The organism is Phormidesmis sp. 146-33 (assembly GCF_052939515.1).
In genome coordinates, this window is record NZ_JBJPHU010000004.1 from 1 (window position 1) to 56,149 (window position 56,149).

At 48.3% G+C, this 56,149-nt stretch carries 59 protein-coding genes (1 of these 59 cut by a window edge); 27 read left to right on the top strand and 32 right to left on the bottom strand.

Annotated elements, in window-relative coordinates; genetic code table 11:
- Positions 1 to 214 precede the first annotated feature (214 nt).
- Both ACJ2PR_RS02635 and ACJ2PR_RS02640 read left to right on the top strand, forming a co-directional pair.
- Positions 215 to 1,054, top strand: coding sequence for a segregation/condensation protein A (locus ACJ2PR_RS02635; RefSeq protein WP_446871109.1), 840 nt, complete (start codon positions 215 to 217; stop codon positions 1,052 to 1,054).
- A 466-nt stretch (positions 1,055 to 1,520) separates the two neighbouring features.
- Positions 1,521 to 2,699, top strand: coding sequence for a sugar phosphate nucleotidyltransferase (locus tag ACJ2PR_RS02640; protein ID WP_446856210.1), 1,179 nt, complete (start codon positions 1,521 to 1,523; stop codon positions 2,697 to 2,699).
- Between the two features lie 654 nt (positions 2,700 to 3,353).
- On the opposite strand, the gene ACJ2PR_RS02645 is transcribed toward ACJ2PR_RS02640, so the two are convergent.
- The 4 genes from ACJ2PR_RS02645 to ACJ2PR_RS02660 all read right to left on the bottom strand — a co-directional run bounded on the left by ACJ2PR_RS02645 (position 3,354) and on the right by ACJ2PR_RS02660 (position 7,254).
- Positions 3,354 to 4,190, bottom strand: a complete 837-nt coding sequence (locus ACJ2PR_RS02645) for a YebC/PmpR family DNA-binding transcriptional regulator (RefSeq protein WP_446875800.1) — start codon at positions 4,188 to 4,190, stop codon at positions 3,354 to 3,356.
- Positions 4,191 to 4,271: 81 nt separating this feature from the next.
- A complete protein-coding gene (locus tag ACJ2PR_RS02650) occupies positions 4,272 to 5,096 on the bottom strand; it encodes a carbohydrate ABC transporter permease (protein WP_446875801.1) in 825 nt (274 codons plus the stop codon).
- Positions 5,097 to 5,104: 8 nt separating this feature from the next.
- Positions 5,105 to 6,007, bottom strand: a complete 903-nt coding sequence (locus ACJ2PR_RS02655) for a carbohydrate ABC transporter permease (protein WP_446875802.1) — start codon at positions 6,005 to 6,007, stop codon at positions 5,105 to 5,107.
- A gap of 2 nt (positions 6,008 to 6,009) precedes the next feature.
- A complete protein-coding gene (locus ACJ2PR_RS02660; RefSeq protein ID WP_446875803.1) occupies positions 6,010 to 7,254 on the bottom strand; it encodes an ABC transporter substrate-binding protein in 1,245 nt (414 codons plus the stop codon).
- 104 nt (positions 7,255 to 7,358) lie between these two features.
- On the opposite strand from ACJ2PR_RS02660, the gene ACJ2PR_RS02665 reads away from it, so the two are divergent.
- Positions 7,359 to 8,687 (top strand): ABC transporter substrate-binding protein, encoded by a 1,329-nt coding sequence (locus ACJ2PR_RS02665; protein ID WP_446875804.1) that lies wholly within the window; start codon positions 7,359 to 7,361, stop codon positions 8,685 to 8,687.
- Here ACJ2PR_RS02665 and ACJ2PR_RS02670 read toward each other — a convergent pair.
- The 5 genes from ACJ2PR_RS02670 to ACJ2PR_RS02690 all read right to left on the bottom strand — a co-directional run bounded on the left by ACJ2PR_RS02670 (position 8,684) and on the right by ACJ2PR_RS02690 (position 11,578).
- Positions 8,684 to 9,718: an FkbM family methyltransferase gene (locus tag ACJ2PR_RS02670; protein ID WP_446875805.1), complete on the bottom strand. Its 1,035-nt coding sequence runs from the start codon at positions 9,716 to 9,718 to the stop codon at positions 8,684 to 8,686. The genes ACJ2PR_RS02665 and ACJ2PR_RS02670 overlap by 4 nt on opposite strands.
- Before the next feature lie 38 nt (positions 9,719 to 9,756).
- Complete coding sequence (locus tag ACJ2PR_RS02675) at positions 9,757 to 10,203, bottom strand: type II toxin-antitoxin system VapC family toxin (RefSeq protein ID WP_446875806.1); 447 nt, start codon at positions 10,201 to 10,203, stop codon at positions 9,757 to 9,759.
- Positions 10,191 to 10,406, bottom strand: coding sequence for a hypothetical protein (locus tag ACJ2PR_RS02680; RefSeq protein ID WP_446875807.1), 216 nt, complete (start codon positions 10,404 to 10,406; stop codon positions 10,191 to 10,193). Before ACJ2PR_RS02680 ends, ACJ2PR_RS02675 begins: the two co-directional genes overlap by 13 nt.
- Before the next feature lie 89 nt (positions 10,407 to 10,495).
- Entirely contained in the window at positions 10,496 to 11,005 is a 510-nt protein-coding gene (locus tag ACJ2PR_RS02685; RefSeq protein ID WP_446856219.1) for a hypothetical protein, read from the bottom strand.
- A gap of 315 nt (positions 11,006 to 11,320) precedes the next feature.
- Positions 11,321 to 11,578: a hypothetical protein gene (locus ACJ2PR_RS02690; RefSeq protein WP_446875808.1), complete on the bottom strand. Its 258-nt coding sequence runs from the start codon at positions 11,576 to 11,578 to the stop codon at positions 11,321 to 11,323.
- Positions 11,579 to 11,839: 261 nt separating this feature from the next.
- Here ACJ2PR_RS02690 and ACJ2PR_RS02695 point away from each other — a divergent pair, with 261 nt between their 5' ends.
- The 4 genes from ACJ2PR_RS02695 to ACJ2PR_RS02710 all read left to right on the top strand — a co-directional run bounded on the left by ACJ2PR_RS02695 (position 11,840) and on the right by ACJ2PR_RS02710 (position 16,679).
- The gene (locus ACJ2PR_RS02695; protein ID WP_446875809.1) at positions 11,840 to 13,063 is read left to right on the top strand and encodes a glycosyltransferase; all 1,224 of its coding nucleotides are present in this window, start codon (positions 11,840 to 11,842) and stop codon (positions 13,061 to 13,063) included.
- On the top strand, positions 13,063 to 14,160 hold the full coding sequence (locus ACJ2PR_RS02700; protein WP_446875810.1) for a glycosyltransferase: 1,098 nt from the start codon (positions 13,063 to 13,065) through the stop codon (positions 14,158 to 14,160). The genes ACJ2PR_RS02695 and ACJ2PR_RS02700 overlap by 1 nt, the downstream gene beginning before the upstream one ends.
- Before the next feature lie 22 nt (positions 14,161 to 14,182).
- Positions 14,183 to 16,015 carry an ABC transporter ATP-binding protein gene (locus ACJ2PR_RS02705; protein WP_446875811.1) on the top strand — a complete coding sequence of 611 codons (1,833 nt, stop codon included), beginning with the start codon at positions 14,183 to 14,185 and terminating at the stop codon, positions 16,013 to 16,015.
- 304 nt (positions 16,016 to 16,319) lie between these two features.
- On the top strand, positions 16,320 to 16,679 hold the full coding sequence (locus ACJ2PR_RS02710; RefSeq protein ID WP_446875812.1) for a hypothetical protein: 360 nt from the start codon (positions 16,320 to 16,322) through the stop codon (positions 16,677 to 16,679).
- A 354-nt stretch (positions 16,680 to 17,033) separates the two neighbouring features.
- On the opposite strand, the gene ACJ2PR_RS02715 is transcribed toward ACJ2PR_RS02710, so the two are convergent.
- The 8 genes from ACJ2PR_RS02715 to holA form a co-directional block, all read right to left on the bottom strand.
- Positions 17,034 to 18,167 (bottom strand): ABC transporter ATP-binding protein, encoded by a 1,134-nt coding sequence (locus ACJ2PR_RS02715; RefSeq protein WP_446856225.1) that lies wholly within the window; start codon positions 18,165 to 18,167, stop codon positions 17,034 to 17,036.
- 13 nt (positions 18,168 to 18,180) lie between these two features.
- On the bottom strand, positions 18,181 to 19,065 hold the full coding sequence (locus tag ACJ2PR_RS02720; protein WP_446875813.1) for a carbohydrate ABC transporter permease: 885 nt from the start codon (positions 19,063 to 19,065) through the stop codon (positions 18,181 to 18,183).
- 3 nt (positions 19,066 to 19,068) lie between these two features.
- Positions 19,069 to 19,977, bottom strand: a complete 909-nt coding sequence (locus tag ACJ2PR_RS02725) for a carbohydrate ABC transporter permease (RefSeq protein ID WP_446856227.1) — start codon at positions 19,975 to 19,977, stop codon at positions 19,069 to 19,071.
- A 10-nt stretch (positions 19,978 to 19,987) separates the two neighbouring features.
- A complete protein-coding gene (locus ACJ2PR_RS02730; protein WP_446875814.1) occupies positions 19,988 to 21,301 on the bottom strand; it encodes an ABC transporter substrate-binding protein in 1,314 nt (437 codons plus the stop codon).
- A 346-nt stretch (positions 21,302 to 21,647) separates the two neighbouring features.
- Complete coding sequence (gene glpK, locus ACJ2PR_RS02735) at positions 21,648 to 23,189, bottom strand: glycerol kinase GlpK (protein WP_446875815.1); 1,542 nt, start codon at positions 23,187 to 23,189, stop codon at positions 21,648 to 21,650.
- Between the two features lie 192 nt (positions 23,190 to 23,381).
- Positions 23,382 to 24,068 (bottom strand): biuret amidohydrolase, encoded by a 687-nt coding sequence (biuH, locus tag ACJ2PR_RS02740; RefSeq protein ID WP_446875816.1) that lies wholly within the window; start codon positions 24,066 to 24,068, stop codon positions 23,382 to 23,384.
- Positions 24,069 to 24,166: 98 nt separating this feature from the next.
- On the bottom strand, positions 24,167 to 24,649 hold the full coding sequence (locus ACJ2PR_RS02745) for a DUF4168 domain-containing protein (RefSeq protein WP_446875817.1): 483 nt from the start codon (positions 24,647 to 24,649) through the stop codon (positions 24,167 to 24,169).
- Positions 24,650 to 24,788: 139 nt separating this feature from the next.
- On the bottom strand, positions 24,789 to 25,769 hold the full coding sequence (gene holA, locus ACJ2PR_RS02750) for a DNA polymerase III subunit delta (protein ID WP_446875818.1): 981 nt from the start codon (positions 25,767 to 25,769) through the stop codon (positions 24,789 to 24,791).
- A gap of 520 nt (positions 25,770 to 26,289) precedes the next feature.
- Between holA and ACJ2PR_RS02755 the strand changes: the two genes are divergently transcribed.
- Entirely contained in the window at positions 26,290 to 27,069 is a 780-nt protein-coding gene (locus tag ACJ2PR_RS02755) for a DUF1868 domain-containing protein (protein ID WP_446856236.1), read from the top strand.
- Between the two features lie 107 nt (positions 27,070 to 27,176).
- Here the strand turns inward: ACJ2PR_RS02755 and ACJ2PR_RS02760 are convergent, their stop codons facing one another.
- Positions 27,177 to 28,037, bottom strand: a complete 861-nt coding sequence (locus ACJ2PR_RS02760; protein WP_446875819.1) for a CPBP family intramembrane glutamic endopeptidase — start codon at positions 28,035 to 28,037, stop codon at positions 27,177 to 27,179.
- Positions 28,038 to 28,095: 58 nt separating this feature from the next.
- The gene (locus tag ACJ2PR_RS02765) at positions 28,096 to 28,509 is read right to left on the bottom strand and encodes an AbrB family transcriptional regulator (protein WP_446856238.1); all 414 of its coding nucleotides are present in this window, start codon (positions 28,507 to 28,509) and stop codon (positions 28,096 to 28,098) included.
- Positions 28,510 to 29,082: 573 nt separating this feature from the next.
- Here ACJ2PR_RS02765 and ACJ2PR_RS02770 point away from each other — a divergent pair.
- Together ACJ2PR_RS02770 and ACJ2PR_RS02775 are read left to right on the top strand one after the other, a co-directional pair.
- Positions 29,083 to 30,093 (top strand): succinate dehydrogenase/fumarate reductase iron-sulfur subunit, encoded by a 1,011-nt coding sequence (locus ACJ2PR_RS02770; protein ID WP_446875820.1) that lies wholly within the window; start codon positions 29,083 to 29,085, stop codon positions 30,091 to 30,093.
- Positions 30,090 to 30,269: a chlorophyll a/b-binding protein gene (locus ACJ2PR_RS02775; protein WP_446866921.1), complete on the top strand. Its 180-nt coding sequence runs from the start codon at positions 30,090 to 30,092 to the stop codon at positions 30,267 to 30,269. Before ACJ2PR_RS02770 ends, ACJ2PR_RS02775 begins: the two co-directional genes overlap by 4 nt.
- Before the next feature lie 7 nt (positions 30,270 to 30,276).
- Here ACJ2PR_RS02775 and ACJ2PR_RS02780 read toward each other — a convergent pair whose 3' ends face one another.
- The 4 genes from ACJ2PR_RS02780 to psbX all read right to left on the bottom strand — a co-directional run bounded on the left by ACJ2PR_RS02780 (position 30,277) and on the right by psbX (position 32,606).
- The gene (locus tag ACJ2PR_RS02780) at positions 30,277 to 30,795 is read right to left on the bottom strand and encodes a TolB family protein (protein ID WP_446875821.1); all 519 of its coding nucleotides are present in this window, start codon (positions 30,793 to 30,795) and stop codon (positions 30,277 to 30,279) included.
- 12 nt (positions 30,796 to 30,807) lie between these two features.
- Complete coding sequence (locus tag ACJ2PR_RS02785; RefSeq protein ID WP_446875823.1) at positions 30,808 to 31,347, bottom strand: TolB family protein; 540 nt, start codon at positions 31,345 to 31,347, stop codon at positions 30,808 to 30,810.
- 146 nt (positions 31,348 to 31,493) lie between these two features.
- The gene (locus tag ACJ2PR_RS02790) at positions 31,494 to 32,249 is read right to left on the bottom strand and encodes a Ycf66 family protein (RefSeq protein ID WP_446875824.1); all 756 of its coding nucleotides are present in this window, start codon (positions 32,247 to 32,249) and stop codon (positions 31,494 to 31,496) included.
- Positions 32,250 to 32,486: 237 nt separating this feature from the next.
- Positions 32,487 to 32,606, bottom strand: a complete 120-nt coding sequence (psbX, locus tag ACJ2PR_RS02795) for a photosystem II reaction center protein PsbX (protein WP_446856243.1) — start codon at positions 32,604 to 32,606, stop codon at positions 32,487 to 32,489.
- 156 nt (positions 32,607 to 32,762) lie between these two features.
- Here psbX and ACJ2PR_RS02800 point away from each other — a divergent pair, with 156 nt between their 5' ends.
- On the top strand, positions 32,763 to 33,050 hold the full coding sequence (locus ACJ2PR_RS02800) for a YggT family protein (protein WP_446875825.1): 288 nt from the start codon (positions 32,763 to 32,765) through the stop codon (positions 33,048 to 33,050).
- A 23-nt stretch (positions 33,051 to 33,073) separates the two neighbouring features.
- Here ACJ2PR_RS02800 and accC read toward each other — a convergent pair whose 3' ends face one another.
- Entirely contained in the window at positions 33,074 to 34,426 is a 1,353-nt protein-coding gene (gene accC, locus ACJ2PR_RS02805; RefSeq protein ID WP_446875826.1) for an acetyl-CoA carboxylase biotin carboxylase subunit, read from the bottom strand.
- Positions 34,427 to 34,521: 95 nt separating this feature from the next.
- The gene (locus ACJ2PR_RS02810) at positions 34,522 to 35,220 is read right to left on the bottom strand and encodes a TIGR02117 family protein (protein ID WP_446875827.1); all 699 of its coding nucleotides are present in this window, start codon (positions 35,218 to 35,220) and stop codon (positions 34,522 to 34,524) included.
- Positions 35,221 to 35,399: 179 nt separating this feature from the next.
- On the opposite strand from ACJ2PR_RS02810, the gene ACJ2PR_RS02815 reads away from it, so the two are divergent.
- The 3 genes from ACJ2PR_RS02815 (at position 35,400) to ACJ2PR_RS02825 (ending at position 37,746) form a co-directional block, all read left to right on the top strand.
- A complete protein-coding gene (locus tag ACJ2PR_RS02815; RefSeq protein ID WP_446875829.1) occupies positions 35,400 to 36,053 on the top strand; it encodes a Uma2 family endonuclease in 654 nt (217 codons plus the stop codon).
- Between the two features lie 128 nt (positions 36,054 to 36,181).
- On the top strand, positions 36,182 to 37,492 hold the full coding sequence (locus ACJ2PR_RS02820; protein WP_446875830.1) for an aminopeptidase P N-terminal domain-containing protein: 1,311 nt from the start codon (positions 36,182 to 36,184) through the stop codon (positions 37,490 to 37,492).
- Positions 37,489 to 37,746 carry a TIGR03643 family protein gene (locus tag ACJ2PR_RS02825; protein WP_446856249.1) on the top strand — a complete coding sequence of 86 codons (258 nt, stop codon included), beginning with the start codon at positions 37,489 to 37,491 and terminating at the stop codon, positions 37,744 to 37,746. Before ACJ2PR_RS02820 ends, ACJ2PR_RS02825 begins: the two co-directional genes overlap by 4 nt.
- A gap of 6 nt (positions 37,747 to 37,752) precedes the next feature.
- Here ACJ2PR_RS02825 and radC read toward each other — a convergent pair whose 3' ends face one another.
- Complete coding sequence (gene radC, locus ACJ2PR_RS02830) at positions 37,753 to 38,484, bottom strand: RadC family protein (protein ID WP_446875831.1); 732 nt, start codon at positions 38,482 to 38,484, stop codon at positions 37,753 to 37,755.
- 145 nt (positions 38,485 to 38,629) lie between these two features.
- Here radC and ACJ2PR_RS02835 point away from each other — a divergent pair, with 145 nt between their 5' ends.
- Entirely contained in the window at positions 38,630 to 39,526 is an 897-nt protein-coding gene (locus tag ACJ2PR_RS02835; RefSeq protein WP_446875833.1) for a peptidoglycan-binding domain-containing protein, read from the top strand.
- A 96-nt stretch (positions 39,527 to 39,622) separates the two neighbouring features.
- Here ACJ2PR_RS02835 and thrS read toward each other — a convergent pair whose 3' ends face one another.
- Positions 39,623 to 41,440 carry a threonine--tRNA ligase gene (thrS, locus tag ACJ2PR_RS02840; protein ID WP_446875834.1) on the bottom strand — a complete coding sequence of 606 codons (1,818 nt, stop codon included), beginning with the start codon at positions 41,438 to 41,440 and terminating at the stop codon, positions 39,623 to 39,625.
- Positions 41,441 to 41,687: 247 nt separating this feature from the next.
- On the opposite strand from thrS, the gene ACJ2PR_RS02845 reads away from it, so the two are divergent.
- The 5 genes from ACJ2PR_RS02845 (at position 41,688) to ACJ2PR_RS02865 (ending at position 44,672) form a co-directional block, all read left to right on the top strand.
- A complete protein-coding gene (locus ACJ2PR_RS02845; protein WP_446875836.1) occupies positions 41,688 to 41,834 on the top strand; it encodes a Uma2 family endonuclease in 147 nt (48 codons plus the stop codon).
- 157 nt (positions 41,835 to 41,991) lie between these two features.
- Complete coding sequence (locus ACJ2PR_RS02850; protein ID WP_446875837.1) at positions 41,992 to 42,345, top strand: Pepco domain-containing protein; 354 nt, start codon at positions 41,992 to 41,994, stop codon at positions 42,343 to 42,345.
- A complete protein-coding gene (locus tag ACJ2PR_RS02855; protein ID WP_446875839.1) occupies positions 42,346 to 43,962 on the top strand; it encodes a GUN4 domain-containing protein in 1,617 nt (538 codons plus the stop codon). It abuts the gene before it with no gap.
- A 123-nt stretch (positions 43,963 to 44,085) separates the two neighbouring features.
- On the top strand, positions 44,086 to 44,349 hold the full coding sequence (locus ACJ2PR_RS02860) for a type II toxin-antitoxin system Phd/YefM family antitoxin (protein ID WP_446866905.1): 264 nt from the start codon (positions 44,086 to 44,088) through the stop codon (positions 44,347 to 44,349).
- Positions 44,346 to 44,672, top strand: coding sequence for a type II toxin-antitoxin system RelE family toxin (locus tag ACJ2PR_RS02865; RefSeq protein ID WP_446866904.1), 327 nt, complete (start codon positions 44,346 to 44,348; stop codon positions 44,670 to 44,672). Before ACJ2PR_RS02860 ends, ACJ2PR_RS02865 begins: the two co-directional genes overlap by 4 nt.
- Before the next feature lie 33 nt (positions 44,673 to 44,705).
- Here the strand turns inward: ACJ2PR_RS02865 and ACJ2PR_RS02870 are convergent, their stop codons facing one another.
- On the bottom strand, positions 44,706 to 44,858 hold the full coding sequence (locus ACJ2PR_RS02870) for a hypothetical protein (protein ID WP_446856258.1): 153 nt from the start codon (positions 44,856 to 44,858) through the stop codon (positions 44,706 to 44,708).
- 9 nt (positions 44,859 to 44,867) lie between these two features.
- On the bottom strand, positions 44,868 to 45,071 hold the full coding sequence (locus ACJ2PR_RS02875) for a hypothetical protein (protein WP_446856259.1): 204 nt from the start codon (positions 45,069 to 45,071) through the stop codon (positions 44,868 to 44,870).
- 1,021 nt (positions 45,072 to 46,092) lie between these two features.
- On the opposite strand from ACJ2PR_RS02875, the gene ACJ2PR_RS02880 reads away from it, so the two are divergent.
- From ACJ2PR_RS02880 to ACJ2PR_RS02890, 3 genes are all read left to right on the top strand, one after another.
- Positions 46,093 to 46,410, top strand: coding sequence for a DUF2605 domain-containing protein (locus ACJ2PR_RS02880; protein WP_446856260.1), 318 nt, complete (start codon positions 46,093 to 46,095; stop codon positions 46,408 to 46,410).
- 169 nt (positions 46,411 to 46,579) lie between these two features.
- Positions 46,580 to 46,897, top strand: a complete 318-nt coding sequence (locus ACJ2PR_RS02885; RefSeq protein WP_446856261.1) for a DUF2973 domain-containing protein — start codon at positions 46,580 to 46,582, stop codon at positions 46,895 to 46,897.
- A 116-nt stretch (positions 46,898 to 47,013) separates the two neighbouring features.
- The gene (locus tag ACJ2PR_RS02890; protein ID WP_446866903.1) at positions 47,014 to 48,327 is read left to right on the top strand and encodes a YcjF family protein; all 1,314 of its coding nucleotides are present in this window, start codon (positions 47,014 to 47,016) and stop codon (positions 48,325 to 48,327) included.
- Between the two features lie 237 nt (positions 48,328 to 48,564).
- Here ACJ2PR_RS02890 and ACJ2PR_RS02895 read toward each other — a convergent pair whose 3' ends face one another.
- Entirely contained in the window at positions 48,565 to 51,099 is a 2,535-nt protein-coding gene (locus ACJ2PR_RS02895; RefSeq protein WP_446866902.1) for a type I secretion system permease/ATPase, read from the bottom strand.
- A gap of 245 nt (positions 51,100 to 51,344) precedes the next feature.
- On the bottom strand, positions 51,345 to 52,103 hold the full coding sequence (locus tag ACJ2PR_RS02900) for a peptidylprolyl isomerase (RefSeq protein WP_446875841.1): 759 nt from the start codon (positions 52,101 to 52,103) through the stop codon (positions 51,345 to 51,347).
- A gap of 352 nt (positions 52,104 to 52,455) precedes the next feature.
- Between ACJ2PR_RS02900 and ACJ2PR_RS02905 the strand changes: the two genes are divergently transcribed.
- From ACJ2PR_RS02905 to ACJ2PR_RS02915, 3 genes are all read left to right on the top strand, one after another.
- Positions 52,456 to 53,091: a peroxiredoxin gene (locus tag ACJ2PR_RS02905; protein WP_446866901.1), complete on the top strand. Its 636-nt coding sequence runs from the start codon at positions 52,456 to 52,458 to the stop codon at positions 53,089 to 53,091.
- A 183-nt stretch (positions 53,092 to 53,274) separates the two neighbouring features.
- Entirely contained in the window at positions 53,275 to 53,811 is a 537-nt protein-coding gene (locus ACJ2PR_RS02910; protein WP_446875843.1) for a hypothetical protein, read from the top strand.
- 335 nt (positions 53,812 to 54,146) lie between these two features.
- A complete protein-coding gene (locus tag ACJ2PR_RS02915; RefSeq protein WP_446875844.1) occupies positions 54,147 to 54,740 on the top strand; it encodes a hypothetical protein in 594 nt (197 codons plus the stop codon).
- On the opposite strand, the gene ACJ2PR_RS02920 is transcribed toward ACJ2PR_RS02915, so the two are convergent.
- Complete coding sequence (locus ACJ2PR_RS02920; RefSeq protein ID WP_446875845.1) at positions 54,737 to 55,009, bottom strand: hypothetical protein; 273 nt, start codon at positions 55,007 to 55,009, stop codon at positions 54,737 to 54,739. The two genes, ACJ2PR_RS02915 and ACJ2PR_RS02920, sit on opposite strands and share 4 nt — an antisense overlap.
- 232 nt (positions 55,010 to 55,241) lie before the next feature.
- Between ACJ2PR_RS02920 and ACJ2PR_RS02925 the strand changes: the two genes are divergently transcribed.
- Positions 55,242 to 56,149, top strand: partial view of a cysteine synthase A gene (locus tag ACJ2PR_RS02925; protein WP_446866898.1) — the 5' portion only. Its footprint extends 73 nt past the window's final position; only the first 908 of its 981 coding nucleotides appear in the window; it begins with the start codon at positions 55,242 to 55,244; its stop codon lies beyond the right edge, outside the window.

Genomic DNA, 56,149 nt, shown 5'->3' on the forward strand with positions numbered 1-56,149 from the left:
GGATGAGGGATGAGGGATGAGGGATGAGGGATGAGGGATGAGGGATGAAGCTAGTTGATCCGGGTAGTTTGTGGAGTCTTTGGGTGCCTGGTGTGCTGCTGGTGTTTATTCTGCTGGCGGCCGCCTACTTTGTGCAGATCAAAATCAAGTGACCAATTCGCTACAATCGTGCCACCATAAGACCATTCAGCTTTCATCCCTCATCCCTTCCCCTATGACCCTCTCTTTAGCACAGGACGCGATCGCCCTCCTGATTGACCTGGCAGAACGGGGAGAAATTGACCCCTGGGATGTGAAGGTGATTGATGTCATCGATCGCTTCTTAAGTGAGTTGGCACCCACGGCGAGCGGACGAGAACAGTACGAATCCAATCTTTCACAGTCGGGGCAGGCGTTTCTCTATGCATCTATGTTGTTGTTGCTCAAAGCAGACAGCATTACTCAACCTGAACCGCTCGCTGAATCGGAGTATGAAGAAGACTTCTTGGAAGGAGCCGACCTGAATGGGAACGCCCTACCGCTTAATCTAGAACGTCAGCTACGACGTAGAGCCGTGGCCCAACCGCCTCGAAACCGTCGAGTCACGCTTAAAGAACTAATCGACCAGCTACAACTGATTGCCGAAGCGCTGGAGGACAAAGCCCCACGTTCTGCCATTCGTCGCCCAAAAAAACAAACTCGATCGCAGGCCGTCAAAGCGATCGCCGCCCTTGCCCACCAGGAAAATCTCTCAGAAATGGCAGTGGCGATCGAGCAGTTTTTTCTCGAACACTGGACGGATGTCGCACAGGGCAAAGACTGGATCGATTTTGACCTGGTTTTAGAATTTTGGGTGGCCCTCAAGGCCCAGCGTCCTTCTGATCCCGATGAAGCCGCCCATGCTTCTCACCCCAATCATGAGCGAGTGGGCGTGTTTTGGGCGCTGCTGCTGTTGTCTGCCCAATCTAAAGTCGAGCTTGCTCAAGAAGAGTTTTATCAAGATCTCAAAGTCAAGTCTCTCTTACTGGGAGGATCAGAATTAAGTGACCTATCCAGCAGTATTTTGTCCGATTAGCCCTTGAGCGATTTGAATTAGAAATCTTGGTTTAAAGTTCTCCACAGCAAGGAGCAGAAGCGCCAAACCGCAAAATAAAAACCACGAAGAAAAAAACTTCACCACCCTGTTTTATTTTGATGTCAGCAATCTAACACCAACAATTTACAATCAGCCAATCGACGAAACCTGTCGGCGTACGTTAAGGTTGGCAAGGTTACACGATTCTGCGTTTTCACCTGCACTTGGGCAGCCTTATCCCAAACTGGAGCAGCGAGAAACCTTCTCGGCGCATACTGTTGAGGGTTCGGTCTTTAGGCGGTGTCGAATTTGAGCGAGAATCGTTATATTCACGACAAGACTGGTTTGGTCGATGACATTTTTTTGGACTCTGCTAAAACAGTAGTTTGTGAATAGTTGGAAAGAGACCTCGATCGCGAGATTTCTGATTGCATTTTGATGGTGTAGGGTTGAGAGAAAAAGATCTATGAAAGCCATGATTCTGGCGGCCGGGAAGGGTACGCGGGTTCGTCCGATTACGTATACGACTCCCAAGCCCATGATTCCCATTCTGCAAAAGCCTGTGATGGAGTTTCTGCTTGAGTTGCTTCGTCAACACGGGTTTGACGAAATCATGGTAAATGTGAGCCACTTAGCCTACGAGATCGAAAGCTATTTTCGAGACGGGCAGCGCTTTGGGGTGCAGATTGGCTACTCGTTTGAAGGGCGAATTGTCGATGGCGAACTGGTTGGCGAGGCGGTCGGTTCGGCGGGCGGCATGAAAAAGATTCAGGATTTCTCCCCGTTTTTTGACGATACCTTTGTGGTGCTCTGTGGCGACGCTTTGATCGACCTGGACTTGACGGCTGCGGTGAAGTGGCACCGAGAGAAGGGATCGATCGCCACCGTGATTATGAAAACCGTTCCCCTCGAAGAAGTGCCGAGCTATGGAGTAGTGGTGACCGACGAAGACGGCAAGATCAAAGCTTTTCAGGAAAAACCGTCGATCGAAGAAGCCCTCAGCACCAATATCAACACTGGGATCTATATTTTTGAACCCGAAATCCTGGACTACATTCCATCGGGGCAAGAATACGACATTGGAGGAGAGCTTTTTCCCAAACTGGTGGAGATGAATGCGCCCTTTTATGGGTTGCCGATGGATTTTGAATGGGTCGATATTGGCAAAGTCCCTGACTACTGGCACGCGATTCGCAGCGTCTTGAAGGGTGAAGTCAAAAATGTGGCGATTCCAGGGCATGAAGTTGCTCCAGGGATTTACACGGGGCTAAATGTCTCGGTCAATTGGGACAAAGTTGACATTCAGGGCCCAGTCTATATTGGCAGCATGACCTGTATCGAGGATGGGGCCAAGATTGTTGGGCCGACGATGATTGGGCCAAACTGCTGGGTCTGTAGTGGAGCAACCGTCGATAACAGCGTGATTTTTGAATATTCTCGGCTTGGGCCGGGCGTTCGGTTAGTCGATAAGCTGGTTTATGGTCGGTATTGCGTTGATAAGACGGGTGCCACGATCGACGTACAAGCCGCTTCTCTTGACTGGCTGATTACTGATGCGCGTCAACAACTGCCCTCTCATCCCCCCGCCGAGCACCAAGCGATCGCCGAACTATTGGGCACTGACAGTTCTAAAGTTGCGCCTTAGATAGTCCAAATCACCCAGTCAGGCGACCCTTCTGGAGGAGGTGAAAGTCTGTTTGGAACTATATTCTAGTAAATGAATAGAGCACAGACTCCTCAGAGAAAGTTTGGATGGGGGCATCCCAGGTTTCTTTGAGGAATTTTTTTGCAAACTTGGCGCAACAGAACTGTTGATATCCATTTAAAGATACGTCAGTTCGATGAACGCTTCGCTTCGCTTTTAGATCCAGGCACGCCCCCTAAATCACCCACGAGTGAGGGACTTTGAACCAGAATTCCTCTCTGAAAGTGCCCCAAAATTGGCAGCTTGGGGGGCAGAAGCTGTGAACAACGAAGCGAAAAAACTCTCATCGAATTCACATTAAAGATGTGACAGATAGTTAAAACAACCAGCGATGACGACGCGATCGTTCTTCTCATTGCAGTAAGGCGGTGAACGCGATCGACGGCACAATTAATTCTGCGATTTAGGGTTGCGATCGATGAAACTGAGAGTTCTGTCGATTCATAACTAACTATCACCTCATAAGTCCACCCACTTGGAGGAAGGGGAACCTGGGAAAGGAAGCCTATCCTAGTAGACGAATAGAGCACAGACTCCTCGGAGACAGCTTGGATGGGGGCATCCTGGTTGCTCCGGGGATTTTCTTTTGCAGGTCTACACGATGCTCAGGGCGATCAGGTCGTCTGCCATCTCAAAGTTTGCGGTGACGCTCTGAACGTCGTCAAGGTCTTCGAGCGCCTCCATCAGTTTGAGGAGCGATCGTGCCTGGTCTGGATCGGTGACCTCCATCGTGTTTTGCGGAATCCAGCGCAGTTCGACTTGAGTGACAGTGTAGTGCTTGGTTTTGAGGGTTTGGCTCAAGGTTTCGAGATTTTCGACCTGCGTGAAAACTTCGGCAACTTTTCCGTCTTCGGTGTCAATCAGGTCGTAGGTTTCGGCTCCTCCTTCGAGGCAGGCTTCGAGAAATTCATCTTCGTTGAGAGGTTCTGGGTGAGGGGAACGATCTCTCTGAGTTACCCGCAAGGAGTCGCGCCCTCGTCCCGATTTTTGTAGCGCGAAGGAAACTTCTACCACGCCTTTTTGCTCAAACATCCAGCCGACACAGCCTGTTTCGCCCAGGTTGCCGCCATTTTTGCTAAAGGAGATCCGTAGTTCGGCGGCAGTGCGGTTGCGGTTGTCAGTCAGGGCTTCGATTAAGACAGCGACTCCCCCTGACCCATATCCTTCGTAGCGGATCGCTTCCAACGGTGCGTCTGAGCCGAGTTTGCCTGCACCTTTGGCGATCGCGCGATCGATGTTGTCATTGGGAATGCCTGCGGCTTTGGCTTTGTCGATCGCCGTTCTCAGTTGAAAGTTGCTAGCTGGATCAGGAACGCCACTCCGCGCAGCGACGATGATTTCCCGTGAGATTTTGGTAAACACTTTCCCTTTGACGGCATCGACTCTGGCTTTTTGCCGCTTGATGTTTGCCCATTTGCTATGTCCTGCCATACCTGATTGAGAATGCCTGATTGAAAATGTAAGAAAGTCGCTCGATTTATAGAATAGACAAAAATTGCGATCAAAGGGTTCTTATTTTCCACCTGTAAAGGTGACTCCTTGAATAAAGTAGCGATTAAAAAAGGCGTAGATTGCCAGAGCGGGAAGGGTAAACACCATTGAGGCGGCCATGATGTAGTTCCAATAAGTAATATATTCCCCCTTAAAAGCATTTAGCCCTAACGGTAGCGTGAACATTTCTGGGTTAGACATGACGACAAGCGGTAAGAGAAATTCGTTCCAGGAACTCATGAAAATGAAAATTGTTTGAGCCGCTAAAGCAGGTTTTGCAAGCGGTAAAACGACTTGAAAAAAGGTTTCAAAACGGTTTAATCCATCCAATGCGGCCGCTTCTTCTAATTCTTTGGGAAAGTTGAGAAAGAACTGACGCATCATAAAAATAAAGGTGGCATTGACTAAAGTGGGAACAATTAATCCTTGATAAGAATTAAGCCATCCGAAGGATTTTAAAATCAAAAACTTGGGGAGTAATGTAATCTGACCGGGGACTACTAAGACCGCCAAAATCAGAAAAAACCACCATTTTCTACCTGGAAAATGAATTCTCGCTAGGGCATATCCTGACATTGAATTAAATAGTAGATTGAAGATTGTTACAATCACTGCTACTAAGACACTGTTGAAGAGCCATCTTCCAAATAAAGGCTCTTGTGTGAAGATTTTCTGATAATTCTCGATCGTAAACTCCTGTGGGATAAAGTTAGCGCCCCCCGCCGAGATCTCTGCCAACGACTTGAACGAGGCAGACAACGCCCAGGTGAATGGAATGAACGTAATCACCGTATAGAGGACTAATCCTGCATAGAGAAGCCAGTTTGACCTTAGCGATCGCATCATTTTTTCACCTAATCTAAGCTTTCTTCTTTGAACAGCGTTCTTTGAATTAAAGTCACACTCATAATCACAAAAGCTAACATTAACGTCAGCGCTAATGCGTAGCCCATATCCAAGTTTTTGAAGGCGTATTGGTAGATTAGAAGCACGATCGTCAAGGTTGCATTATTCGGCCCGCCTGAGCCATTAGAGAAGATATAAGACTGATCAAATAATTGAAACGTCCCAATTACTCCCATTACAATCACAAAAAAAGTAACAGGTTTCAAAAAGGGAAGTGTGATGCACCAAAATTTTTCCCAGGGTGTCGCGCCATCAATCACGGCTGCCTCATATAAACTTTCTGGAATATCTTGAAGGGCTGCTAGATAAATCACCATAAACAGAGGTGCCGTTGACCAAATGTTCATGATCATGATTCCCTTGAGCGCCACTTCTGGATCGCCTAGCCAGTTGTACGCAGAAATTCCGAATAAGCCAAGGAAGCTATTTAGTAAGCCATTCGTATTATAAATCCACATAAAAATCAGTGTCAGGACGGCTGAAGAAGTTACGGTTGGTAAAAAGAAGGCTACCCGAAACCAACTTTTTCCTTTGATTTTTGTATTCAATGCTAAAGCTAAACTAAGGGCAAGTAGCGTCTGAATTGGAACGACGATCGCCACATATTCAACCGTATTTTGTAAAGCGATCCAGACTCGCTCATCGCTTCCCATTCGTACAAAATTTCTCAATCCATTAAATCGGTAACTCACCTCACCCAAAAGTTGAACTCTGTGAGATGCGAGTACGATCGTGTAGAGAATCGGTAAGACTAAAAAGATACCTAAAATGACGATCGTAGGCATCATAAAAACATAGCCCGTCACGCCTTCTCTCGAACTTTGTTTGTTCCAGAAGTGTTTTTTTAGCATCACTAGTTTGATAAATAAATTTCTCGATTCGCGGTATCTTGAGCTTTTTTCATCGCATCAGGTAATGATTGCTCTCCCAACAAAGCGCTAATGAATTGATTGTCGAAATTGGTGAGAATTGTGGGCAAAGTTTCGCCTGCTTGCCAGATGGTGGCGTATTTGGCTCCGGCGACTAGAGGCGCATAAAGAGGATCGCGATCGTATCCCAACTCAGTTAAGACCGATCGACGCGATGGCAATGCAAACCCCTGATTACCTGATGCTTTCATTCCCTCTGGGCTGGTCAAATATTCGATCAGTTTCCAGGCAGCTTCTTTGTGTTTTGATTGGCGATTCATCACATAGGCAACCGTGTACGCCATTGTGCCTTTTTTACCATTAATTGTCGGCACTTCTGCGGTCGCAAACTTTAAGTTAGGAAAGGTTTCTCGAAAGTAGGGAATTGCCCAGGCACCCTCGATCGCCATCACAATTTTCCCTTGTCCAAATCCCTCACTATTCGAGTTTGCTCCCACATCAGACGGTTGAGCGGCAGAGCGATCGTTTCGATACTGGTCTACCACTAATTGCAATCCTTTCAAGCCTTCTGGGGCGGCGAATGCAGCGTAGTTTTTCTGATCTACTAGCTTGCCACCAAAAGCTTTGATCATAAAAGACTGCCTTGCAAGTTCTGGAGCGACTCCCATTCCATATTGATCGATTCTGCCGTCCTTATTTTGGTCGATCGTCAGTCTTTTAGACTTTTGAATTAATTCATTCCAGGTTTTAGGAGGCGCAATGTTTGCTTGAGAAAGAGCAGCTTGATTATAGAAAAGAGCGAGTGTGGAAAAGTCTTTAGGAATGCCATAGATTTTGTCATTTTGCTTAAAAGCATTCATTAAAGATGATTCAAAATCTTTGATATTATGTTCAGGTGTAATATACAAATCTAACGGCTCTAGTACTTCATATTTCATCAGTAAAGGAGCTTCAAATGAATCTAAATAAAATACATCTGGAGCCACATCTCCAATCAAACGAGTTTTGATCACATCCATATATTGACTGTTGATGACTTCTCGCTTGACTCGAATATTAGGGTATTTTTTCTCAAATTGATCAATCACCTGTTCTAATAGTCGTGACTCAGCCGGATTGCTTTGCCAACCGCTTAAAGTAATTTCGATCGCTGCATTTTTTTGCGTCGATCGACAGCTAGCCAACAGCATCAAAGCCAAAACTGAAAGACCAGAAAGCAGTTTTCTCATCAGGAAATCTTTCCAAATAGTGAGGTATTTAGATTATCGAAGCGATCGAGCGCTAAACTGACTCCCGTAAGATAGAGATTGGCGCGGGCGAGGGATTCAAAACAATGATTCAAATCATGCAGCGTTGTTTGATTGGGCTGGTTGCTTGCTTATTTTTGAGCTTACTGCTGACGAGCTGCGAGGGTCATTCAGCTTTACAATCCTCTGCAATTCAACTCACGCTTTGGCAAGGGGTGAATCCGCCTCCCAATCGAGATGTTTTGCAAAAGCTGGTGGACAAGTTTAATCAGCAGCATTCTGATATTCAGGTTGAATCGATTTACGTGGGTCAGGGCGATCAGCAAATGCCCAAAATTCTCGCGGCTGTGGTGGGAAATGCTGCCCCGGATATGCTCTGGTTTGCGCCCATGTTGACAGGTCAGTTGGTCGAATTGGATGCGCTGCGCCCGTTGGATGATTTTCTCGCGACTTCACCACTCAAAGGAGAACTCGATCGCGCCCTTTTTGAAACGATGAATTATCAGGGACAAAATTGGTCGATTCCTTTTAGCACCAACAATGTCGGGATTTATTATCGTCCTAGTTTGTTCAAGGCGGCGGGTATTACGGAGCTACCCAAAACCTGGGATGAGTTTCGTCAGGTGGCGAGGCGGCTAACTCGTGACACCGACAGCGACGGACGAGTTGATCAACACGGAATGCTGCTGCCATTGGGCAAAGGGGAATGGAGCGTCTTTACCTGGTTGCCGTTTATGTGGAGCGGTGGCGGCGAGTTGATTGAGAAAACAGAAGTTCAATCGGGTACTCCCAACAACACAGGCTCGGTCATCAAAGAGGATGTGACGATCGTCAATAAAGGCGCGATCGCAGCGCTGCAATTTTGGCGTGACTTGATTCAAGACGGTTCGGCTATTCTTTCGCAACCAGAGCGCGGCTATGAGTTGGATGGCTTTTTGGCAGGCAAAGTGGCCATGCAGATTTCCGGGCCCTGGACACTGGGACAACTGCAAGCGACGAAAACGGATTTTGGCGTGATGCCCATTCCATCGGGAACTCGACAGGCAACGGCGATCGGGGGCGAAAATCTGTTTCTCTTTAAATCGACACCTGATCGAGAACGAGCCGCCTTCACCTTCGCCGAATACGTGATGAGCGAAGCCTTTCAAACCGAATGGGCGATCGGCACTGGCTATTTGCCCATCAATCTAAAATCTCGCGAGAGTGCTGCTTACCAGGAATTCAAAGCCAAACAGCCCGCCGTCGATGTGTTTTTAAATCAAGCAAAGTATGGACGATCGCGCCCAATTTTTCCGGGTTACAATCGCATCTCAGATAATTTAGGACGAGCGATCGAAGCCACGTTAATGGGACGCAGTTCTCCCGATCAATCGCTCAAATCGTCTCAAGAAAGGCTCGACCTAATCTTTAATTAAGCGATCGCGGTTGCCAAGATATCCAGATGCATCGTATCTCCGGTTCCAAATTTTTGGTTAATCTGATGCCAATAATTCATCACTTCAGATGGCTCATTCATTGCTTTTAAGTTGCCAGAAAGCTCAATCACCGAAAGTTGATATCCCAACCTGGCAAGTGTGTCTAAATATTCTTGAGGCTGCCCGTTTCCAGAAGATTGAATCAACTTGGGATGAAACTCAGAAATGACGATCGGTTTGTGTTTATGCAAAGTTTCTGTCATGCCTTGAAGAGCGATCGGTTCATGACCTTCGATATCCATTTTTACAACATCAATTTTGGGTTCGTGCTGGAGTAGAGTCTCGATCGCCACTCCTTGCACATAGTCAGCATCAGACTCATCAACTGAATGAACAAATCCATAAGCAGCATGACCACTCAGTTGCAAAAGCTTATGTTTATCCGTTGCCGCATACGGAAAGATCACCACATTCTCAAACTCATTTTCATGAAGGCTGCGATAGAGAAGTTGTAGGCAATTTTGGTTTGGCTCAAATCCAATTACTTTCCCCTTTTTCAATTTGGAAGCTGCGATCAAAACAAACCAGCCAATATTGCACCCCACATCGACAAAAACATGATCAGGTTGCAAAATATTTTGCAGAGTTGTTGTTACATGAGGCTCATACTTTTGTTGGGAATGATCTTGAGAATGATGTTGAGAAATTGCATTTGCAACCGGAGAATCATCCGGATCGACATAGAGAACAAAATCATTCGTCACAATGCGATCTTTTGATCTGAGCGTCTGCTTTTTGCGAAATTCTTGAGACTCTAAAAAGCCTTTGACAAGCTCGTCGATCAACATTCCTGAAGCGACATTTTTAGACCACGCCTGCCACCCTTCTGCGTCTGCTTTTCGCCCTAACAAAAGTCGATAACAAAAGTAAAGATCTGCGAGATCAGCCTGTTGAGTTTGCAGTCCAGATAATGTTTTTCTTAAAGGACGACTCAACCAAAAAGACAAGCGTGATTTGAAGCGTGATTTCATGCTCTTTAGAACTCCAGATTAACGTCCCAGTTGAGTGTCTATTTACTCAGAAGCTCATTCAAAACTAAAACTTCTAAATCTGGGACAGTACTTAAGCGCCTATCATTCGTTAAGAAAAACGTAGCACCTTCTCGTATAGCAGTTGCAACCTGAATTGCGTCTGGAGTTCTCAAATTACGTGTTGCTCTCAACTGGGCCGCAACTTCGGCAATCTCAGCAGAGATAGATACTGTTGTTAGACTTTCTTGATCAAGAATAATATCGCGGTACTGTTCAACAAGTTCTATATTGCCCGCCCGAAGTGGATGAACCAGTACCTCTGTCAAAGTCAATGTAGATGTCACGACTTGAAAATCACCCCGGCTCATTGCTTGAAAAAAGGTACGAACAATCCTTAAATATGTCTCATTTTGCTCAATCAAATAGATGAGTGGTGCCGTATCTAAACCAACAACTTTACCTTGTAGCTGAGTCAGCCATCCCATGAATCACGTTCCTGGTTAACGTATTCTTGAGCATCAATTCCCTGCCAATTTTCTTTTCCTAAGCCTTCTAGTTCCACAATGCTACGTTTCGGTTTTACCAGCATACGGCGACGCACCATTGCAGCCAACTCTTCTAGCAGACGGAGTTGCTCATCGGGATTAAGATTTTTAACTTCGCGGCGAATCTCTTGATAAGTAGACATATTCCTTATTCGATGACTCTATCGCCAATCATGCCACATTGTTGGTTTGTATGGAAGTTCATTTGACCTAGTTACTTTCGCGCAAAAACTCATCTATCAGAACCTCCTAGCAACTCGTTAATAGAGTGCATCAGAGAATTGGGAATCGTGCAATTTTTGACCGATCGGGTAGTCATCGTAGTCATCCCTGCTTTCTCAAAATAGATTAGGTCAGGCTCCGTGCGTGTTAAATCCAGAACATCCAAAAGATAGCCGACTAATCCTTCACTAGTGCTAATTGAAAATAGCCACTCTGAAAACGCCCACCAGGTGTTGTCGTATGTATCATCATCAATCAGAATACGAAAACACAACTGGTTGTTAAGAAAAACGCTTCGACGAGTCTGGTTATAAGTCTCGGAGAAAGATTCCTCTCCCATCCGATGCTGATTGTTGGCAATGATTCGTCTCCATTCATCATCAAATCCTTGATCACATGCGGTGAAAAAAGAATCATCAAGCGATGTCTGAAAGTCGTAGGACTCCGATCGCGTCATATACATCAACGTCTCAAGATCCTCGTGTAACAGTTGGGGTTGCAGGTCGAGGATCAAAGCCATCTCAAATGCTCTACCCATCTAAGTTTTAGTACACTTCAGTAAGTTTTGTGGAATTTAGTAGACAGAAATCTACATTCTCCAGGTGCAACCTATCTACTTAAAATCAACAAATGACTCTCAAGTATTGCCCCAGATTACTTACGACTCCTGAGCTTATGTCTTCAGCCGCTATTACGACGATCGTCAAAATGCTCGAATCTCTGCTCGATGATTTGCAGGAGCAAGTTGCAGATCATATCCGCGAGTACATTGCCCTTAGATGTAAAAATTGAGTGCGTCATTGACACAGGGTTTGAGGGCTTTTTAATCGGTGGTTTAATCTTCTGTCAGGCTGCAAAATTCGTCGGTGTGCAGCAAGATTTCGCCATAGTCAGGAATCCAGGCTAACCAGTGGTTTTCGGCAGATTGACAGAGGAGCCACGCTTCATCAAAGCTGAATGCAGTGGGCGGGTTAAGCAATCTCACCCACATTGAGGGCGTAAATCTGGGAGAACAGCTAACCGATCGACCTCGAAGTGTTTCCCAAGCGCGGGATGAGGGATTGATGGCACAAAAGTTTGATTCTAGTGGCATAACACGATCCTTTGTAGCGTCAGGGTTGCGCCCTTTTAAAGCCTCGTTTTCGAGAAGTTTGTAGAACGCGATAAAATTTATTCTGTAGCTTATGATACGGTTTCTCCTCTCTCTAACTGAAGATTTGTATTAGAAATTTACGTTTACAAAAGTCAATGCTCATCAGAAAAATGCGAAATATTCTACCGAAAAGTAGATTGGCAATCTCAATGCATCCGACACAATGAGATGAACGAAAGTTGAACGACAACGCTCTAGAGAATGACCCGGATTGCGCTGATTGCTGGCACTTACAAACCCGATCGCTGTGGCGTGGCTCACTATACCGATCGCTTGAGAAATGCGCTGACTGAACGGGGAATCGAAACGATCGTTTTGACCACTCATGAGGCGGGAACTGATTCGACAATTCGAGGTGTTGTAAAGGATTGGAATATCAGCAATCTGATTCCCTTAATTCGAGCGATTCACCAAACTCAGGCGGATATCTTACACATTCAACACGCTGCGGGAACTTATGGATTCGATCGGGCCATCTTCCTACTACCACTGCTGTTGAGGCTATCGGGGTGGCACTCTCCGATCGTAACAACCATTCATGAGTATGGCTGGTGGGAATGGCAGCCGAAATGGATTCCTACATCGCTGGTTGAATGGTTGAAGACATCGGGGCAGAAACGGGGCTGGTGGGATCGTGAAGATGGCTTTTTGATCACTCAAAGCGATGTAATTATTACCACGACTGTAGATGCAGAACGAGTCATGAGTGAGCGTTTACCACATATTCAAACTCATCGAATTCCCATTGGGGTCAATGTTGAAGTGGCGAAGGTTGCGCGCTCGATCGCTCGTCAGCAGTTATTGCAGGCTTGTCAGTGGACAGAGCATTCAAAAGTCATTGCTTTCTTTGGATTTCTGCATCCCGTTAAAGGATTAGAAACGTTATTACCCGCTTTCAAAAAGGTTTTGGTCACTCAGCCTGAAGCGCGATTGGTGTTGATTGGCGGGGTTGAGAGTTTGGCGCTGTGGGGCAGTGATGCTCAAAACTATTGGCAAAAATTAGAGGATACGATCGCTCAACTCGATCTAAAAAATCACGTTCACATGACGGGCTATTTGGATGCGGATACGGCTTCTCATTACCTCACGGCTTCTGACATTGGCGTGTTGCCTTTTAATCACGGGGTCACGCTCAAAAGTGGCTCTCTGCTGGCGTTGATGGCGCACCGATTGCCTGTAATCGCGACTTGTATTGATCGTAGTGATTTGCCGAATGTGAGAGCAATTGCTCCCCGCAATATTGATCAGTTATCTGATGCATTACTCAATCTGCTTTGTGATTCTGAGTTGAGAAATCAGCTTAGTGTTAGTGGGTATCAATTTAGTCAACAATTTGATTGGTCTAGCATTGTAGATTCTCATATTAAAGTGTATCAATCCATGATGTCAGAGAGTTCTACGATCGCTTCTACTGCCGTTATCTAATGTTAAATCGTCCTTTGCGAGTAGTGGTTTATACCGATTCGGCTGGTATTGGAGGGGCTGAGATCAGTTTGGGTCATTTGGTTGCAACCGCATCTGAGGATATTGAGATCACGGTTGTGGGAGTTTCGTCGTTGGTTGTGAATGCGATCGCTGATCGTCGCTCTCAATCTTCTAGAATTTGCTTGTCTGATAACTTTCTGGATCATCTTCTAACATTTAATCGATTACGTCCCGATATTATTCACATTAATCTTTGTACTCCCTGGGCGTGTTTAACGGCGTTAAGTGCTGCGTTGTTGCTTCCATACGCTCGTGTGATTCGCGTGGATCAGTTGCCTTTGAGAACGACGGATGCGATCGCCCTGTGGCGGACTCGGTTTCTGTCTCTGAGAGTCGATGCCCACGTTGCGGTCGGGGAGGCGAGTTCACGAAAAATGGAGGACTTTTATGCGCTGGGTCGTCATAGCGTAATTTCGATTCCCAATGGGGTGCCTGATTTGGGCGAACCGAAGCCGCTACCTCAGAGAAAACCGATGATCGTGGGCAGTATTGGACGACTGGATGCGATGAAGGCACATGACATTTTGCTAGGAGCGATCGCTCAAGTCGAAAACACCCAAGTCGTCATTTTAGGCGAAGGCGATCAGCGCAACTCATTAGAACAGTTGGCAGCAGAATTGGGGATTGGCGATCGAGTCACACTACCGGGATGGGTTGAAAATCCTCGTGCTTACTTGCCTCAATTCGATGTCGTGGCGCTGCCTTCTCGATCTGAAGGATTCCCCTTAGCAATGGTCGAAGCAATGTTAGCTGGAATCCCTGTGATTGCCACTCGTGTCGGAAGTATGCCTGAAGCGATTACCGATGGTGAAACAGGAATGCTGATCGAAAAGAACGACGTTAATGGATTAGTAAATTCACTCCGACGATTGCGAGATGATCCACGTTTGCGAATTCGACTGGGACAACAAGCCAGAAAAAAAGCAGTCAGTCACTTTACGGTCGAAGCCATGACCGCAAGTTATGAGCATCTCTGGTATAAACTGCTGAATCAGCCTCGATCGCCCCGATTTTTCATTCCCCGACCTCACGATTGAAGGCAAACGCTATCCTGGAAGAATGTATTACCGACAACAACTCAGACGCTTGTTACAGAGCGCATCTCAATCTCTCTCAATTTTTCAATACTGTGGACGAGCGATCGAGCTAGTCTGGACAACCAACCATCAATTAACTATTCTTTTAGCGTTCCTGACTTTGATCGCTGGGTTGTTACCTGCGGTAGTCGCTTACGCTGGAAAACTGATTGTCGATTCTGTTGTTGTCGCCTCTCAATCGAGGGTAGAAAGTGACCGCTGGACGGCTCTAAACTATCTTGGATTGGAAGCCATCACCGTCGCAATTTTGGCAGGAAGCAGACAGGGACTTGCTTTGTGTCAATCCTTGTTGCGGGTGCTGCTCGGTCAAAAGGTCAACGTGCTGATTCTCGAAAAGGCTTTGACGCTGGATATGGCTCACTTTGAGGACTCTGAATTTTACGACAAGATGACCCGCGCCAGACGCGAAGCTTCCAGTCGTCCGTTGAGTCTGGTGGGGCGGACTTTTGGAATCGTTCAGGAAGGGTTGACGCTGATTACCTATGGCGGTTTGCTGATTCGATTTTCGATTTGGGCGGTGGTGGCGTTGATGGTGACGGCGATTCCGGCATTTGTGGCGGAGACTCGATTTGCGGGTGAGGCATTCCGGTTGTTTCGCTGGAGAACGCCTGAATCGAGAGAACAAAATTATCTAGAATGGCTGATTACCAACGAAGCTCCTGCGATGGAAATTAAGCTCTATCAGTTGGGTGAAACGCTGCTCGATCGCTACCACGCGATTTTCAATCGTCTGTTTGGTGAAGACCGTGATCTGACTATTCGGCGCGGGGTTTGGAGTTATCTACTCAGTCTCGTTAGTACAACTGCCTTTTACGGTGCGTATGTCTGGATTGTGATCGAAACCATTCTCGGTCGCATTACCCTGGGTGAATTAACCATGTATCTTGTCGTATTCCGTCAGGGTCAATCTGCGTTCGCGTCGATATTGAGTTCGATTGGCGGGATGTATGAAGATAGTTTGTATCTCTCGAATCTGTACGAGTTTTTAGAACAAAAAATTCCTCATCCTCAAGGACTTTCCACCCAGGGCACAATTCCCGGTGATGGGCTGCGATTTGAGAATGTCAGTTTCACCTATCCCGGTCAAGAAAAACGAGCGATCGACGACGTAACCTTTCATCTCAAGCCAGGAGAAAAGCTGGCGATCGTGGGTGAAAATGGTTCTGGTAAAACAACGCTGATTAAACTGCTGACAAGACTCTACACCCCTGACTCTGGGCGAATTTTGCTCGACGGCTTGGATTTACAAATCTGGGATGTTGACGTTCTCCAAAAACGCATCGGCGTGATCTTTCAAAATTTCATGCGGTATCAATTTAGCGTTGGCGAAAACGTTGGCGTTGGTGATGTCGTTCATCTGGAAGATAGCGATCGCTGGCATCAAGCTGCTGACAAAGGCAACGCGCTTCCGTTTATTGAAGAAATGCCTGAAGGCTTCCAAACTCGCCTGGGACGATGGTTCAAAAGCGGACGCGAACTTTCGGGCGGACAGTGGCAAAAAGTCGCGCTCTCACGGGCCTTCATGCGAACCAGCGCCGACCTGTTGATCTTAGACGAGCCGACCTCTGCAATGGATGCCGAATCAGAAGTGCAAATCTTCGATCGCTTTCGCGCCATGACCCCCAACCAGATGGCAATTTTGATTTCTCACCGCTTCTCTACGGTCAGAATGGCTGACAAAATCATGGTGCTGTCGGCAGGCGAAATCGTCGAACAAGGCACCCACAGCGACTTAGTAGAAGCCAAAGGACGCTACGCCTATCTGTTTGGACTGCAAGCAGCGGGATATCAATAAGCAAAAGTACTCACCACAAGATTACTTCAGCCTCTACTTGACGAGAATCAAAATTCCAGATATTCTCTCAAATCAAGGACATCTTTTCGTCGCGAGAAGGTCGTCCGATCGCCCAAAAAATCTAGTCTGTCGCCGCCCAAGGCTGTTAGAGCAACCGAGGGCAGCTAACCCGCGAGACTGATACACCCAGTCCAGAGGGCTAATGGAGGATTTTAACACTCCTTTGGCCGCTCCGACTTGTCACGATCGTCGGGGCGGCTAGTTTTTTGGGTTTCTTCGGAAACTTAAAATTGGAGTACCCATCATGGCAGAGCGACTTTTGAACGCTGGCTTTTGGCTGTGCGATTTTGCCTACGCATTTTTAGAATCAATTCAACGCCGTTTTCTTCCCCATTCCATTTGCCGTTTCACCTTGAATTCGTTTCGCGTTTCAGCAGGGATTCCACTACAGGATCTTTTACCCGACGCAGCCATTCCCCACTCTGATGAATTTGAAATTCTGCGAGTGTTGCTGATCGGTTCTTCAGACGGTGTAACGGAGACGATTCAAAATCTGCACGTTCGACGATTTGCGAATGCCAGTGATTGGAGTCCGTTACTGCCTGCGCCCTCATTGGGAGAAGTGATGAGCATTCTCACCCGACAGCGCCAAAAATCAATGTGAGATGAGTTTTTCGCTTCGTCGGTCACGTCTTCTGCCCCCTAAATCCCCCAATTCTGGGGGACTTTGAGATCAGAGCTTTTAGTTTTACTGTGAATTTGATGAAAGGCTTCACACAGATTCCTCTCTAGAAATTCCCTGCAAATGGAGAACTTTAAGCCAAAACTCTTGCTTTAAAGTCCCCCAAAATTGGGGGGTTGGGGGGCAGAAGACGTGACCGACGAAGCAAAAAAAACGCCATCAAATTAACACCAACCAATCAAAGCCGTTCTTTCATCCCTCATCCCTCATCCCTCATCCCTCCTCGCGAAGCAGATTACCCCCAAAGGGGAACAGATCATCAAAGTTCTCCCTCTCTCACCCTCTCACCATTTCTCGTGCTGTTGTGCTGGTAATCCGATCGCCCGTTGCCGCATCAAACCAGTGAATTTCTTCAACCGGAATCGACAGCTTAACCGGGTCGCCCACGCTAATCCCTTGATGAATTTCCATGAGCGCTCGAATGGTCATCGGTTCACGATTGGCATTCTCAACTTTAATGCTGATCAGATTGTGCATTCCTAGATTTTCAACTAAGAAAACTTGACCTCTAAGGGCGGATTCTTCGTTCGATCGCGACAGATGCACATGTTCTGGACGCAGACCCAAAATGATTTCTTTAGCAGAAGTTCCCTGCGGAATTGGGATACGAGTGCTGCCGACGATCGCGTTACCACCCTCACAAGGAACGCGCAAAAAGTTCATCTGCGGACTGCCAATAAATCCGGCGACAAACTGATTGGCGGGATGAGTATAAATCCGTTCTGGTGTGTCAAACTGCTGCAAATGTCCATTGTTCAAAACTGCCACTTTGGTTGAGAGCGTCATGGCCTCAGTTTGGTCGTGCGTCACATAAACGACAGGTGCATTTTGCGATCCAAATAGCTGTTTGAGTTCTGCCCGAACGTGTTCTCTGAGCAATGCATCCAGGTTACTCAACGGCTCATCTAACAGAAACACATCCGGACGGCGTACTAGAGTCCGAGCGACGGCAACCCGTTGACGCTGACCGCCAGAAAGCTGACCTGGCTTGCGTTCCATTAATTCATCCAGCCCCAAGAAATCAGACACTTCCTGAATCCGTTGCTGGATTTCTCCCGCAGGCGTTTTGCGAAGCTTCATCCCAGACGCAATATTTTCGCGCACCGTCATGTGAGGATAAAGCGCATAACTTTGGAAGACCATTGCAATATTGCGATCGCCTGGCCCCAATCGGCTCACATCTCGCCCGTTAATCAAAACCTGACCACTGGTTGGCTGTTCTAACCCAGCAATCAACCGAAGAATCGTCGATTTTCCACAGCCCGACGGCCCCAACAGCGTCAAAAACTCACCCGGCCCAACACTCAAACTAATGTTTTTGACCGGGACAACCTTGGGATTATAAGCCTTGCGTAGATCTACAATCTCAAGTCTTCTGTCGATCGTTCTTTCGTCTTGCATCGGTTTCATGGTTCTAATCCTTTTATCCTTTAACGGCTCCTGCGGTCAGACCTTGTACAATTCGACGTTGGAAAAACAACACCAGCAAAACTAGCGGAATGGTGCCTAAAACGGTGGCGGCGGCGATCGGCCCAAACGGAATCTCAAACGGGGACGCTCCACCCAGTTGTGCGCCTGCTACGGGGACAGTTTTCATCTCTTCACGAGTGATAAACGTCAGCGCAAAAATAAACTCATTCCAGGCAGAAATAAAGGTAAGAATCCCAGTGGTCACCAGCGCAGGAATCGTCATCGGCAAAACAATCTCAAGCAACATCCGCCAAGTGCTGTAACCATCGACTCTTGCAGCATCTTCTAAATCCTTGGGCAATTGCTGAAAGAAACTCCGCATAACCAGAATTGTCAACGGTAAATTGATTGCTGTGTAGGGAATAATTAACGCCAAATAATTATTGCCCAGGTTCAAAAATCGAACAATTTCCAGCAAACCTAAAAACAATAGAATTGGAGGAAACAACGTCACGATCAAAACACCCGCAAGGATCACACGTTCGCCTTGAAGTTTTAATCGAGCCAGCGCATACGCAGCAGGTGCCCCCAATCCTAAAGCGAGAATGGTAGAGGCAATCGAAACCAAAGCGCTATTGAGAATGTAATTAAAAAACGGACGACGCGCAAACAACTCTTGATAGTGAGTCAGCGTATACCGACTGGGGAAATACACATTTGGCACAGCAGAGATGTCAGCGTTTACCTTAACCGAAGTCAACAGTTGCCACAAAATCGGAGCTAAACAGAACAGAACGGTGAACGCAACTGCCAACGGCAAGATCACCTTTCGCAATGAAGCCCGACCCGACCCCGACGGTGTTTTGCGATTAATATGGTCAGGAAAAACAGTAGTCATGGATCAAACCTCCCCGGCTGCTCTAGCTCTCGATCGCGTTAAGAAGAAACTAGCGATCGCGACCACCAACACCAACAGTAAAAATGTCACAACTACCAACGCTGCACCGTATCCAAAATCGAGATAGCGCATCACAGTTGCGTAAATGTAAAGTGAAACCGTTTCCGTCGCGCCGCCTGGCCCACCGCCCGTCATGACTGAGATCAAGTCAAAGATTCCGAAGGCCTGCGCTAATCGGAACAGTAACGCAATCACAACTTGAGGCAGTAACAAAGGCAGCGTGATTTGACGAAAACTCTGCCAGGGAGACGCACCATCGATCGCTTGCGCTTCGTACAAATCACTGGGAATGGATTGCAAGCCCGCTAATAATAGAATGCTAATAAAAGGCGTTGTTTTCCATACATCAGCAACGATCACAGATATCATCGCCAATGTTGGATTACCCAACCAGTTAATTCCATTCTGAATCAATCCCAACCGCAACAAAATGTCATTGACAACCCCATATTGATCGTTGAAGATCCACGTCCAGGCAAGCGCGATTAATGCGGTCGGTAACGCCCAGGGAAGGATGGCGATCGTTCTCACAATCCCTCGCCCCTTAAAGGTTTGGTTCAATACTAGAGCGATTCCCATGCCGATAACCAGTTCCAGAAGTACCGACGAAAACGTGAAGACGGCTGAGTTCCATAAAGTCCCCCAAAATCGCCCATCCTGCGCCATTCGTCCAAAGTTAGTCAGTCCAGTAAACGAAGGATTTAGCTGATTTCCCAAGTTCTGGACGAACAAACTTTGCCAAAACGCCCGCAAAATCGGATACGCAAACACCAGAGCCAAAACTAACAGCGCTGGAACCGTCAGAAACCAGCCCGCTCGTCGCTCTCGTTCTCGAATAATGTCTTGTGTCATAGTCGTCTCCTCAAGCATTTGCACCCAATAAAGAGCGCGTCTCATTAGCAGCCGATTTCATCGCATCTTCAGGAGTCATCCGACCCGACAGCGCAGCACTCAAATAGCGTTGCAGAATGTCAGAAGCTTGGGCATATTGTGCGATCGGAGGGCGCAAAGCCGCATTATCTAAAACCTGTAAAACCAGCGGGAAAAATTCGTACTTAGCTAACAGATCTTTATCATCATAGAGCGATCGCCGACTGGGTAAATAGCCCGTGTTCAAAATCAGCTTTTTCTGCACTTCAGGACTAGTGAAATATTGCACCACTTTCCAGGCTTCTTGCGGATGTTTGGTCGTGCTGGCAATTCCCCAACCCCAGCCTCCTTGACAAGCGGCACTTTCATATCCGGGCGCGTGAACCATCGGACGAATGCCAACTTTGCCCTTGACCGGAGACTCATCCGCATTCAATAGCGCCCAAGCATAAGGCCAATTTCGCATAAAAACGGTGTTGCCACTTTGAAACAGGCGACGCGCTTCGTCTTCCTGATACGTGATCACCCCACCGGGAGAAACGCCCTGCTGAATGGTGCTGGTGAGAAATTTGAGGGCATCGATCGCTTTTGGCTGATCTAGTCCAACTTGATTGGTTTTGGGGTCAACCCAGAAGCCACCATTCCCTTGCAGCACTTCAATAAACATGGCTGCTACACCTTCATACTGTCGCCCCTGCCAAACGTAGCCCCACCGAGCCGCATTTTCTTGCTGTAACGCTTTAGAAGCTTGGGTCAAATCAGCAAAGGTTTCGGGCGGCTTAAGGTTGGCTTGATCGAGCAGATCAGTTCGGTAATAGAGCATCCCGACATCTGTCCGCCAGGGCAATCGATAGAGCTTATCTTTGTAGCGTCCACCGTTAATATCTCCCGGCAAAAATTGCTTTAATTCTTCAGCGGGGACGAGATCATCTAACTCACGAAGCCAGCCTGCTGCTGCAAATTTGGGCACCCAGGTCACATCTAAATTGAGCAAATCGTAGGGCGATCCACCTAACAAAAAGGCTGAAGTATTCAGGTCTTCGATCAAGTTTGATGCGTTCGGGCCTTCGATCATATTGAGGCGAATTCCCGGATTTTGTTGCTCAAACTCTCGAATAATCGGCTTAAAAGGTTCGACTTCTGGCGCATTCATCAAGAAGGTCAAAACCACGGGCTGAGACATCGCAGGCAAGATTACCAGCAACGCGCTCAACCCAAACGCAGACAGGACTGTAACCACTCGAAAGAGTAACGATCGCCGCCAAACTTTCGCAAGATTTTGTCTAATAAATTCCAGGATTTCCATAGGATTGTGTGGACGATCGTAGCTTGCTGGCAGTGCCTCGCTCGATCGCACTAAAAAGGTTAAGTAAAGTGAATTTTCACTTCAAAGAAGCAATTGAAATCCCATCAAATGCTGTTATCAGCAGATGAGAAACTTATGATACGAATCTCATAGCTCACAACTCATCTTCTTGAAGAGGTATAAGATGAGACAAAATATTAAATTAAATTAAGACCCAGTTGGTAAAAGGGTGACTATTCTTCGATCCCAGCCAAGTTATCACTGATCCCAGTTCTAAGAATGAGCTATTCAAAAGTTAGCAGGACTGAGTATTTTGAACGAATAATTTTGAGTAGATAGTATTCATTCACTCGACCCAATGTTGCGATCGCTCCACTGCTTTCTGCCAGATCACAAAGTTAGCTAACGCTTGCTCAGATCCATTTCCGGGTTCAAACACGCGATCGAGTTCTCTTTGGGCAATGAGCGTCTGATAATCTTCCCAAAAGCCCATCACCAGACCTGCCGCAAACGCAACGCCCTGCACGGTCGCCTCACGCATTTTGGGACGCTCGATCGCAATTCCCAACACGTCTGCCTGAAACTGCATCAAAAAGTCGTTCTCACAAGCGCCGCCATCGACTCTAAGGCGCGTTATTTTTAGAGGACTACATTTCTCGATCGCCTGCACCACTTCTTTGACCTGATACGCGATCGACTCCAAGACCGCCCGAATTAGATGTGATCGTCCTGTCCCACCTGTAATCCCCCAAAATGCGCCTCGTGCCGTCATATCCCATCGAGGAGCGCCCAACCCACTGAGAGCAGGCACAAAATAAACGCCGCCGTTGTTAGGAACCTGTTGAGCGATCGTCTCCGTTTCAGCCGCCGTTGAAATCACTTGCAGACCATCTCTCAGCCACTGAATGCAAGCCCCGGTTGTGAACATGCTGCCTTCGAGGGCGTATCCCACTTGATCGGATTGAGTCCAAGCGATCGTTGAAATGAGTTGTGGAGATCGCACGATCGATTTGCCACTGTGAGCCACCAAAAAACAGCCCGTTCCGTAAGTGCATTTGACCAAACCGGGACGATCGCACCCATGCCCCAAAAGAGAGGCTTGCTGATCGCCCAAAATCGCCGTAATCGGAATTTCTGCCCCCCACAAACTCGCATCCGTCACGCCAAATTGACTCAAACTCGGCTGAATTTTAGGCAACACATGAGACGGAATCGCAAACAGATCCAACAGTTTTGCATCCCAGTCGCGAGTCTCTAGATTGAATAACATCGTGCGGCTGGCGTTGCTGTCATCGGTTGCGTGAATCTTTCGTCCGGTGAGATTCCACAAAATCCAGGTGTCGATCGTGCCTGCTAACACATTTTCTAGCGGTGTCTCAGACACGACGTGTTCTAACAGCCAGGATAGCTTCGTCGCCGAAAAGTAGGCATCCAAAATCAGTCCAGTACGATCGCAAATGTCTGGAGCGTACCCGCGATCGCGCAACTGATTACAAAGGGGAGCCGTCCGCCGATCTTGCCAAACGATCGCATTGTGAAGTGGCTGTCCCGTCGTTTTGTCCCACAGCAAACAAGTTTCTCGCTGAACGGTTAGCCCGATCGCCGCAATCTGACTCGGCTCAATCTGGGCCCGCTGCATCGCCGTCTGCATGACTTCACAAGTAGCCTGCCAAATTTCTTGGGGATCGTGCTCCAACCATCCAGGCTGCGGATAGTGCTGTGTCAACGCCAGATAAGCCTGACCGGCCACGCTCCCCGATGAATCAAACAAAAAAGCGCGATTGCCCGTCGTGCCCAAATCAAGCGCCAAAATATAGCCAGCGGGAGTGATCATCTCAATGAGAAGCGGTTTTAGTTCTTCTCCAAAGCCTACCTTGAGACGAGTCAATGTTAGCGATCGACGTTGAATCAACCTGAATTCAATTACAAGCTTTAAAGGCTAATAAACTCACCCAAAATGGAGAACTTTGAGCCGAAACGCTTGCCTTAAAGTCTCCCAGAATTGGCAACTTGGAGGGCAGAAGACGCAAACACCGAAACGAAAAACTTCACCAAAGTTCCGAAAATTCAAGGCTGACCTTTACAGGAGATCGATCGCGCTAATCACCGCTTGAGAATCTGCAACAGCACCAAACACGCCACCCTGCATCGTCACCATTTTGAGCGCCGCTACATGATTGCCGTAATCCGTTGCGCCTGTGCAGTCCGATAGAATCAGACACTCGTAGCCGCGATCGTTGGCATCTCGCATCGTCGTATGTACACAAACATCGGTCGTAATGCCCGTGAGAATGATGTTTTGAATGCCTTTTCGCTTGAGCAGCAGATCCAGATCGGTGGCGTAAAAAGACCCTTTGCCAGGTTTGTCGATGATGGCTTCTCCCGGCAGGGGTGCCAATTCTGGAATAATTTCCCAGCCAGGCTCCCCTCGGACGAGAATTTTGCCACAAGGCCCAGGGTCACCGATGCCAGCGCCGATTTGCCGACTGCGCCACTGCTTATTTTCGGGTAAGTCAGACAGATCGGGTCGATGACCTTCGCGGGTGTGAATGATCTGGAAGTGCTTGGCCCGTGCCACTGAGAGCAGATTTTTGATCGGCTCGATCGCCCGCCGCGTCAAAGACAAATCGTAGCCCATGCGATCGACATACCCCCCAACTCCACAAAAGTCAGTCTGCATATCGATCACCAAAACCACCGTATTCTCCGGACGCAGATCTCCATTGAATGGATACGGATAGGGATCTGCCTCAACAAAACAGCCCATAACTCACCTCAGAACGATCGCTTATTCTAAGGATCTACAGAGTTCTCGCCATCAATTAGGTATCTTGCATCACTTTTGGATCAGCTTTTGGATCAGCATTAGCGAAGATTCAAATTGCGAATCTCAGCTTCGATGCGAGATTTCATCTCAGGATTTTGGCTCTGCCGTTGAAAGCTGTTGAATTCGTCGCGGCTAAGTTTGTACTTATCCTGAACGATCGACTTCGCCTGAGCCGAAAAATTATCGCAAATGCCCTTGACTTGATCGCGCACATTAGACGACACCTGCGCCAAGCTAGACGATTGACAAACGTTGCTCGGCACGTTGCCCCCCGTAAGTTGCTTGACTTGATCGAGGAGCGATCGCCGCATCTTCTCAATCTCAAAGGCGGCTTTCACATAGCGCGTAAACGTCGATTCTTCTTGAGCATGGACTGCTATATCAAACAGTTGAGTAGGTTGCCCTGAGAGATTAGGAGCAACGCCAGTCAGTAGTCCGAGTGTCGAAAGCGTCGCGATCGTCAGCGATCGGGCTAAAACTCGGTTGAGTTGAAATGGAAAGCGAGAAACACAGTTCATCATAGTGTGTGTGACATTCCGCAAACTAGCACACGGTTGAGGTTCAAGATTCATGAATTATTTTATGAGCAAGAAGTTCCAGAAGTCAGCAAGAATTTAGTTTTAGGATCAAGTGATTTTAGTCACTACTGAGGAAATGGCACTAACTAAAAATTTGACAAAGCTCGATCACCTTCGTTTGCATAGCAGCCGTTTCGTCAATGCCGCGTTTGAGACTGAATTCTAGTTCGAGGAGTAGCGGAAGGGTTTGTTGAAGCTGATTAACTGAGAGTTTAGCCAATTCTTTTTGCAAAAAGTAAAGTTTTTTGGGATTATTTAACTCAGCCGCCTGAGCGATCGTGCGTTCATCTCGCTCTCCCGATTGCATCATGATTTTGATCCATAGGCGTTGTCTAAATTGATTGATTAAAGTCACCACGATTTTAATGGCAGGTTCGTTTTGACGCAGCAAATCTGTGACCAGTTCCAAAGCTTGATCGGTTTTACCTTCGAGAATCATTGCCACTAGCTGCAAACTGTTTTGGCTGGTCGTGGTGATTAAGGGAGCGATCGCTTCCACGCCCAAGGGTTTTTTAGAGTCGCCCGCAAATAATCGGATTTTCTCCAACTCACTATAAAGCTGTCTCGTGTTATTGCCGACGGCTTCGACCATAAATTCTGCACCAGCGATCGATAGCTTGACCCCGACTTCTTGCGCGACTCGCTGCACCTGTTTGAGAAGAAGATCAGTTTTCCAGGGCGGAATGGGCGAAAATTCTTGAATCTGAGCGTATTTTTGCAGCAGCTTGGTCGATTTCAAGCGGCCGTCAGGCTTTACCGAACTCGTCATCAAAAACGTTGTCGTTTCAGGAATTGCGGGAAAGGTACGATCGAGTTCTGCCAAGAGTTCTTCTGAGCAGCGCTGAGTTAGAGCCGTATCGACCAGCCAGACAAACCGATTTCCCGACCCAAACGGCGGTGTCATCGCTTGATTGAGACCTTGAATGACGGATTCTGGCTGATCAGGAGAAATTTTGTCAAAGTTAAAGCTCTCCCAGGTGGGATCGAGCGATCGTGCCTGCAACCTCTGGACGGCTTGGGCGATCGCAAAACTATCTTCTCCCCAATAGAGGTAAATTGGCATAGGACAGGGATGAGGGATGAGGGATGAAGCGCTTAGAACTCGTGGGATAAAACGTTCTGGCGGTGCTGAATCAGGGGATGAATTGCCCCAAAGCGGCGGGAAACCTAATATTCAAAGTCCCCCAATTTTGGGGGATTTAGGGGGCGAAAAGATGGACACTTCTCACAGATTCATCCCTCCAATCAGCAACGCCAACGTTCTAATCTGCGAGGGCAGGGTTTGTTCTTATAGCCGTAAATTAATTCGTCAGGTTTGTTTGAACGTTGATTTAATCCATGATCTTAGGCACTTTGCTGAGTGATTTGTTTTGATGTAACTCTTGTGGGAATTAGAGCATAGAACTCAACCTTCCTTTTCATCCCTCCTCCCTTCCAGATTTCTCTCGCTGAAGTTTCCTTAAGCTTTTCTCTACTTCGGCAGCTTTTAGAGGCAATACTGAGATCTCTGAAGAGTAAGAGACACTTTACCGCTAGATTAAGGAAGGATTTCTAAACTGTCGATTATAGGTGAGGCGATCGAGTTGGACGAGAATTATCAGACCTACCTCAACCGGGTGATCCGGATGACGCTTCCAGACACCTACAAGTCTCAGGTGCAGCATATTCAGGAATCGCCCAAGTTTAAGCCGTCTGGAGAAGATTGGCAGGCGAACCCGTTTCCAGGCTATACCGTGGTGACTCCTTGCGGCGCAGATGATCCGGAGAATGCTGCTCTGTTCGATCGCCTCACTCAATTTCAGTCTCAGGTTGCTCAAAAAGTTGGGTTGGATCTGCTCGCTCCCCTTCCGGCTGAGAGTTTTCACTTGACGCTAGCCGATTTGATTTGGAACGGCACCTATCGTCACGCTTTGAGCCAAAATCCAGCGTTTGAGGAGCAGTTGCGCGATCGCATTGCCCAAAGTTTTCAGCAGTGTCAGCCGCTTTCTCAAAGAAACCCAATTCGTTTTCAGGTGTTGGGTCTGATTGTGATGACGCGGGCAGTGGCGGTTTGTCTGGCTCCGACCGATGAAGAGTCTTACGATCGCATTCTCAAGTTGCGCCGTGCGATTTACCAAAACCCGGATTTGATGGCGATCGGCATTGAGCAACAGTACTACTTCACGCCTCACATCACGCTGGGATATTTTGGCGACACTTCACAGGTCGAGAGCAATCGTCTCAGCCAAACCTTTGACGAACTCAACAAACAATGGCTAGAGCAAGAATCACAAACGTTTCTAGTCCATCGAGCCGAACTTCGCAAATTTGATGACATGACAACCTACTACCGCGATCCTAACTGGGCCAGCTTTGAGTTTTGAGGGACTGAGAAAATGTAAATTCGCAGAAATGCCTCACTGCAACTGTCAATCTGGGAACGCCTCCCAAATCTATGAAAGAAGCTTGACACCGCAGCGAAAAGACTTGATCAAACTGACGCTGCACTAAAAATGGCTCTAAGCGGGATCAGTAGCAGTCCGGTTGCTAAGAGAAACAGCAGACCCATTACGCCCTCTAGCGGCTTGCCTGCTGGTCCAGTGAGCCACTCTGGAGCATCTTTTTTGAGGTGAATCAATTGCGCGGAGTCAAGAGTCGCGATCGTCCACACCCATCCCGCATGAAGCCCCCAGGCCAGCCCAAGACTTCCAGAATTTGTCCCCAGCGCTAGACAAAGCACCACGCCCATTAGAGAGAGTCCGGGAAGCTGAGGAATGTTTTCTTTGCCTTCCCAGACTAAGTGAAGCAGGGCAAAAATCAGACTGGACGCGATCGCCGCTGTCCAAAAATCAAACCCTGTCAAAAGCTGGTTAAAAAGAAATCCTCGAAACACTAATTCTTCAATCCCGCCTACCAGCAGTCCGAGTAATAGGGTGGGCAGTAAAACAGCAGCTAGTTTCGTCCCAGGCTCACTACGCCACTCAAGCCAGCCCAAAACCGTTTGTAGGGTAAAAAGCAGAATTAAACCGATCGCACCCAACCCAAGCCCGATACCGAGAGAAGAGAACGTTTGTCTATTCCAAATCAGACCATAGCTGGAGAAGGGGACATTCTCAATCCAGGCAACACCCCAGAGAACGATCGGAGCCAGCAGATACAGTGAAGCAACCAGCGGCAGCTTTTGGCGAACGTCTAAAGGCTTGAAAGGGTGCCAGTTGAGAAAGGCGGCGAGGGGAATGGCGATCGGGAGCCAAACCAGAAGCCAACCGACAAAAAAAACGCCCACCCTCACCCACACAGGAGCTTCTGCAAAGGCTGCAAAAAACTGGGACGTGCGATCGAGCGTAGGCATAAATTTTTCCAAAAAACAGCAGCATCAAGACTCGATTTGAAGACAGTCTTTCTGAGTGCTATTCTTCTTCTTCCTCAAGATGAACTCCGTTTTGACTACTCTTATCAGCGTCAATCTGAATGAGATGAATATGCTTATAGCCCAGCTTAATTTCAAACTCATCTCCGGGTTTTAAGCCCATCGCCTTGGTATAGGCTGCACCGATTACAATTTGACCGTTTTGATGAACACTGACGCGGTAAGTTGGCTCACGCCCCCGACCATCTTTAGACCCTTCTGGGCTAAGTGGAATTCCCCTAGCAACCAGCAAAGCATCATAAAAATCAGTCAGATTGACACGGGTTTGGTTGTTTTTAGTAACCGTGTAATAGCCGCAGCGTTTGGCAGTTTCCCGCCGAGGCAAGTGCGACAGTTCTTTTACTTTTTGAAGTAATGCCTTCCCTGTCAAAGGGGCAGTTGCAGTTTCAGTCATCTGCTACAGAATATCCCTACGATTTCTGAGTGGTAAATAGAGTCAATTTTGAATGTTTGACTTAATAAAATATATCTCCAATCTGCAAAACTTGAACAGTAATTTTCAATATTTTTTTTGGTATTAATAATTTCAATAATAATTTCGATCGAGCCTTGCCCTTTCTCAAACTTTCTCAAATCGATGGTGAATGGAAGTTGTTTCAATACGCCTCATCTAGGCGAGACAAAAATTTCTATTTTGCAGATGTCTTAAAGAAGTTGACGTTAAACTTTTTGGACAAATCGGCTCACCTTGAGAAATTTTACTTATCCAAAAGCGATAATCTATGCATCGATATTGACAGGTCGTAACTTAGCCAATCCGCTTAGAGGCTGGTGATGCGCTAGATTGATTACAAGGGAATTGGGCCGACTGCCCGCAACATTTAAAGCGAGAACTGATGAAGCTGCTTTTTTCGCAACAAGCTATTAAATGCATAGATAATTTATTACTAAACAGGAAATCTCTGACTGATTTTTTAGCTCAACTCTCGACTGCTCACCCTCCACATTTCAAGGTCTCGTTATCAGAATGCAAGTTGTTTTTAAAGTCGTCCGGCAAAATCAGGGCTACGCTCCTGCCATTCACTCCTACAGGCTGGAGGTTGAGTCAGGAAACACAATTCTCGACTGTCTCAATCAGATTAAATGGGAGCATGACGGGACGCTGGCTTTTCGGAAAAACTGTCGAAATACGATTTGTGGCAGTTGTTCAATGCGAATTAATGGGCGATCGGCTCTAGCCTGCAAAGAAAATGTGGGTAGCGAAATTGCTCGATTTCCCTCGGATTCTGAGGTGCCCGAAATTACCATTGCTCCGATGGGTAACATGCCCGTGATCAAAGATCTGGTGGTCGATATGCAGGGATTTTGGGCTAATCTGAAAGCCGTCGATCCCTACGTGAGTACCGCAGCGCGGCAGATTCCAGAACGCGAATTTCTCCAAACTCCAGAGGAGCGATCGCAGCTTGACCAATCAGGAAACTGTATTCTCTGTGGAGCCTGCTATTCAGAATGCAATGCCCGCGAGGTCAATCCTGATTTTGTCGGGCCTCATGCCCTGGCCAAAGCCTATCGAATGGTGGCAGACAATCGTGATGACCAAACCGCCGATCGCTTGGAGAAGTACAACGAAGGAACGGCGGGCGTTTGGGGCTGCACGCGCTGCTATTACTGCAATAGTGTGTGCCCGATGGAGGTTGCGCCAATGGATCAAATTGGCAAGATCAAGAACGAGATTTTAGTCGGCAAAACGGGGCAAGAGAGTCGATCGATTCGACATCGTAAAACGCTGATCAGTCTCGTCAAACAAGGCGGCTGGATCGATGAGCGGCTGTTTGGGTTGCAGGTGGTGGGCAACAGTTTTAGAGACCTGAGAGGGCTATTGAGCCTTGCGCCTTTGGGATTGAAGATGATCAGCCGTAAGAAGTTTCCGCTTAAGTTTGAGCCATCTGAAGGGGTGAAGGAAGTGCGATCGTTGATTGAATCTGTTCAATCTTATGAGGCACAATCAAAGAGTTCTATCACGTCTTCTGACTCATGAGTTCTCAACCTCCCGCCCCAAACAACCAAGATCCCCAGTCAGAACCTCCCGCTTTTGGCTGGAAACCTTACGCAGAACGGATCAACAGCCGATTTGCCATGATCGGGTTCGCCGCTTTGCTGATTCTTGAATTCTCGACAGGCCAGGACTTTTTTAGCTGGATAGGCTTGAGATAATCGCCTTCTACTGGGGATCGGTTGGAATGTTGAGGGGCTGTCCGGTGCGATCGTAGAGCAAAATATCCCACTGCCCTCTAGCGTTTGACTCAAAGGCGATCGTACTGCCGTTGGCGCTAATGGTGGGATTTCTGACTTCTGAACGTAGATTTTCGGTCAAGTTGCGAAGCTGGCGAAGCTCTCGATCGTACAGATAGATCCCCGTTCTGCCTTGCCGACTCCCCGCAAAAACAATCAACCGCCCATCTTCAGAAATGTCAGGGTGAGAAGCCATCAAATCGAGTGCATTGAGTCCTGGCAAATCAATTAAGCGCTGCTCGATCGTGTCGTACAGATAAATCTCTTGTGTGCCCCGACGATCAGAGGCCAGCACGATGTAGCGCTTTGTAATCCGAGGATTTATTTCTGCATAGGGACTGTTGAGACTGCGCCCTCCCGGATCAAACGGAAACGTCAGCAACTGATTGCCCCCACAGCTATGCAGCAAGGGAACGATCGCCATCCACACCAAAACAGAACGTTTCACGCCAAAAATCTCTTAAGGAGCAGACCGACGATCGCCAGGAAGATCCAACTCCACAAAGGCCCCGCGATCCAAGACTTCGGCATCCCACTGCCCACGAGTACTGCTTTCAAAAGTGACATAGCGCCCATCGGGGCTGATACTCGGACGGCGCACCCAACCTGGATAGAGCGACATCAAAACCTGGGGCTGCTGAGTAGCTCGATCGTACAGGCGGATTTCTGGAGTGCCGCGATCGCTGGCCATGTAAACCAGGTAGCGTCCAGTGTAGCTGAGACTGGGACTTTCGGCGATCGCGTCGGGTCGATTGAGGCGTGGCAATTCAACAAACTGTTGTTGCTGTAGGTTGTAAACCAAAATATTGCGGCTGCCGTTGCGGTTCGACACCAATGCCAGCAGGCGACCGTCTCCACTCAGGGCAGGCTGTTCTTCGTTGTAGCGGGTGTTGAGAGCGGTGGAGCCGATCGGCATCCCCGCAGGAGGGGCGCAGGCTGTCGTTCCCAGGAGGGCGAGTTTTATGAATAGAGAAAGGAATCGACCAAACAGCCTTTTCACAGCCTAAAAATTCCAGTTCCAGAAACCACACAATCAGCTTGACGAAATGCAGAATACAGCACGCCCTCATAGCAAATCCCCCCGACTTCACAAATTGTAGGAAGCAACGGGGGGATCAACGTTTCAGCGATATTCAGAACAAAAGGCTAAGAATTTCCCCAGTTGTCATTTTCGTCGTCATTGGATTCGATCGGACGGTACTCGACATAATCATCAGATGGGCGGACAACTTCTCTGCGGCGAGAAGACGCTTCATCATCGGTGGGGCGAGGTCGTCTGGGACGGCTAGCAGGAGGCGTGTTGCGGCTGCGAGATCGGTCTTCGGCTCCCCAAGCACTGCCATATCCGTTCGATTCGGAGGTCGCATCCATGATCGAGTCATCTGCGCGAGGGCGACGACGGGGACGATCGTCAGAATCGATTCGAGGGTCAGGATTGCGGCGGGTTGTGGGGCGGCGACGACTGTCATATTCATCGCGCTCAGAGCGGACTTCTCGGCTGCCTTGAATGCGAGGACGGCTGACGCGATCGTTGATCACTTCCTGGTCGTCAAACTCAGCGTTGTAGGTCGTTTTGTAGCTGCGGCTCACGGGACGATCGCTGTCCACGATGGGCGTATTTTTCTTGGCCTGCTCGGTCGAAACCTTTCTCAGACGCAGATTCTCGACGACAAAGAAAATCGAGGCCCCCGTCAGCAAAACTTGACCAAACTGCATAATCGGGTCAAATCGCCAGCCATAAAAAATCAAAATCAAGCCACACAGTAGCCCGACAGCAGAAAAGAAAATATCGTGATCTCTAGATAACTCAGGGCGCGTCGATCGCACAGCATAGAGGGCTGCTCCACCGACTGCGAGGAGAATACCTGAGACGCTTGCAAGATTGAACTGAAAATTAACCATTCCCGGTCTCCTAGGTAAGTCCCATGTTAGCGAGTTATGCCTAAAATCTCTACTTTCAAAGTCATAGATTTGTCTCAGATTTCAAGCGATCGCACCGTTGATTAGACCCCAAGTTTTGCCCGTCAAAGCAAAAACCCCAGTTTTCAAGGCGACTGCCTCTACTTTAACTGAGGTTTTAATCGTAAGAGGATGGTTCTGACCAGAACCTGAAAAAAGATTGTCTTGAATTTTGACCAATTAAGAGCGTCTAATTTTATCTTTTTGGCTAATGAAAATGAGTCCGATCGTAGCCGGAACCAGCACAATAAAAAGACCAGCGGCGAGGCTTCCTAAGAAGTTTGCTAAAGAAGGAGTCATGGATTTGAATGTCCTTTTGTGAACAACAAGCAAGTAATTCTAATTTTACGGGTTCAGTTCCCCCTTGCATAGCTCCTTTTCAAACCGATCGAGCAAACTGAGGGAGCCGAGTAAAGTTAGAATTGAGTTACAAAGCTTAAAGATTTTGACTCTCCTATGGATTTTCCGACAATTGCTGCTGGGTCGCTGAGTATCCTGCTTGGCTTGATGACCTTTTTATTTATTTTCCGAATTGTTTTGACCTGGTATCCACAAGTCGATTTGACCCAGTTTCCATTCAATTTAGTCGCTGTTCCGACAGAGCCGTTTTTGTCGCCCACTCGCAAAGTGATTCAGCCGATCGGGGGGGTGGATATTACGCCGATCGTTTGGGTAGGTATTTTTAGCCTTGCTAGAGAAATTTTGCTCGGACAGCAAGGCTTGATCACAATGGCGATGAGATAGGAGAATTCGGACTCACCGTTTTCCTATTTCTTGTTCATCATCACGCTTTCTACAAAATTGGTGTAGATATCACCTTTGAGGAATTCTGGCGTTTCGAGAATCTTTTGGTGGAAGGCGATCGTGGTGGGTAATCCCGTTACGGCACATTCTCTCAAAGCCCGCTTCATGCGGCGGATGGCAGAGGGGCGATCGCTGGCCCAGACGATCAGTTTGCCAATCAGCGAATCGTAGTAGGGCGGAATTTCATAATCGGTGTAGACGTGAGAATCCATTCGTACACCCGGCCCGCTAGGAGGCAGATATCCACTGATGCGACCGGGACTGGGACGAAAGTTGTGTTCGGGGTCTTCGGCATTGACGCGACACTCGATCGCATGTCCCCGCAAAATTACCTGATCTTGAGTCAGGCTCAATTTTTCGCCCTGAGCGATGCGAATCTGTTCGGCAATCAAATCGATCCCGGTGATCATTTCGGTCACGGGATGCTCGACCTGAATGCGAGTGTTCATTTCCATAAAGTAAAATTCGCCGGACTGATCCAGCAAAAATTCCACCGTTCCCGCACCAACATAGTTAATCGACTCAGCGGCGGCGACGGCGGCGGCTCCCATTTTTTCGCGGAGGGCGGGAGTCAATGCAGAACTGGGGGCTTCTTCTAACAGCTTTTGGTGACGACGCTGAATTGAGCATTCCCGTTCGCCTAAGTGAATCACATTGCCATAGGTGTCTGCCAAAATCTGAAACTCAATGTGGCGAGGCTTTTGCACAAACTTCTCTAAATACACCCCAGAATTGCCAAAGGCGGCTTCTGCTTCTCCCTGGGCGGCCATGTACATTTTGCCGAGTTCGTCATCGGTGTTGACCAGACGCATTCCTCTGCCGCCTCCACCCGCTGTCGCTTTAATGATCACGGGATAGCCCATCGATCGCGCGATCGTTCGAGCCTCGTCTTCATCCTGCACCAATCCCTTACTTCCAGGAACCGTCGGCACCCCGGAGCGTTGCATCGTTTTTTTGGCGGTTGACTTGTCGCCCATCGATCGGATCGAGTCGGGAGACGGCCCAATAAACGCAATCTGGTGGTCGGCGCAAATTTCGGCAAAGCGGGCGTTTTCGGCTAAAAACCCATAGCCAGGATGAATGGCTGTCGCATTGCGAGTCAGGGCCGCGGCGATAATATTGGGAATATTGAGATAACTTTTGCTGCTAGGAGGCTCACCAATGCACACGGCTTCGTCAGCCAATTGCACATGAAGAGAGTGGCGATCGATAGTGGAATGAACCGCAACAGTACCGATCCCCATCTCCTCACAGGTGCGAAGGATTCGTAGGGCAATCTCTCCCCGATTGGCAATCAGAATTTTCGAGAAACGCATTGTCTAATTTTTGTTCTGTAATGAGTAGAATAGCGCTTCTGAGTCCCCCCAAAAGCCTCGCAGCGATTCTCAACATAACCTATGCAGTGGTCATTTTAACGATCGCATTCACAGCCCTGAATTTGTCTCATCACTGAGGAAGCCAGTCCTGACCAGAGGGGCGTGTTGATATTGGCGGCTCTCAAACCGTTGGCAGCCCAGGTGTTACAGGTTTTTAGCGCAGAATAATGTCCCGTGCCTTCATAAAATCCGCTCGTCTCGTTGCCGCCGTCTTGAATGCGAATCGGAGCGCCGTTTGCGTCGCGTTCAAAGGAGTTTTGAATGAAGTCAACCATCTGAGAATAGTCTTGTTGACTGACTCCAACGCACTTGATTTCAACGCCTTTTTCTTGGGGCAGATCTGTAAACCCTTGGACATACATTGCGGTTGGATTTCCAGGCATGAATAAAGCTCTGAGAACGTTGGTGATTCTCACTTCTGACCAGTTTGGCGTGTTCATATAAAAGTCGCGATCGCCCCAGCCAAATTTTAGATATCGATAGTTCTCTTGCGAATCTCGACCAATCTTTTGTATCGGTAAAAACTGGTTCCAATCATTCGTTTGATTTCGGACAGGCAAAATCAGATTGACGTGCATTTGATCGCCCTCCACATAGATTCGATAAGGACTATCACAGGTTTGTGAGGCGTTCCATTTTCGGGGGGTAAAGTACCCGATCGCCAACAGAGAAGCCACGACGAAAACCGAACCCAGAAAAACCTGACCGCTTCGCTTGAAAAACTTACCGTTCACCGTCTTCTCCTTAAACTTTTGCGTCCAGATCTGTTCTAACTTGCTGCGATCCCACCTTTGATCAAACTCAGACAGAATTGCGATCGGGGGAAACCCTTCAGACGGAAGCGACCCCTTGTGAGTAACTCGAAGAGATCGCAGTAAAATCAGAAAGTAGAACGGTGTCGAAGGAAACGAGCATGGCGAAGAAACCCGCTCCTACTGAAAAGAGAGTGACGTTATCAGGCGTAAGTTGGCAACAGTTTGAGACGTTACTCAATGAGTTGGGCGCTAATCGGGTCGCCAGAATGACCTACGATCGCGGCAAGCTGGAAATGATGACCCCGCTAGAAGAGCATGAACGCTGTAGTCGGCTGATCGAATCGCTGATTCTCGTCTTTGCGGATGAACTGGTTTTGCAAGTTAGCTCGATCGGTTCTGTATTGCTCAAGCGTCCTGATCTGTCCTGCTGCATTCAGCCCGAAGCGTCTTATTACCTGGACAAAGAAGTCGAAATGCGCCGTCGCGCAGAACTTAATCTCGAACAGGTTGCGCCACCGGATCTGGTACTGGATATCACCATCAACAAAAGTACGTTGAATCAGTTTGCAATCTATGCGGCGATGGGCATCCCAGAAGTCTGGCAGTATGTGACGACGATCGGCGACGACGTGCTAAAAGGCGATCTGATGATTTATCAATTGCAGGGCGACCATTACATTCAATCTGCAAATAGTGTGGCGTTTCCGCTGCTGCCTGCCAAACGAGTGCTGGAATATTTGGAACAGAGCGACTTGATCGGCTTGGCACAGTCTCTCATTTTGCTGAGAAGTTGGATCAAGGAGAAACTGTAGGTTTCTAAAACACCCTAAAACATCAACTTTCTAAAACGCCTGCCATTTCTCAGAAGTTGGTTATTCAGAAATTCTTTGTTCAAAAATTCTTTGTTCAAAAACAATCGTAGTAAACTCAAAACGGCTTCATGATGCAATCAGAATTTTGTCAACGGCGCGAACAGTTCATGGCAAAAATTGGCAACGGGACGGCGATCCTGCGAAGTGCGCCAGCGGCTGTCATGCACAACGATGTGGAATATAACTTTCGGCAAGACAGCAACTTTTTTTATCTGACGGGGTTCAATGAAGCGAATGCAGTTGCGGTGTTAGCTCCCTGGCACGAGACGCACAAGTTTATCCTCTTCGTCCAGCCCAAAGATCGAGACAAAGAAACCTGGTCAGGCTACCGGATTGGAGTCGATGCCGCTAAAGAACAGTACGGCGCAGACGAAGCGTATCCCATTAGCGAACTCAACGAAAAACTGACGCAGTATGTCGAAAAAGCCGATCGCATCTTCTATCATCTGGGGCGCGATCGCACCTTCAACCAAACCATTCTCGATCTCTGGCAACGGCTGATGGCTACCTACGATAAAACGGGAACTGCCCCGATCGCGATCGAAGATCCGGCTCCTTTGCTGCATCCTTTACGCCAAACCAAAAGTGCGAGTGAATTGGATCTGATGCGAAAAGCGGTGGCGATCGCGGCCGAGGCTCATCAGTTAGCCCTTGAAATGAGAAAACCTGGCTGCTATGAGTACGAAATTCAGGCAGAAATGGAGCGGTTGTTTCGACTGCGGGGCGGCGTGGGAGCAGCCTATCCGTCGATCGTCGCGTCGGGGGCAAACGCTTGCATCTTGCACTACACCGAAAATAATCGCCAAATGCAGGATGGAGAATTGCTGTTAGTCGATGCGGGCTGTTCTTACGATTACTACAACTCCGACATCACGCGCACCTATCCCGTTGGCAACCAATTCACTCAAGAACAAAAAATTCTCTATGAACTGGTGCTGAAGGCTCAACTGAATGCGATCGAGCAAGTCCAGCCAAACGCACCCTGGAATTTGTTTCATGATGCCTCAGTGAGAACGATCGTCGAAGGCTTAATGGATCTGGGACTTTTGCAAGGCGATATCGAAGAAATCATCAAAGAAAAGAAGTACAAGCCGTTTTTTATGCACGGAACGGGTCACTGGTTAGGCTTGGATGTGCATGATGTGGGTGTTCGGCAAATTGGCGAAACCTGGCAAAACTTCCAACCTGGGCAAGTCGTCACGGTCGAACCTGGAATCTACATTCGTCCCGACTTCCAACCCTTTGAAGGTCAGCCCGAAGTGCCCGATCGCTGGCGAGGAATCGGTATCCGCATTGAGGACGATGTGCTGGTGACTGAAACTGGACATGATGTGTTGACAGCCGCAGTTCCCAAAACAGTCGAGGCGATGGAGCGATGAATTTACCAGACTTGAGCAGCGAAGCGATCGACCGCATCCTTGAAATGGCATGGGAAGATCGAACTTCGTTTGACGCGATCGAGACTCAGTTTGGTCTCAGCGAAAAGCAGGTGATCGCTCTGATGCGTCGAGAGATGAAGCCGTCCAGCTTTCGCATGTGGCGAGAACGAGTCACCGGACGCAAAACCAAGCATCTGAAGGTTCGGGAATTTGTAGAGGGACGCTTTCGATCGCAAAACCAAAAGGGTTCATAAAACCTGCTAATCTCCCTGGGGTAGCTCATTCCACAGCGAAGTGGTTTGTCTCAGACTGAGGTAATCGCCATTGCCCAAAATCAGGTGATCTAAGACAGGCAACCCCAACAATTGAGCGCCAGAAAGCAATTGACGAGTGAGCAAAATATCTTCAGGGCTGGGTTCAAGATTGCCAGAGGGATGATTGTGAGCCACGATCGCACGAGTCGCCCCCTGCCGGATCACTTCTCGAAAAATATCGCGCGGATGAGCTAACGTCTCGGTTGCAGTGCCGATCGTAATGATTTGAGTGCCAATCAGCCGATGCTTGACATCCAACAACACGATGGCAAATCGTTCTTGAGACTGCCACATCAGATCGTGACTCAACGCCGCCGCCGCCACTGAGGGATCATCAACCACCGTTTTGTCGGCCGGGCGAGATTGATAGACGCGCTTGCCTAGCTCGATCGCGGCCAAAATTGTCGTTGCCTTGGCGGGCCCAATCCCTGGAATCTGCGTCAATTCTTGGATGCTGACTTCGCGCAAGACTCCCAACGGATCGCGCTGATGTTGACCCAACTGCTGCAAAATGTACTGTCCCAACCCAACCGCAGACAGTTTGCCCGCTCCTTGACCTGTGCCCAGCAAAATAGCAATCAGTTCAGCCGTTGAGAGACTTTTGGAGCCTTGAGCCATCAGCCGTTCACGCGGACGTTCGCTTTGGGGCAGGTCAGCAATTCTGAGATTGTAGGTCATGCAGAGACAAGAGAAGTTTGAATCGTTCGTCTATTAATCCCGTGAGCCTTGGACGGGTAGCACTTCGATTTGTCAAGAACAGAGCATTTGAGAAAATCTCAGAATCAGGTAAATTCTCAAGGTAGACCAGTGAGGAGTGTGTCAGATGAATAATGGATTTGGGATGACGATCGCCACCGTTTTAATCGGGACAGCGGTGAGTGTGCAGCCAGCCTGGGCAGTTCGGAGTCAAGACTATGCGCCAGAGCAGTTTATTTCAGTGCTAAATGGGTTTGGCTATCCGGTGTCGCTCAGTGCCCCCTTGACTGACCCGATCGTGCAGCAGGCGATTCGTGATTTTCAGGCTCAAAATCGGTTGCCTGTCGATGGCACACTCAATCCACCGACTCAAGACAAAGCTGCCGAGTTGGTGCGTCAGTTGCAAACTAATCTCAATCGAGTGATTCAGCCCAGCCCCCAGCTACCCGGAAGTCAGTTTTATGGCAAACAAACCGAGAGTGTCGTCAGGCTGTTTCAGCGACAAAATGGCTTACCTGAGACGGGAATTGCCACCTTTGAGACTCGTCAGCGCATCAGCGATATTCTCAACGACGCAACCCCCCGAAACCCAACCACGCTTACACCCTCTTCGAGTTCCCCGCAAGGAGCCGCGTCGCCGCCAACGCCTTCTGTCCCTTTGGGCAATCTCTACAACGAGTCAGAGTTTCGGCTGGTTTTGCGAGGGTTAGGCTATGACATCAATCCTCAGCGTCCACTCACAGATGGGCCTGCGATCGCTGCGATTCGAGACTTTCAGCAGCGCTATGGGTTGTCTGTGAATGGTGGGGCTGACCAACCCACTCAAGAAAAAGCCGCCGCGATCGTTCGTAACTTGCGATTCAGTCTAAGAGTGGTGCTGAAGAGTGATTTGCCGATCGATCGCTATTACGACACGCCCACTCAAGAAGCGGTCAGAGCCTTTCAAGCACGAGTTGGGCTAGGTGTAGACGGCATTGCAACCGTGAGAGTACGTCAAAGATTGGATGCCGAGGCGAAGCGGTAGTGTCCTCGTCCCACTCAAAATTGATCTCTAACAGCCGATAGAGTTTCATGCGCGCTTATTCACAAACTACAAATCCCTTCAAGGTGAAAGCGAATTCTAGAAGTTGCCGTGGTTTTCGTTGGCTTGTTTTAGGCGATCGAGCACTTCACTCACCGCAACTGCCCCCAACTCACCCGATGCACGAGTCCGAATACTCAGCGAATTAGCTTCCACTTCTTTGGCACCAACCACCGCCATCACCGGAATTTTGTCCTTCTCTGCATTGCGAATCAGCTTGCCTAAGCGATCGCCACTCAGATCCACTTCAGCCCGGATGCCCAACGCCAACATTTGCTCAACGACCTGCTTGGCAAACGGCACAAACTCATCGCCCACCGCCAACAGCCGAACCTGAATCGGAGCTAACCATACTGGAAAATCACCCGCATACTCTTCGATCAAGATGCCGATCAGCCGTTCTAACGATCCAAATGGCGCACGGTGAATCATCACAGGTCGTTTGCGAGTGCCATCTTCAGCCACGTATTCCAGATCAAACCGTTCGGGTAAGTTGTAATCGACCTGGACGGTGCCCAACTGCCACTCGCGATCGAGCGCATCACTAAAAATAAAGTCCAGTTTTGGGCCGTAAAATGCGGCTTCACCAATGCCTTCAAAGTAGTTCATGCCCAAAGTTTCGACCGCACGACGAATGGCACCCTGAGATTTGTCCCAGGCTTCATCAGAGCCAATGTACTTATCCGACGCGGGATCACGGAAGCTCAAACGCGCTTTAAAGTTCTTGAGTTGCAGACTTTTGAACACCGAAAGAATCAAGTCCACCACGTTGAGAAACTCAGCATCTAGCTGCTCAGGCGTGACAAACAAGTGAGAATCATCAACGGTAAAGCCGCGTACTCTGGTCAAGCCGCCCAATTCGCCTGATTGTTCGTATCGATAAACCGTGCCAAACTCCGCCAACCGCATGGGAAGTTCTCGGTACGATCGCAATTCACTCTTATAGATCTGAATGTGAAATGGGCAGTTCATCGGCTTCATGACAAAGCCTTGCTCATTTGCGGCCGCTTCCGAATCTTCCGCCATCAGAGGAAACATGTCCTCTTTATACTTTTGCCAGTGTCCAGAGGTTTTGAACAGGTCAACTCTGGCAATGTGAGGCGTGACGACTGGAAGATAGCCCCGCTTGAGTTGTTCTTTTTGAAGAAAACTTTCGAGGGTTGATCGTAGCACCGTTCCTTTGGGTGTCCACATGGGCAGACCGGGGCCGACCAGATCCGAGAAGATAAATAAGCCGAGTTCTTTGCCCAGTTTGCGGTGATCGCGCTTCAGGGCTTCTTCTTTGCGGCGTTTGTACTCGGTTAACTGTTCGGGTGTTTCCCAGGCAGTGCCATAGATGCGTTGGAGTTGGGCCTTGGTTTCATCACCGCGCCAGTAAGCACCCGCTACACTTTCGAGGTCGATCGCATCTGGTTTTAACTCAGCCGTATTCTCAAGATGCGGCCCGGCACACAAATCCCACCAGTGTTCGCCTAGGTGATAGAGCGTGATGGGTTCTTCTAGCCCTTCCAAAATCTCTAACTTGTAGGGTTCATTAATCGCTTTGATGCGGCGTTCGGCTTCTTCGCGACTGACTTCTTCGCGTACCACAGGCAGTTTGCGATTGATGATTTTGATCATCTCTTTTTTGATCGCCTTCAGATCCTTTTCGGTAAACGGTTGAGGATTGTCAAAATCGTAATAGAAACCGTTTTCGATCCAGGGCCCGATCGTCACTTGCGCTTTAGGAAATAGCTTCTGCACGGCCATCGCCATCACATGAGAGGCGGTATGACGAATTTTTTGTAACAACACAGATTCGCTGGTCTTGGGCAAGTGAAGTTTTTCGGGCGGGTTAGAAGATTCTTCGGCAGACATGAGATCACGAGATAAAAGTTTTACGCTCTGAGTTGAGTCCTGAGAAGAAATCCTCTCTTCTCGCTAAGACTCTAAAACTCGTTGCCTTTACTATCTTACCGATCCGCCAGAGCAAACGCATTATGGCAAGTCGAGCCAACTCTCGATAATGTTGAGAATATTTGCAGCAATAGCTTCTCATCAGGAAGGGTAAGCCCACCAGTAGAGTCATTGGACTATCTCGACACTACTATTCTCTTGAAACTAAATGCGTTCGCCCTGGAAACGCGACCGAGAAGCCAAGCTGAAGCTGTATTCGGTTCGAGGGGTGCTGGAATACTGGATTGTGAATTGGCAAACGCAGCCGGGAGAATGCGGTTCTAAGGTTGGTGGCGACGCTGTATCAGCAGTATGAATTGACCAGCCCAATTCTGCCTGAGTTTAGCTGCCTGGTCAGCCAGCTTTTCCAGCAGTCACTTTCTCATTTGCAGGATTAGCGTGATGGCGTGTGGGTTGGCTTAAACCTTGAGCGGAGGGTTATCATCATGCTAATCCTCTAGCCCCTTTTGTTTATGCCAGAAGACTACCTTGTGATTGTGACCGATGAGGCTGACGAGGCTTCTGTACCAGTTGAGGGGCAACGGGGATGGGGTGAGGAAGTCCGCAAGCGCTTCTTGAGCTTTAGGGAAGTCCGGTTGCCTGTCTCACAGTTAGAGCAGAACATGAACCAGTTTTTACAACTGATGGGACGCTTGTTTAAGCAAGTGGATCAGCAAATTGGCTCAGAATCGGACATGAAGCTGGATGAGGTGGAGCTATCGGTGGAAATCAGCGGGGAAGGAGAGGTTAAATTAGTTGCAGGAGAAAAAGCTGCTGGGAAGGGTGCCATTAAGTTAAAATTCACAAGATCGAACACAAACAGATAGATGGCAAACAATTGGGCGATCGTCATTGGCATCAACCAGTACGAATTTTTGCAGCCACTGAAGTATGCCAAGCGTGATGCAGAAACGATGCACAATTTTCTGAGTCAGGAAGCCAAGTTCGATCGCATCTTTCTGTTTACCGATGATTCTCTCAAGGTTAACGGCAGATCCACTAAACCCTTTCGAGCAAACCTGCTGCAAGTTCTGCGCCAGATTTTTGCAACACCGTTCATGCAGGATGGCGATAACTTCTGGTTCTTCTTCAGCGGACATGGCGTTCCACATAATGGGCAAGACTATCTGATGCCTTGGGATGGTGATCTTGGAGATATTGAAAACACAGGTATTTCGACGAATACTATCACTAACTATCTGCGAAGTTGTGGAGCCGACAATGCGGTGATGATTCTGGATGCCTGTCGCAGTGGGGGGCGTAAAAGTGGTGAAGGGATTGGTAAACAAACAGAAGCAGAAGCCCGCCAAACTGGAGTGATTAGCCTCTTTTCTTGCAGTCCCGACCAGTATTCTTATGAGTTGGAGGCAATTGAACAGGGAGCCTTTACCTATGCCCTGATTGAGGGACTGGGGATTCGGGGTCGATGTGCCACTGTGGAACGGTTAAACCAGTATCTCGAACATCGTGTGCCTGAATTGGTTAGTCAACATTTGGGCAGAGTCAGACAAACTCCTTACACAATCGCCGAACCACTGAATAGATCGCACCTGATCTTGATGCCTCAACACGCTAGTTTGGCTGATATTGCCACGCTGAAAAATGATGCCTATCGTGCCGAGAGAACTCAAGATTGGGCGTTGGCGCAACGATTGTGGATTCGTGTGTTGGAGGCTTCTTCCGGTTCAGATATGGAGGCGATCGAAGCTCTGCAAAATCTGGGTATGCAGCGCCATGGAACAGCGACACCTCCACCAGAATCACCCCAAACAACAGCAGCTTCTAGAGCTTCTCAGCCTCATACACCCCCCTCACTAAGCCGACGACAGTTCTTCAAGCGGGCAGTTCCAGCAGGAGTGACAGTGGTGGGAGTAGTGATCGCCAGTCAGGTAATCAAAATCAAACTGCCATCTCAGGCAACTTCTGTTGATTACTCCAGGTTAGGAAGCTTGCTGAAAGCAGGGAAATGGAAAGACGCTGACCAGGAAACCACCAATTTGATGCTCAAGGTTGCGAATCGGGAAAAGGAAGGCTGGCTAGACTCCGAAAGCATTGGTATACTTGCCTGTGAGGTGTTGATTAAGATTGATCAACTGTGGGTTGCTAATAGTGGCGGCAAGTTTGGGTTCAGTGTCCAAAAGAAGATCTACGTAGAAAACTGTGGCGGTAAACTTGATGGACAGTATCTTAATGGACAGTATGATGAAAAGGCTTGGTCTTGTCTGGGCGATGGAGTAGGTTGGCGTGTAAACAATCAATGGATCGATTATTCTGATGTAACTTTCGACACTCAAGCCAGAGATGGACATCTTCCTTATGGGATGAGAGATGGTGGTTATTGGTTTGGGGCGGGGTCGGGTGGTTATTGGTTTGAGGCGTGTAGATTAGGGTTTGGGAATTGTTGGCCTTCTCTCTTGCAGGAACTTGCAAACTGTAGCATTTAAAGATTTCAGTAGTTTCTAAAGATTTGTAATGGTGGCCCTTTTAGCCAAATAATCAGCGTTTCAGCAATTCGTTACCTGGCACCAGATGTTACAGTGAATTCACTCTGACTCGTCTCTCAGCCGATGCCCAAGCAACTCACGATCGCCCAAGCGCAACAACAACTCCCCAACCTTCCTGACGAACTGACGGACGAACCCATCATCATTACTCAAGATGGGGTTCCTGTCATCGCTGCCCTCAGCTACAGCCATCTGACCGAACTGCTCGAAACGCTCGACATTCTCACCGACACCGAATTTGTTACTCGATTGCGCCAAAGCATCACTCAAGCTGAACAGGGCAAAACCATTGCCTGGGAGAGTGCCAAGGCTCAACTAGGGCTGTGACGGGTGCCGCCAACGGAATTGAATATAAGATTCAACTCACCCCACTCGCCCTGGAAATGCTGGCTGCGGTTAAAGATCGACGAGAGCAAGAAAAACTACGCGATCGCATTGACCAGCTTAAAACCGAGCCAGAAAAACAAGGGAAAGCACTGGTGGATAATCTTTCAGGATTTCGCAGCGTTCGAGCTGTTGGGCAACGCTATCGCATTGTCTATCAGGTTGAGCAAGCGCAAGTGCTCATTTTAGTCGTTGGCATTGGCAGACGAAAGGAGGGAGACAAAAAAGATATTTACACCCTGCTAGAAAAGCTTCTGCCGGAGTAAATCCAGATTCTTGTCGCGTTTCTCCAGAACAATCTAACTCACCAACAGCCCAGGGAGATTGAGCAGGCGATCTCTCCATTCTTGGGCATGTTTAGCAATCTGCAAGCGATCGACTGGACTCGACCAAAGCGTTGACCCTTGTTTCCATCGACTCAGTTGGCGTTGCAGTTCAACCAATTCAGTCACTAACTCCAGCTATGTTTCTAAATTAAGACTTGGCACTAACCACTCAATAAAAAACTGATTTTCTCGAATCTGGTCTTGAGCAAGCTGCCCCTCTATTTCCGCTTGAGTTAAGGCTTTGACTTGAGACAAGTTTTCTACCAACCAAGCAAGTTGAGTAGAAACGTTCTGGTGGAGATATTGAGTTCTCAGGAGATCTAAGGAGATTTCTAGCAAAGAGGTTACCAACCTTGGGAAGCCCCCTAAATCTTCCAATTCTGGGGGACTTTGACTTTCAGAACTCTCGATGGAGACAGCCGGGTAAATTTATTAAAGGAAATCTCCTACATTGACTGCCATTTCCCATGATCCAAATCATAAAAACTCCTCGATAGGTGGGAAACTCAGCGTCTTTAGACCTGAGAGGGAAGCCAACGAGCGGTTTTAACCGCCGGGTTCTTCCTAGATTTTGGGTGTCGCGACCGCCTTGGGGCAATTGATTCGGGGTGCTTTTGTATTGCACTTTCAACGGGACAATTACCGTTTCAAATCGTTCGTCCTGTACGCATCGCGACGTTGTTTGCTACCGCAGTAGCCTCCTTGCGGAGTGATGTTCGCTTCGCCAATGTTTTAAGAGCTTCTTACTCAATCCTCTACGGAGGGAGACCCTCCTCCAAGGTTGAGCGCTTGTTCGGCTAATCGCACGTCCTTAACCCAAATAAAGATGTTTAACGATTAACGACAGAGCAAGGGACTAGCGTCGCATCCCAGGGTGTCGTGACTCAAAAAACGTAGACCGCGAAGCGCTCAATCCTGGAGGAGGGTTTCCCTCGTGGGGAATTGAGCAAGACGGTCTGAAGCTGGTCAACTGAAACTAAAGTCTCTAAGCTGGAGAGCTTCAGTCACTTCAGTGCTGAGTCGTTGACTCAAGAATCCATAAACTATCTGATTGTCACATCGATCACCACCAAATGTCCGATGAATCGCAGAGCAAACGTATCAGGTCAATAAGTCGAGCCAATTCTCGATAATGTTGAGAATGTTTGCAGCGATGGCTTCTCATCAGGAAGGGCAAGCCAACCAGTAGCGATCGTTGGACTATCTTGACACTATTATTCTTTTGAAATTAGATGCTTTTGCCCTGACCGATCTGCTGCCTGAATGCGTATTTTGGGCAATTTAGCGATAAGATGAGAAAACGTTACAAAATGTAAAAAGTTTTAGCAACCCTTGACCTTTTACAAAACATTACTAACTTATGTTTCATTCAAATCTGCCAGAGCCAGACATTCTCAAAACTGTTTTAGAGCCGCTTTTAGAAGACTTTCAATACTGGTTTACACGATCGCGCACTTTGTTAGAAAACCAGGAGATTCCCTTTCTTGAAAATGAGAAACAGGCTAATCTACTGGAAAGGGTTTTACAAGCACATCAAGAGGTCAACACGGTTCGCACGTTACTCAATGTGACCGAAGGGCAGGTCGGGGTCGAAACAGCGATGCTCATGACCTGGCACCGACTCGTCGCAGAATGCTGGCAGGTAAGTATGCGGCTACGGTCTGGTAAGTCTGTCTAAAAACAGATAGTCGAATTCTGAGAAATCTGAGAGACTATAGGAAGATAGTCAGAACCATTTTTCAGATAATTCTCATAAACCTTCGGCTTGAATGCTGCACAGACCGTCAAACTCAATACAATTTTAATCTCCACACTTTCAAACCAGCGTGGATTAAGGGAGAGTCGATATGGTACTACATTTGCTTTACATCTTGGCTTTTACTGCGCTTGCTTTTATGGCAGTGGGCAATCTCATTCGCAATTTGTTGACGTTGGGGGTTGAGTCTCAGCGTCATTACGCTCCTAGAAGTGGCTCTGGGTATGACCCTCGCTCTTCTCTGTCTTCTCGGCTGCGATCGGTGCCTCACCCCGAACTGTTAGATAGCGATGGTCGAATGATTGACGAACCGCTGCTGGTGATGCGATCGATGACGGTAGAAGATGCCCGTGAGCAACTGGATGCCCTTTACAAGTCCTCTCCGGGTGGCGATCGTGAAGAAGGCTAGAGTTTGAACCGTTAATGGCAAGCCTAAAATTCGACAGGGTTCGGTTCTTTCATCTGTTAGAAAATCAGTAGGTACGATAGTTTGAAAGTATCGCCATTCCTGCCTGATCACTGACTATGACTGAGCGAACCAAAGAAACAAAATCTGCCCTTCAAAAAACTGAAGCATCTCCAAAGTCAGAGCCATCCTGGGTAGACACAACCCGTGACTTGATTGGAGGTGCTTTTTCAACGATTGGTAAAGCCCTGCCCGTTCAGCAAGTCTCGGATACGGTGATCGGTTGGTTTAGCGTGGACGAAGCGGAAATCGCAGGGATTTTGCAAAAGGTGCGATCGGAGTTGCCGACGACTGAGGCGATTTTGGTGGGCAAACCTCAAGCGGGAAAGAGTTCGATCGTTCGAGGCTTAACGGGCGTTTCGGCTGAAATTATTGGACAGGGCTTTCGTCCTCACACGCGGTTTACTCAACGCTACAACTACCCAACCGACGATCTGCCACTTTTGGTCTTCACCGACACTGTAGGACTGGGCGACGGCACGCAAGAAACGACGGAAGTGATTGGAGAGCTAGTCGAAGAAATTCAGGAAAACGAGGAAACGAGAGCAAAAGTTCTGATTTTGACGGTAAAGATCACTGACTTTGCGACGGATACTTTAAAACAAATTGCAGGTCGAATTCGCCAACAGCATCCCGAAGTGCCTTGTCTCTTGGTGGTCACCTGTTTGCATGAACTTTATCCGTCTGAAGTGATGGATCATCCTACCTATCCCCCCGACTATGAGGATACCAATCGAGCCTTCGCTGCCTTACAAAAAGGATTTCAGGGATTGTTCGATCGCGCCATTCAAATCGATTTCACATTAGAAGAAGACGGCTTCACTCCAACATTCTACGGTCTAGAAACGCTGGTCGATGCGCTGGCAGATTTGCTCCCCGAAGCGGAGGCCCGAACGATTTCTCAACTACTGGACGATCGCGACGCTGGAAAACAAATCAGTGATATTTATCGAGAAGCGGGTCGCCGCTACATTTTGCCGTTTTCTGTAATGGCGGGTGCTTTGGCAGCGATTCCTTTACCGTTGGCGACGATGCCCGTTTTGACCGCCCTGCAAGTGTCGATGGTCGGAGCGTTGGGGCAGTTGTATGGTCAGACATTGACTCCTTCTCAGGCGGGTGGCGTGGTGAGTGCGATCGCAGGTGGATTTGTGGCGCAAGCGATCGGGCGTGAGTTGATCAAGTTTATTCCGGGGTTTGGCAGTGTGATCGCGGCTTCTTGGGCGACGGCTTACACCTGGTCGTTGGGTGAGACGGCTTGCGTTTATTTCGGGGATTTGATGGGCGGCAAAAAGCCCGATCCTAGGCGTATCCAATCTGTAATGAAAGAGTCCTTTGAGGCGGCAAAAGAGCGCTTTCAAAGTGCTAAGAAGTAGAGGTTGACATCCTCACCGGGGTAAAGCCACGGCGATTCCAAGAATCACTTCTTAGATTTTTCTTCCCCGTTGCAATGGCTTGCAAACTTTGGTGTTAGGGTTTATGTCTGCATCGTCGCGGGTGGGTCAGTGACCAGTTCTAGTGTATCGGTTAGTGCTTCGGCTTGCAAAGCCGTCGTTCTACGACGGGGTTTCCACCCACATTTTTCGATGATTAAGTAAAAACGCACTTTCAGCTTAGACCGCAGCTTGTTGGCGTTGGTAGAGTGACCAGTAGAGACCCTTCGATCGAATCAATTCGTCATGCGTTCCTTTCTCAGCAATGACTCCTTTCTCCATTACCAAAATCAAATCAGCGCGTCTGAGGGGCGCAAAGCGGTGAGCAATCAGAAATACCGTGCGGTTTTGAGCGTGTTTTTGCAGGTTTTGCAGAACTTGCTGCTCGGTTTCACTGTCCAGGGCGCTGGTTGCCTCATCCAACACCAACATGGGCGAATTGGAGAGAAACAATCGCGCTAAAGAAACCCGTTGACGCTGACCGCCCGAAAGCGCCGTGCCCCGCTCTCCCACATCGGTTTCATAGCCTTGAGGCATTTCGCTGATAAAATCATGAGCCGCTGCCAATCGAGCCGCTTCGACTACCTGTTCTGCTGAGACATCCGATCGCCCCAAACTAATGTTGTCAAGAATGCTGCCCTTAAACAAAAAGTCTTCTTGTAGCACGACACCCATCTGAGTCCGCAGCGAATGCAAATCAGCGCTCTTGATGTCAAAACCGTCTACTAAGATTCGTCCGGCTTCGGGTAAATACAATCGCTGCAAAAGTTTCGACAGCGTACTCTTGCCCGACCCACTGCGCCCCACGACCCCGACCAGCATTCCCGGCTCTGTCGTAAACGAAATACCCTTCAGCACAGGTTCTTGAGCCGGGTTGTAGCGGAAAAATACCTGATCAAACGTGACTTGACCTTTGAGCGGCGGCAAGACCAGACCTGACCCCGGTTCCGCTTCAGGGGCGACGTTGAGAATATCGCCGATGCGATCGACCGACAACAACACCTGCTGCAAATTTTGCCAAAGCTGAACCAGCCGCAACAGCGGCCCCGTCACTCGTCCCGATAGCATCTGAAACGCTACCAACTGACCGACGGTGAGTTCTTGCTTGATTACCAGATTTGCCCCAAACCAAAGAATCAGCAAATAAGAGAAGTTGGTCAAAAAGTCGCCTAAGTTGTTGCTGATATTGGAAGTCGTCGAAGCTTTGAAACTGGTGCGAATGTAGCGAGCAAAGAGACCTTCCCAGCGATCGCGCGACGGTTTTTCTGCGGTGTGCGCCTTGACCGAGTGAATTCCCGTAATGGTTTCTACGAGAAAAGACTGACTATCGGCACTGCGATTAAACGTCTCATTTAGCAGGTTTCGCAAAATTGGAGTAACGAAAAGCGTCAAGATTGCGTAGAAAGGCAAGACGGCCAACGCCACACCCGTCAGCGGAACGCTGTAGAAAAACATCAGCGCCAGGTAGACGACTGCAAAGATGCTGTCCAAAATCACTGTCAGCGCCGTCCCCGTCAGGAATTGCCGAATATTTTCTAACTCCTGAACTCGCGCCACCGTATCGCCCACGCGCCGAGACTCAAAATAAGCCAGAGGCAGCCGCATCAGGTGACGAAATAGCTGGGCCGAGAGGCTGAGATCCAACCGTCGTGCCGTGTGCGTAAAAATAAACAGCCGCAAAATTCCCAGCAGCGCTTCAAACACAGCCACACTTAGCAGTGCGATCGCCATCACATCCAGCGTGGCAATGCTGCCCTGTACCATCACCTTATCGATGACGACTTGAGTAATCAGCGGTGTCGCCAGACCCAACAGTTGCAGCGTAAATGAGGCAAACAGCACTTCGCCCAGCAGTCCGCGATAGTTCCAAACAGCCGGGAGAAACCAGCTTAGATTAAATCGCTCCTGTTTTTGGATCGCTTCGGCTTGCCAGAGTTGCCCATCCCAGGCTTGTTGTACCTCTGATCGATGCACGCTTTCGCAATTCATCGTGGGATTGAGCGGATCGGATAGGATAAGCCGATCGCCCCGTACGCCATATGCCACAACCCAGTGAGGTTCCCCTGTGCCTCCCGGTTGCCAGAGCATCAGAGCCGGAAATCCCAACAGCCGCAGACTTTGCCAATTGGTTTCGATGCGGCGGAGTTGCAGTCCCAATTTCTCAGCCATATCGATGAGATCGGTTGGGCGCTGTCCTCTTATTTGACGCTGTACCCACTCCAATTGGACGGAATTTTGCAGATGATTGGCTACCATCGTTAGAGCAGCCGCTCCCGTATTGACGGCCGAGACAAAGGGAAAGCCCGTCACAACCTGGGGAGAATTGTCCGTTTGAGGTTGATAGCGGCTGCGCTGAATCGCCCAAAAGCGATCGATCTCCGGCGACGATAAAGAAGCCCAACTGGTCGCACTCCACTGCACCACCTCAACATCATTACTGGCGGCTCTGGCCTTCCAACCTGGCAGTTCTAGCAAATCGCCTACCCATTCTCCGGGCTGCAAGAGGAGCGATCGTCCTTCGTCCGCTACTAATCTGACTTTCCCCGCCAGAACGATTAGTTGAATATCAGGCGTTTCTTCTGACCACAAAAGTTCTCCCAGCTTACAGCGACGAATTTCAGCCTTGGTCTTAAACTGAACCTGCTGTTCGGGGTTGAGAAAGCTCAGGGGCGGAGTTTCCCAGGGTAAATTGGCGGCAACATCGTTGGTAATCATTTGGCAAGGAGGGGGGCTGGGGGAAGTGAGGAGTGAGGAGTGAGGAGTGAAAAGGGTTTGAGAGTTAGGTTTCAGATTTTGACATTTCAGCTTTGGGGTGAGTTGCAGGCTTTAAGAGGTGGGGTTTTGAGAATTGGGGTGCTGAATGAAGATTGAGTTTTGAGAGTTAGGTCTGGATTGGGTTCAGAGAATTGAATTCTGAAAGATAACATTCATCTCTTCTCCTCCCTCCGCACTCCTCACCTCTACTCAACTTGAAGCTTGACGGCCATTTTTTGGATTTTTTCTGCCAGCCAGCGCTCAAACAGTTCGTTTTGCAAAACTTGCTTGAGTTGGGCGTTGTCTAAAGTGGCGGGTAACACTTGCTCAACTCTAAACAGGGCCCATCGGTTCTCGATCGCAATTGGCCCCACCAAGTCACCAGGATTAGAAGAATCGATCGCCGCTCGAATATTGTCAGGCATTGTGCCGCGACTGACCGGCCCCATCATGCCATTAGACACGCGATCGTCGGCGATCGAGTGTTCTTGGGCGAGTTGCTCAAAGCTGATGCCTTCTTGAATCTGGATCTTTAGCTCATCGGCTAACTCTTGATTTTCGACAATGATGCGAGAGAGAACGACGCGATCGAGAAACACTTTTCGTTCGATAAAATACTCCTGGAGTTTTGGCTCTGTGATGACACTTTTAAGCTTTTCTGACTTAAAATTTGAGGTAATTTGATTGTGAAATGTAGAATAGTCAGACCCGTTGCGGTTGAGCCACTCTTGAAACACACCAGGGTCAGTCAATTGCTGCTGAATCCGAAAATCAATCACCGCTTGCTCAACTACTGCCGGATTAATTTCTAAATCTTCTCGGTTGGCAAGTTCTTGCTCTAGCACGTATTGCCGCAGGATGTCTCCCAAAAATCCCTGAAGTTTGCCAGAAGTCTGAAGATATTTCAAACATTCTCTCAGGCTTATCGGTTGCTCATCAACGGTGAGAAAGGCTTTGGCATCCATGAATTTTTACTACGCAGTTTCCAAGTCTGATAATATCTTGACCGAGATCTCCGCTTCCTTTATCAGGTTTTTGTGAATCTCTCTGAGAATTAACGTAAACCTCTGTGATTAAACTTGAAAATGGTTGGTTTCGATTCAGCATTTTCAATGAATTCGCACAGGCGTTCAGGCTAGTCTAGCGATTTCTACGGGGACGATCGGCTAAGTTTTGCTTAACAGTTTCATATTTCCCTAGTTCTTGAGTTAAATTACGGAGTCAGGAATTTTGGATAATTGATCTGCACTCCGACCGGAAAACCGGGGTTTTGTGGCATGATCTTTAAGTAACTTGCGATCATTAGGAACATCAGTTATGGCTCTGCGACTAGGGGATACCGTTCCCAATTTCACACAAGACTCTTCTCAAGGTACGATCGACTTCTACGACTGGGCGGGCGATAGCTGGGTGATTCTCTTTTCTCACCCCAAAGACTACACCCCTGTTTGCACGACTGAATTGGGCGTTGTAGCTAATCTCAAACCCGAATTCGACAAGCGAAATGTCAAAGCGATCGCCCTGAGCGTTGATGATGTTGAATCCCACAAAGGCTGGATTGGCGATATCGAAGACACCCAAAGCGCTCAACTCAACTATCCGATTTTGGCTGACCCCGATCGTAAAGTGTCTGACCTCTACGACATGATCCACCCTAACGCTAACAACACGCTGACGGTGCGATCGGTCTTCATCATCGATCCTCAAAAGAAACTGCGCCTCACCTTCACCTACCCTGCTAGCACTGGTCGCAACTTTGCCGAAATTTTGCGCGTGATCGATTCGCTGCAACTAACGGACAATCACAGTGTGGCGACCCCTGCAAACTGGACAGATGGCGGCGACTGCGTAGTGGTGCCTTCGATCCCCACCGAAGAAGCTAGACAAAAGTTCCCTAAAGGAGTTACGGAAGTCAGACCTTATTTGCGGATGACCCCTCAGCCCAACAAGTAGTCTAAAAGTAGACTGAACAGTCTGCAAATCATTTCTGCGATCAAGAAGTAACGATTTGTTTACAGGGTGGCGTTGTCCATCCTGTTTTTGTGTGGCTGTTCTGTAAAGAGTGATTACGTCGATCGTGTTGCTTTTGGGAATTTTAATCAGTCCGCCTATCCAATCTTCTGCAAACTCAGGCTCATGAAAAAATTTCTCGTTTTGCTCTATCTTCTCTCTTTAGGATTCTTAACGACTGCCTGTGGAGCGGGGGTCAAATCTGAAGAATTTAAATCTCAGACGGGTAAATTCTCTGTTACGTCGCCGATCGCTCTCAAAGAGGAAACCAAAACCCTCGATACAATGGCGGGCAAAATCAACCTGCACATGTTCACTGCAACTGAAAAAAACAAAGCCTATTTTGTGGCTTACGCCGACTATCCCGAACAGCTTCTCAAAGTGAGCAATCCTGAAAAGATGCTGGATGGGGCTAGAGATGGGGCAGTCAATAACGTCAATGGCAAACTGGTTGATGAGAAAAAAGTGTCGATCGATGGCTCTCCTGGCCGAGAATTAACGATCGAAGCCAAAGGCAGCAATGGGCAAGATGGCACCGTCAAAGCGCGGGTATTTTTGGTCAAAAATCGCCTTTATCAAGCGATGGTCGTCGCTCCCAAAGAGGAAGTGAATGCAACGGAGATGGATGCGTTTTTACAATCCTTTAAGCTGTCTCAAAAGTAGGATGGTCTTTTGACGGCTCCCCGTCCTGAAGTTCGGGGATTCTTGGATCATCGGGAGTCTTGCGACTTTACCCTCACCAAAATTCACTGCGATGCGCCCCACCGCTGTATCAATAGAGAAAATTCTTGCTGCTCCCTAGGAGCCAAAACTTTCTCAGGCATTACCACCCCTTGCGAGACAGGTTCCTCCGCTCAAGGCGTGAGCCTCTGCCTGTGTTGTGGACTAGCACAAGCATACCAAAGTCGCCCTAAAAGTGCGAGGCTTGTATCCCATTTTCTTGGTCAGTCTTCCTCAAGCTTGTTTTGATCGAAGCGTGATGAAGGATTGAGTTTGGCATGAAGAAAGCGATCGCGACACTCAGCATTTTCTTAGCATTGGTGACCATTCCGGTGGCGATCGCTCGTCAAACCAAGTTGTCTGAATCTCAGCAAGTCGAAAAATTTAAGCAGGTATTTCCGCTCATTCAGCAACAGAAGATTACTGCTTTCAAAGATTTAGATTGGTGCAGAACGTTTGAATATCAAAAGGGACAATTCACCAACAATAATATTCAAAAATGCACTTACGATTTTGATCAAAAGCAAAAGTTTAGAGGTTTTGATCCGCAAGCCCAGAAAGACTTTGATCAGATCACTCGGTCTCTTCAAGATACCCACAAGGGGTTGCTTTCTTCTCCCAAAGTTCAAACCCTGGACGTTGAATTTAATCGAGATACGACCCCTAGCGAGCAACTCGAAGAGATCGCCTCTGCAAGACTGCATGTTTTTGCGGGAGATGTTGAGCCAATTTGCAAGGTGATTTGGAGTTGCAATGTCAAAACTTATGTGTATCAACCAGGTTATCGTCAGTTGCCTGAAGACCTTGGTGGTGAAATCTGGCACGAAAAAATAAACCAGGATTGGTACATCGAATGGCAAGATTGGAACTAAAGCTCGGTTGGATCAACGCCAAGCTGCCGTAGTCGCTTCTTAAGTTGTTCGACTTGCTGTTCTGCTTGTTGTCTTGCCAAAGTTTCTTGTCGTAAAGCTTGAGCAAGTTCGCTGGGAATCGGTAATTTTTCGTGGGTATCTTCTCGGTAGAAGGCGATTAAATGGCCGTCTACTTCTAATCGAAGCTGTAGCGGTTCGCTGCGACCGTCTGTGATGGGTGCGTATTGTTCTTGTTGAGCCGATAGCCTCTTAATCTTTCTTCGATCCATTCACCTTTGGGGTCATCGTGGTTTTCTGTCCGAATAGGAAGAATCGCTAGTGACTTCTATTTTACGATCGCTCGATCGCATCCAACCCACTCCCTGATTCTCAGAACAATTACGACAATCAAATTTATTCATCCCTCATCCCTCCTCGCGAAGCGGAACAAGTTCTCCCTCATCTCTCATCCCTCATCTCTCATCCCTCGTAAAATGAGATAACAAGCAGGAAGCGATCGAAATGGATATCAAACAAGGATTTGTCGGTGCGGTGGGCAATACGCCTCTGATTCGGATTAACAGCTTTAGCGATGAAACAGGCTGCGAAATTTTGGGCAAGGCTGAATTTCTCAATCCGGGCGGCTCTGTGAAGGATCGCGCTGCACTTTACATCATTAAGGATGCTGAGGAAAAAGGCTTGCTCAAACCAGGTGGCACCGTGGTCGAAGGCACAGCGGGCAATACGGGTATCGGACTCACTCACATCTGTAACGCTAGAGGCTACAAATGTCTGATTATCATTCCTGAAACTCAGTCTCAAGAAAAAATTGATCTGCTGCGAACGCTGGGAGCCGAAGTGAGAACTGTTCCCGCAGTGCCCTACAAAGATCCCAACAACTACGTCAAACTGTCCGGCAGAATCGCATCCGAACTGGAGAACGCCATCTGGGCCAATCAGTTTGAAAATCTAGCCAATCGTCGCGCTCACTACGAAACCACGGGGCCAGAAATTTGGGCGCAAACGGGCGGCAAGCTGAATGCCTGGGTGTCTTCAACGGGGACGGGCGGCACTTATGCAGGCGTTTCTACCTTCTTGAAAGAACAAAATCCCGACGTGAAGTGCATTTTGGCTGATCCCTTTGGCAGTGGACTTTATAGCTACGTCAAATCGGGCGAAATCCATCTGGAGGGCAGTTCTGTAACCGAAGGGATTGGCAACAGTCGGATCACTGGAAACATGGAAGGTGCCCCGACGGATGATGCAATGCGAGTAGACGATCGTGAAGCCCTGCGAGTGGTTTATCAGCTTTTGCGAAAAGACGGACTCTATATGGGTGGCTCAACTGGAATCAATGTGGGAGCGGCAGTTGCGCTTGCTAAACAAATGGGGCCGGGGCATACGATCGTAACCCTCTTGTGCGACCGCGG

Coding starts and splice junctions, on each gene's coding strand:
- ACJ2PR_RS02635 (WP_446871109.1), top strand. CDS start 215: ATGACCCTCTCTTTAGCACAGGACGCGATCGCCCTCCTGATTGACCTG.
- ACJ2PR_RS02640 (WP_446856210.1), top strand. CDS start 1,521: ATGAAAGCCATGATTCTGGCGGCCGGGAAGGGTACGCGGGTTCGTCCG.
- ACJ2PR_RS02645 (WP_446875800.1), bottom strand. CDS start 4,190: ATGGCAGGACATAGCAAATGGGCAAACATCAAGCGGCAAAAAGCCAGA.
- ACJ2PR_RS02650 (WP_446875801.1), bottom strand. CDS start 5,096: ATGATGCGATCGCTAAGGTCAAACTGGCTTCTCTATGCAGGATTAGTC.
- ACJ2PR_RS02655 (WP_446875802.1), bottom strand. CDS start 6,007: ATGCTAAAAAAACACTTCTGGAACAAACAAAGTTCGAGAGAAGGCGTG.
- ACJ2PR_RS02660 (WP_446875803.1), bottom strand. CDS start 7,254: ATGAGAAAACTGCTTTCTGGTCTTTCAGTTTTGGCTTTGATGCTGTTG.
- ACJ2PR_RS02665 (WP_446875804.1), top strand. CDS start 7,359: ATGATTCAAATCATGCAGCGTTGTTTGATTGGGCTGGTTGCTTGCTTA.
- ACJ2PR_RS02670 (WP_446875805.1), bottom strand. CDS start 9,718: ATGAAATCACGCTTCAAATCACGCTTGTCTTTTTGGTTGAGTCGTCCT.
- ACJ2PR_RS02675 (WP_446875806.1), bottom strand. CDS start 10,203: ATGGGATGGCTGACTCAGCTACAAGGTAAAGTTGTTGGTTTAGATACG.
- ACJ2PR_RS02680 (WP_446875807.1), bottom strand. CDS start 10,406: ATGTCTACTTATCAAGAGATTCGCCGCGAAGTTAAAAATCTTAATCCC.
- ACJ2PR_RS02685 (WP_446856219.1), bottom strand. CDS start 11,005: ATGGCTTTGATCCTCGACCTGCAACCCCAACTGTTACACGAGGATCTT.
- ACJ2PR_RS02690 (WP_446875808.1), bottom strand. CDS start 11,578: ATGCCACTAGAATCAAACTTTTGTGCCATCAATCCCTCATCCCGCGCT.
- ACJ2PR_RS02695 (WP_446875809.1), top strand. CDS start 11,840: ATGACCCGGATTGCGCTGATTGCTGGCACTTACAAACCCGATCGCTGT.
- ACJ2PR_RS02700 (WP_446875810.1), top strand. CDS start 13,063: ATGTTAAATCGTCCTTTGCGAGTAGTGGTTTATACCGATTCGGCTGGT.
- ACJ2PR_RS02705 (WP_446875811.1), top strand. CDS start 14,183: ATGTATTACCGACAACAACTCAGACGCTTGTTACAGAGCGCATCTCAA.
- ACJ2PR_RS02710 (WP_446875812.1), top strand. CDS start 16,320: ATGGCAGAGCGACTTTTGAACGCTGGCTTTTGGCTGTGCGATTTTGCC.
- ACJ2PR_RS02715 (WP_446856225.1), bottom strand. CDS start 18,167: ATGAAACCGATGCAAGACGAAAGAACGATCGACAGAAGACTTGAGATT.
- ACJ2PR_RS02720 (WP_446875813.1), bottom strand. CDS start 19,065: ATGACTACTGTTTTTCCTGACCATATTAATCGCAAAACACCGTCGGGG.
- ACJ2PR_RS02725 (WP_446856227.1), bottom strand. CDS start 19,977: ATGACACAAGACATTATTCGAGAACGAGAGCGACGAGCGGGCTGGTTT.
- ACJ2PR_RS02730 (WP_446875814.1), bottom strand. CDS start 21,301: ATGGAAATCCTGGAATTTATTAGACAAAATCTTGCGAAAGTTTGGCGG.
- biuH (WP_446875816.1), bottom strand. CDS start 24,068: ATGGGCTGTTTTGTTGAGGCAGATCCCTATCCGTATCCATTCAATGGA.
- ACJ2PR_RS02745 (WP_446875817.1), bottom strand. CDS start 24,649: ATGATGAACTGTGTTTCTCGCTTTCCATTTCAACTCAACCGAGTTTTA.
- holA (WP_446875818.1), bottom strand. CDS start 25,769: ATGCCAATTTACCTCTATTGGGGAGAAGATAGTTTTGCGATCGCCCAA.
- ACJ2PR_RS02760 (WP_446875819.1), bottom strand. CDS start 28,037: ATGCCTACGCTCGATCGCACGTCCCAGTTTTTTGCAGCCTTTGCAGAA.
- ACJ2PR_RS02765 (WP_446856238.1), bottom strand. CDS start 28,509: ATGACTGAAACTGCAACTGCCCCTTTGACAGGGAAGGCATTACTTCAA.
- ACJ2PR_RS02770 (WP_446875820.1), top strand. CDS start 29,083: ATGCAAGTTGTTTTTAAAGTCGTCCGGCAAAATCAGGGCTACGCTCCT.
- ACJ2PR_RS02775 (WP_446866921.1), top strand. CDS start 30,090: ATGAGTTCTCAACCTCCCGCCCCAAACAACCAAGATCCCCAGTCAGAA.
- ACJ2PR_RS02790 (WP_446875824.1), bottom strand. CDS start 32,249: ATGGTTAATTTTCAGTTCAATCTTGCAAGCGTCTCAGGTATTCTCCTC.
- psbX (WP_446856243.1), bottom strand. CDS start 32,606: ATGACTCCTTCTTTAGCAAACTTCTTAGGAAGCCTCGCCGCTGGTCTT.
- ACJ2PR_RS02800 (WP_446875825.1), top strand. CDS start 32,763: ATGGATTTTCCGACAATTGCTGCTGGGTCGCTGAGTATCCTGCTTGGC.
- accC (WP_446875826.1), bottom strand. CDS start 34,426: ATGCGTTTCTCGAAAATTCTGATTGCCAATCGGGGAGAGATTGCCCTA.
- ACJ2PR_RS02815 (WP_446875829.1), top strand. CDS start 35,400: ATGGCGAAGAAACCCGCTCCTACTGAAAAGAGAGTGACGTTATCAGGC.
- ACJ2PR_RS02820 (WP_446875830.1), top strand. CDS start 36,182: ATGATGCAATCAGAATTTTGTCAACGGCGCGAACAGTTCATGGCAAAA.
- ACJ2PR_RS02825 (WP_446856249.1), top strand. CDS start 37,489: ATGAATTTACCAGACTTGAGCAGCGAAGCGATCGACCGCATCCTTGAA.
- radC (WP_446875831.1), bottom strand. CDS start 38,484: ATGACCTACAATCTCAGAATTGCTGACCTGCCCCAAAGCGAACGTCCG.
- ACJ2PR_RS02835 (WP_446875833.1), top strand. CDS start 38,630: ATGAATAATGGATTTGGGATGACGATCGCCACCGTTTTAATCGGGACA.
- thrS (WP_446875834.1), bottom strand. CDS start 41,440: ATGTCTGCCGAAGAATCTTCTAACCCGCCCGAAAAACTTCACTTGCCC.
- ACJ2PR_RS02845 (WP_446875836.1), top strand. CDS start 41,688: ATGCGTTCGCCCTGGAAACGCGACCGAGAAGCCAAGCTGAAGCTGTAT.
- ACJ2PR_RS02850 (WP_446875837.1), top strand. CDS start 41,992: ATGCCAGAAGACTACCTTGTGATTGTGACCGATGAGGCTGACGAGGCT.
- ACJ2PR_RS02855 (WP_446875839.1), top strand. CDS start 42,346: ATGGCAAACAATTGGGCGATCGTCATTGGCATCAACCAGTACGAATTT.
- ACJ2PR_RS02860 (WP_446866905.1), top strand. CDS start 44,086: ATGCCCAAGCAACTCACGATCGCCCAAGCGCAACAACAACTCCCCAAC.
- ACJ2PR_RS02880 (WP_446856260.1), top strand. CDS start 46,093: ATGTTTCATTCAAATCTGCCAGAGCCAGACATTCTCAAAACTGTTTTA.
- ACJ2PR_RS02885 (WP_446856261.1), top strand. CDS start 46,580: ATGGTACTACATTTGCTTTACATCTTGGCTTTTACTGCGCTTGCTTTT.
- ACJ2PR_RS02890 (WP_446866903.1), top strand. CDS start 47,014: ATGACTGAGCGAACCAAAGAAACAAAATCTGCCCTTCAAAAAACTGAA.
- ACJ2PR_RS02895 (WP_446866902.1), bottom strand. CDS start 51,099: ATGATTACCAACGATGTTGCCGCCAATTTACCCTGGGAAACTCCGCCC.
- ACJ2PR_RS02900 (WP_446875841.1), bottom strand. CDS start 52,103: ATGGATGCCAAAGCCTTTCTCACCGTTGATGAGCAACCGATAAGCCTG.
- ACJ2PR_RS02905 (WP_446866901.1), top strand. CDS start 52,456: ATGGCTCTGCGACTAGGGGATACCGTTCCCAATTTCACACAAGACTCT.
- ACJ2PR_RS02910 (WP_446875843.1), top strand. CDS start 53,275: ATGAAAAAATTTCTCGTTTTGCTCTATCTTCTCTCTTTAGGATTCTTA.
- ACJ2PR_RS02915 (WP_446875844.1), top strand. CDS start 54,147: ATGAAGAAAGCGATCGCGACACTCAGCATTTTCTTAGCATTGGTGACC.
- ACJ2PR_RS02920 (WP_446875845.1), bottom strand. CDS start 55,009: ATGGATCGAAGAAAGATTAAGAGGCTATCGGCTCAACAAGAACAATAC.